This window comes from Microvirga vignae (assembly GCF_001017175.1).
Taxonomy (GTDB): Bacteria; Pseudomonadota; Alphaproteobacteria; order Rhizobiales; family Beijerinckiaceae; genus Microvirga; species Microvirga vignae.
Genome location: NZ_LCYG01000021.1, coordinates 1 through 56,631 on the forward strand (window position 1 = coordinate 1; position 56,631 = coordinate 56,631).

Genomic DNA, 56,631 nt, shown 5'->3' on the forward strand with positions numbered 1-56,631 from the left:
ACCAGAACAGCTCGATGATCCTGAAGCTCTTCCAGTAAGAGCCACAATATCGCTTGAGAGGGGCCTCGCCTTGGAAAGGGCGAGGCTTCTTTTTTAAGAGTTGGTGCGGCCATGAGAGAGAAGCCGTCTTATTCCTTTTCTTTGAAGAAAGTTTCGTGCCTCACCGTGGCGCTCGGAATCACGTGTTCCTTCGCGGCCGGACAGGTGCAGGCTCTGGCAACGTGGATCGGCTCCTGGGACTACGTCCTCCGTCACGATGAGGAGGGAAAACCGCAAGCCGCATTCGCACGGTTACGGGGCGAAAACGAAGCGCTGCTATGGCTGACGTGTTCGCGGATGGCAGTCGGCGAAGACTTGCCGGAAGCCATGTCCATGACGGCTGCGGTTTCACAGAGAAGCTATCTAGGGTTCAGTGCCCCTAGGGGGCGCAGCACCGTCTACTGGTTCGACAATGGCAGCCCGGAGCTGAGTTACTGGACTTACCGCGGCAGAGTGGGGCAGCTTGCCAATTCGGAACAGGTTGCTCTCTTCCTGGAAAAATTGTCTGGAGCCCAGTCGCTGGTCATTGAGCTCTCGAACTATCGCTATGAAACACTAAGATCAGAATTCCAGTTCGACGCAGCCGATACCAAGGCTGTTGCTGAAAGGTTCAGGCAGGATTGCCGGGATATAGCTGGTCGTGTGAACGCCGATCGATCCTTGATCCGTTAAGGCGGCTTGTCGAAACGCGAATTGTTTGAAGGTTTGCCATGGTCAGCACGTCAACCCGGTATCATATCATCACAACCAACATGACGCGCACGAAGGCGCTGATTGAACAAGATCCTGTCGTCAAGCGTGAGACGGATTACTACAATGCGACGATCAAGAAAATTAAAACAGTCGACGAGTTCATCAAGAACGACAGGGTCTTCAAATTTGCCATGAAGGCCTATGGTCTGGAGGACATGGCCTACGGCAAGGCACTCATCAAAAAGCTGCTTAAAGAGGGCGTTACTAGTCCTCAGAGCATGGCGAACAAGATGAGTAATCCGCTCTACAAGGAATTTGCGAAAGCCTTCGACTTTGCCGGGAAAGGGGCAGCGGCGACATCCGCCGCCAGCGCCACGACAGGAGCGGTGCAGAGATATATTCAACAGACTTTGGAACAGCAGGAGGGCAAGGACAATCAGGGCGTTCAGCTGGCGCTCTATTTCAAGCGCAAGGCTTCATCTGTCACGACGACAATGGGGATCCTGGCCGACAAGGCGCTTTTGAAGTTCGTTCAGACGACATTCGGTATCCCCGAGGCAGCCTCGAGAGCCGATCTCGACTTTCAGGTTCGCAACCTTGAAAAGTTCCTGAACGTGAAGGATCTCCAGGATCCGAAGAAGGTGGACAAGCTGATCCAGCGATTCAATGCCATGTGGGACATGAATAACGCGACATCGGCAACGATGTCGCCTGTGCTCAGCCTTTTCAATCAATCCACTGAGCAGGGGATGAGCATCGATCTTATGATGAGCATCGCCAAGCTGAGGCTTGGCGGATCGTGATCAGACAATCGATGAGGTCAGCGCGCCACTCTGAGCTCAGTTCGTCAAGCTGGCGACCGATCCTTCAGTAATGGTGGTCTCTGACGTAACAACGGCCCAACCGGTGTCAGAGCGTTCAATGGAGAGAATTTGACCCGCTCCAGGGATCTTCATGCCGGGAGTGACCCACCATAATCCATTTGGACCTTCGATCAATGCCGATGCAGTTGTTGCACGATGGATCACATAGCGTGCGACAATGGCTCCTCCGGAATCAGACTCATTTGTCGCGGGCTTCTCTTCATCCTCGGAGTGATCGAATGTATTACTCTCCCTTGTTGATGCGGTGATCAGGGAATGAGCTGTCATTTGGAGCCTTTCCGCGACGTGGCTTCCCCGTGCAGAAATCGAACTCCCGACGCTTGGTAGATACGCATAGCCGTCGCTATAGAAAGCAGCATAGACAGGGAGCGCCATAGAGGAGACCACGAGCGCTGCACCCAGGCCGATTACAATACGGTCTCCCGTTGCCTCCTTGGCGCGGATGAGCTCTTCCAGGCGGCGAACCTTCTGCGCATGAGTCTCGAGAACGATCCGATCTGCCTTGAGATCATTCTCTGCCCTTGCCACTTGTTCCATCGCTTTGTCGAACCGAGTGAGCATAACTGTTCCTGTCAATAGAATCAGAGATGTTGGTCTATGTTTCTCATAACATTAAGCCAAGTTGTCAGCATTCTTTGAGAGCAATCTCCTGCCTGCTTGAGGTAAAGTCAGCTTCGCGCAAGCCACGATCATTACGTTCACGATGTCCGTTTAGGGCGATCGGGAGTGGAACTTGCTGCGGATGTACCAGAGGTTTTGCTCCCAATTCTCTTTCAAGGTCATCGCCTGAATCGCCGCACATAATATGCTTGTTCTCGCAAGAATCTGCTGATTCAGCCTTTTGCTTTCTGCCGGCTTGCGAATATCAACCATAGACATCCGCCCTATCAATGTGCGGCCTGTTCTCTCAGGAGAGCCATCAGCAGCTGAAGAACACGCTCGCCATCCTCGGCCCTGCTGGCATGGACGTCTGGAGAAATCTCGGGATCGATCCGGGGTAGCGGCGTAGCGAATGCCATGATCCATCTTTTGAATTCCCGTTTCGGGACGGCGCCATGTTCTTGCACCGTCACGGCTGCATGACGTGGATCGCAGGCCATATGTCCAAAGAGATCCCAGACGGCTTTCGGTTACCCCTCGATGACCTGCGCGAAACCCTTGGTATCAAACAGCAGAACACTGGAAATTCCTGCGGGACCGTTGTGCTCCGGAGGATGAGAGAGAATGTCAAGAACAGTCGCGGACAGATCGGGCAAGTGCGGGTCTTGAATTCTCAAGCTATGGTAGATCAGCCGATAGGTTTCTGGAGGAGCTTCGTCCTCTGGATTGAAGCTGACCTGATAGCACTATCGCCCTTGACTTCGAAAGCGCTGATCAGCAGTTGGGACGAGCTTCATCAGACCCGATTGAGGATGCTCTCTTCTCAGGGGTAAGGAGAGAGAGCATCCAATTTGAATATTCTACAAGTACTAAGCTGCTCTGACTTCGATGAGGAAGTTGGAGACCTCGCGTCCAAGTTCGCTCGACCGCCTCGCCAGCTCCTGAGCTGCGCCGAGAACTTGCGAGGCCGCGGCACCCGTATCGCCAGCGCCCTTCTGGACATCCACGATGTTGCCGGTGACCGATTCCGTGCCGCGGGCAGCTTCCTGCACATTGCGAGCGATCTCTGCGGTCGCCGCTCCCTGCTCCTCCATCGCGGCCGCAATGGAGATCGAGATCTGAGACATCTCGTTGATGGTACGCGCAATCTCCTGAATCGCTTCGACGGTCTGCTGGGTAGCCTGCTGCACGGATCCGATCTGCTGTGAGATCTCCTCCGTGGCCTTGGCCGTCTGGCTGGCGAGATCCTTCACCTCGGATGCGACGACGGCAAAGCCTTTACCTGCCTCGCCGGCGCGTGCCGCCTCAATCGTGGCATTGAGTGCCAGCAGGTTCGTCTGGCCTGCGATGTTGTTGATGAGCTGAACGACATTGCCGATTTTCTCTGCCATGGCAGCCAGATCCTGAACAGTGGCGTTCGTCCGCTGAGCGCCTTCAACGGCACGGTCGGCAATTTGGGAGGATTGCGTAACCTGGCCTGCAATCTCGCGAATGGAAATGGAGAGTTCTTCCGTGGCGGCGGCGACTGTCTGAACATTGGCCGAAGTCTGCTGCGCGGCAGACGATACCGTCATGGACTGGCTGGTCGTCTGGTTCGCGACTGAGGCCATGGATCGGGCGGTCGTTTCCATTTCGTTAGCCGAAGATGAAAGGTGCTGTACGAGCCCACCGACGCTGCGCTCAAATTGTTGTGCGAGGGCAGCCATCTCTGCTTTGCGCTTCTCGGCCATTTGGCTTTCCGTCGCCTCTTGCTCGAGCTTGAGGCGTTGGGTTTCCTGCATGGCATCGGCAAAGACCTGGGTGGCTTTCCAGATATCACCAATCTCGTCGCGGCTCGGCTTGACCTGCGGCAGATTGAAATCACCGGATGCCAACTTCTGGATCGCTCCGGTCAGAGCTTGGAGCGGACGGGCAATCTGGCGGTGGCCGATCAGCCAGCCCAGCAGAAGCGCAATGAGCGTGCAGCCGCCCGCCATGGAGAGCAGCAGCATCAACATCTTGCTATAAAGCTCTTCGGCCTTTTGCTCGACAGCGTCCATGGCCTGGCGTCCATGCTCTGTGAAGGCGTCGATACCGACCTGGAAGGCCTTTCTGTTCGCGCGATTCTCGTCCGTGTTGCCCTGTGCATTAGCTGCCGCAGGAGAGACTTCCGTGCCTAGGCGAACAGTCTCAGTCCGAAAAGTTTTGAAACTTGCCGCGTTCTTTTCCAGAGTCTCAAACAATGCCGTGTCTTCTGCCGGGACGTATAGCTTCCATTGCCTGAGCAGAGTATCGATCTCGGTGAGAGCGAGCAGGGCGCCATCCCCGAATTTTCGAGCTTCCTTCGTGTCGGTCGACGCGTATATGCCACGCGATTCCATGACAACCTGGGTCACCAGCCTGTTCAGACGCTCGGCATAGAGAGCGTGAATGGCGGCGTCTCTGACTTCGTCGACGGCTGCATTATAGGTTCGCACCGTGCCGATCGCGACGCCGGCTATGATGATGGTGCCTAAGCTCAATGCAGAAACGAGCGCAAATAGCTTTGTCTTGATTTTCATTGTTTCCCCCGTGAGCCAGATCGCTGCTGCAGTTTATGTGAGCGGCTAACAGACTTAGCGGGGATTGCTTGTGTGAGACTTGCCTGCTTCTGCTGACGTTTCGCATTCAAAATGCCAAGGCAGGAGGCGTCTTTCGTGCGCTCTCGTGCCCGGTAGTAGATTAGTCTGATAAAGGCGGTAAGAACCGAGGGCAGGGGGCGCTACCCTCACGCCAGCCGGGAGGATATCGACCTTCTGGCGCAATGGACTGAAGTGACGGGAGAGTTCCTGGGCTGCTCCGATCGCTTGCTTGGCGGCAACCTCCGTCTGGCCTGCTCCCCTACTGGGCATCCAGGTCCGACATTGAGGCTCAACAGGGATGAATGAAGAGATCTCGATCTTGAGCCTTGCGATCGTTCTCCGTGCTTATGGTCAAGCTAGAAGGTGACGAGAGACCTCTGGCGGCCCCAATCCTAACGAAATTTTAATCTCGGTAGGATTATTATCCGAATGAGAATAGAAAGGGACTGGCCCCGAAATGGGTAAGCGTTGCTCGGCCTACACTTCTCTTGATTCCGCCGCCGGCGTGATTCCGAGATCGCTCAATTTGGCGCGAACATCGGTAATTGAGCGCTTGAGCTTGAGGCTGATGACGGAAACCGGCATTCCTTCCTGCGCCAGCGACTTGAGCATCTGAACGGCCTCATAGGTCCAAGGGGATTCGGCATTCATCGCAATCACCTCCAATGGCAGAGGTGAAAGGTCTCCTCCAAGTGCGGCAAGATCATGAAAAAATGCCGCTCGCAGTCCCTGGGCGGTCGCAACCTTAGCTAGGGATGCGCGTTTTTGAGAAGGCAACACACTCAGGGATCATAGCATGAGCATCATCTGGACCATCATTATCGGCTTTGTGGCTGGCCTTATCGCCAAGTGGATCATGCCGGGCCGGAATGAACCTTCCGGGTTCATCATGACGACCATCCTCGGCATCATCGGTGCTGTAGTCGCCACGTATCTTGGACGCGCCGTCGGCTGGTATGGGCCCGATGATGGAGCGAACTTCATCGGCGCCATTGTGGGAGCCGTCATCGTTCTCTTCATTTATGGTTTGATCGCCGGTCGGCGCTCGACGACGACTTACTGAGAGGTTGAAATGGGCCGCGCCGATGGTTGCGGCCCATTCGTTTAGCAAGAGGATCCGCCTCAGGCGGCTTCGTGGGAGCCCATCAGGGCTGCCTTGACTGGGCAATTGCCCACATAGCCGCGCCAGGCGAGATAAGAGCCGCCTGCGAGCGCTAGAATATTCATGAGAGGATTAGGGCGCGGCTTGACGGCCGCCGCGGCGAGGCCGAGCCCTGCGAGCATATAGATGCCGCGCTCCGTCGCGCTCAAATTCGGTTCTCCGTTCATCAGTGATCCGGTGCTGGCCGAGATGATATTCGCCACGTTCGTTCTCCTTGGGGTACAAAGGGCCGAACGCGACGTGGATCGTTGTTGTTCCGGGAGATGGCAATTCCAAAGGAACCTCAAAACTTGGCCGTCGTTGAGTCCACTCTCACCAAGAGGAGTTGGACGATGCCTGCCAAGGAAAAGACCTTGAACGACTTGTTCCTTCACACCCTGAAGGATGTCTACTACGCCGAAAAGCAGATCCTGAAGGCACTGCCCAAAATGGCCAAGGCCACGGAATCCGAGGAACTCAAGCAGGCCTTCGAGACGCACCGTGAGGAAACCGAAGGTCAGATCGAGCGCCTTGAACAGGTTTTCGAGATGCTCGGCAAGGCGGCTCGTGGCGTGCAGTGCGAGGCCATCAACGGCATCATCGAAGAGGGTAAGGAAGTCATGGAAGACTTTGCCGACAGCGAGGCCCTCGACGCCGGTATCCTGGCGGCTGCGCAGGCTGTCGAGCACTATGAAATCACCCGCTACGGCTCCCTGAAGACTTGGGCGCAGGAGCTCGGCATGGGCGATGCCGCAAGACTGCTCGACCAGACCCTGCAGGAAGAGAAGAAGACCGATCTGCTGCTGACGAAACTGGCCGAGGCCCGGGTCAACATAAAAGCTGCTTAAGGTCACTGTCTTAAAGACAAAGCCCCGCCAGGAAAGCGGGGCTTTGCTTTTGCATGACGCTGGTGGAGGTGCCGGGCATCAGGGCCGGTGGGACTTGCAGGGCGCAACGCTGGTGACGAGGGTCAGGCGTAGCAACCCTGACGGCTGCACTCCGAGCGTTGTCTTCATGGTTTCGGATTGCTCAACCAAGTGCGGAACACCAGCAGCCTCAGGCGCGAGATCGGCGGTACAAGATCAAGCAGGTGGCTCTGGTTCTCGCCGAGGCCTTCGATTATTTCCCGATTATTTCCTCTTGCGCGAAAGAGGCGACGGGAGAGGCCTCGTCAGGCAGCGACATGGGGCACCTGATCGAGGCGGAGAAGCTGGAATCTTCCCGTACCAACAATGGGCCGCGCAGTCCTGCAGGCTTCCCAACATGATACAGGCTATCAGTGGGGTCTATTGAAAGGAGCATATCATACTCCTTCTACCATAGGTAAGATAATGGTATATTGATGCAATCGCGGCCATAAAGAGCCCTAAAGAGTAGGAGAAGCGGTTGCAGCAGAAGTCACCCAACCCCATCGACAAGCATATCGGCAGCCGGGTGCGGGCCAGACGGATCATGCTCGGGATGAGCCAGGAGAAACTGGCGGAAGCCTTGGGGCTCACGTTTCAGCAGGTTCAGAAATACGAAAAAGGGGTCAACCGCATCGGGGCTAGCCGCCTTCTGCATATCGCCAGCATTCTGGATGTGAACATCGAGTTCTTCTTCGAGGAGGCGCCTGGACTGCGTAAGGGCGGCTTCTCGGATGATAGCGTCATGGCGGAGTTTCTGACGAGCCCGGACAGCGACCGTCTCGTGCGTGGTTTCGTCCGTCTGAAGGACGACGAAGCCCGTAAGAAAGTGGCCGACCTTGTCGACTGGCTTGCATCGATCCGCTAGTTTCCGCTCTCGAATATCTCTGATGGTTCAACGCGAAAGAGCCTTGCGCTCCTCGGAACCTGCCGCGCTTCTAATGGTTACTCCCCCACGATTGAGAGAGGTTGACCATGGGCGTGGGACAGCAGAACGGCAATAGGCAGCAGGATACCGGCGGCGATGATTGGGACGCCCTGAGAGGGGATGTCGGCGAGATGGCTGGTGCGGCCGTCGAGCGTGGCCGTTACTTTATTGAATCGGCGCGCGAGCAGGCGGCCGATTACGTCGGGCATCGCAAGGACGACATTGCGCAGTCGGTAGCGGATTTCGCGACCTCTTTGCGCGAGTCTACCCACTCCTTCGACGAGCGCCCGAACATTCGCGCTGTCGTCGACAGCGCTGCCGATGGCTTGGAGCAGCTCGCCGAGTCGATCAGAGATCGCAGCTTTGCGGATATCTTCAATGACTTCGAGGATGTCGTCCGGCGTCGCCCTGCAACGGTTGCTGCAGTGTCGGTCGCTGTTGGATTCCTGACGGCGCGGTTCCTCAAGAGCACGGCCGAGGACCTGCGGCAGGAACGCATGACCCCAAGCGTCTCGAGTCCAGGCCAGGGGCGTTCACAGCAGGCCCAGCGCTCGCGCGCCAGAGCCGGTGCATGACGGAGAGCGTCCATGCAGGGTAACAACAACCAAACCATTCAGGGCCTCGTCGGTGAGGCCCTGCGTGAATCCACTGATCTCGCGCAGAAAGAATTCACGCTCTTCCGCACTGAGATTTCTCAGAATATTCGAACCCTCTTTATCGGATTGGCCATGGTCGTGGTTGCCGCGATCTTCGCGATTGCCGCAGTCATGCTCCTGACGGAGTCGCTCGTCGAGTGGCTGGCAACAGTTGTCAATTCCGAGGCTTTGGCTGCTCTCATCGTAGGTGGCGTTCTGGCGCTCGTCGCCATTGGCCTCGGCCTCTACGGGCGTCATGCCATGACGGCTTCATCGCTCACGCCGCAAAGAACCATGCGTTCGCTCAAACGTGATGCGGAAGTTCTGTCCGAGAGAGGTGCATGATGACACAGAGCCTTCAGGATCTGGAGAGGGACATCGAGCAGAGCCGCGCGCAGCTTGATCGCACCATCGACCAACTCCAGAACAAGATGACCGTCTCGGGTGTCGTCGACGATATGCTGGGAACAGCGCGCGCGAGCCAGTACGGCCCTGTCTATGACAGGGTTCTTGAGACGGTTCGCCGTAATCCAGTGCCTGTCATGCTGATTGCGATGGGCCTTGGCCTTCTCGCCTATCGCCTTGGGCGTCCGGCGAGACTTCGCCCCACGCGGCTGATCGCTGCGGATGAGGACTTCATCACCGAGCATGATCTCACCGGAGAACCGGACGATCTGCGTCTCTATCCCTCGGGAGCAGCTCCGCTGGAGCAGGCGGACGGCATGTTCGATCACCGCAGAATGAACTCCCGCATTTAACGCACGGAACAGGAGCTTTTCATGGCCAACGGAAAGAACGAAGGTGGCAAGTCGCCGACCGACAAGCAGAACGAGACCGGATCCGGCAAGGTTTCGGCCGGTACGTCTGTCGGCAATATCGGCGAGGCTCCGATGCCTCACGCTCATGAGGAGAAAAAAAACGCGCAGAGTTCAACGCTCGCGTCTCACACCTCCCATCCGTTGGGCGGCAACCAAGGTGGTGATAGGTCGAAGGTCGGGTCGCAGTTCCAGTCCCCGCAGCAGCGCGAACGGGATCAGGGTGGCTCGATGACGGACACGGCTCAGCAGATGGCAGGCGACATGCGCCACCGTGCTGAAGAGGCCTACGAAGGCGCTTCCGAATGGGCACGTGACACCTATGAGCGTGCAACAGACTGGGCATCGGACGCCTATGAAGGCCAGCGTCGTCGCGTGCGCCATATGGGCGGCCGCTCCGCGCGAGCTTTCGGCAGCGCACGTGGCAGCATGCAGAACTACGTGTCGGAAAACCCGATGGTCGTCGGCCTTGTCGGTCTCGCTGCAGGTCTCCTCTTAGGCGCTCTCCTGCCGCGCACGCGGCGTGAGAACGAGGTCTTCGGCGAGTGGGCGGACGAGGTGCGCAACCAAGGCCTTCGCTATGCTCGTGACGCCGCCAATCGCGGCCGCGAATATGTGGAAGAAACCTTCAGCGGTGACGAGCCACAGTTCAGCCGTCACGAAAGCGAGTTCGGCGCTCAAGACCGCGACGCAAACCGTCACTGACGGCAGGTCTTCGAACGAAGCGAAAGCGCTGGCCTCGGGCCGGCGCTTTTCATTTTGGCGTGATTCACGGGAGATGAACTACCCCAGAAATGGGAACGGCCACGGCGAGATCATGCGCGTACATCCGGCGTCATCATCTCGGCATCGTGACCGCATCTGGCAGGCAACGCCGCCAGGTTGACACTGAAATGGTATTGGACAGGCTTCATTTCAAGGCCTGGGTTTCAGAAATTTAACCATACCGCATCGAATTCCGGAGAGATTCCGGTCGAGCTGGAACCCTCCATCGGCAAGCCCGTTGCCACTCGTGGTTGGATAGAGTTGCGGTTCATCTGAACAGACTGTTCGAAAGGCGATCCGGCAGGGTCTGTGAGTGGAGTCTTGGCGTGCGTATTCTGATTTTGGAAGATGATCCCTTTATCGCATCCGATCTTCAGACGATCCTGGAGGACGAAGGGCATGAGATCGTCGGCATTTTTGGTTCACTGGCTGAAACGTACGAGCATCTTGAGGATGACTTTGATTACGCGCTTCTTGACGTGGATGTAGTTGGCGGCAAGAGTTTTGGCGTAGCAAATGCGCTCGCCGAAAGACGTATCCCTTTTGCCTTCGTGTCGGCATCGCAGCCGGGTGATCTGCCTCACTCCTTGCGCGATGTCGCCTTTATTCCGAAACCTTTCGAGGAGCGCGCCATTTTGCAGTCGATCGACGAGACCTCGCCCCGCTCCTATTCGTGCTAAAGGCATGTGGCAGGAACCTGGATCATAGAACTCCATCTCTCATGCCCAATCCCAGACTTGGCTTCTGCTGCAAGTTTCTGCCTCAGGGTCGTGAGGCGGAAACGGTACGGCAGATGAACACCACAACGGTGACGATGGCCTATCTCGGCCGTCTCGGTCCGGAGGCTGCCTATGACAAGCTGGCCACCGTCGTAGCGCATAACCTAGAGGCGGCCGTCCGCCAGATTGCGCATGTTGCGAGCCGTCCGAAGCTGGAGCGATTGCATCGTCTCTCCAGTGATCTTCTGCCGGGCTATACGCATCCAAGCTGCCAGGAGTTCTATCGGGACCGGGACCTGCGCGATCTTGTCGAGACCAAGCTCGCGTCAGCGGGACAGCTCGCGCGGGAGCATGACGTGCGCCTCAGCATGCATCCCGGTCAATTCTGCGTGATTGCCTCCGCGAGCCCATCTGCTGTTGTCAATGGGATGGCGGAGTTCGAGTACCATGCGGATGTGATGCGCTACATGGGATACGGCGAAGGCTGGCATCCGTTCGGCGCCCATATCAACATTCATGGTGGAGCGAAGGCTGTCGGTGTCGAGGGCATCCGCGAGGGCCTCGGCCGCTTGTCTGAAACGGCGCGCAATCTGATCACCATTGAGAACGATGAGGTCAGCTTCGGCCTTGACGATCTCCTGCCGCTTGCAGATGCGGTGCCGCTTGTTCTCGATCTCCACCATCACTGGATCAAGAGCGGGGGCGAGTATGTCGAGCCCGACGATCCCAGAATCGAGCGGATCATCACCTCCTGGCGGGGCGAGCGGCCTTTAAGTCATATCAGCGTGTCCCGGGAGGATCTGCTGCCGGATCACGACATCCACGTGCTCCCCGACTACAAAGCCCTCATTCAGGCTGGAATCAGGCCTAAGGATCTGCGCGGTCATTCCGATCTGATGTGGAACATGGCGGTCAACGATCTCGTCGCATGCCATCTCGCCTGGTCTGATTTCGAGGTGGAAGCGAAACTGAAGAACATCGCTTCCGAGGGGCTGGCCCGCCATGTGGAAGGGCAGGGGGCTCTGGTCGCGTGAAAATCTGACCAAAAGGTCAACTGGTCTGCTTCAGGTCTGGAACAAACGCTCAGCTCGAGCGTTCATGGGCATTGTGCAGTCTGCCGAGCGCCCGATGCCTGAGTCCCCGTCCACAGTTCTTTTGGTTGAAGACGAGCCCCTCATTCGTCTCTTTGTTGCAGAACTTCTGGAGGAATCCGGATTCAAGGTGGTGGAAGCCGCCAATGCTACCGAGGCTTTGGTGCTTCTGGAAGCGGGCCTTGAGGTGAATGTTCTGCTCACCGACGTGGACATGCCGAACGGCTGCAATGGGTTCGAACTCGCTCATAAAGTTCATGAATCCTGGCCTGAGGCCGAGATCCTGATCATGTCCGGGCGGCAATGGCCTGCCGAGGGCGACCTGCCCATGGGAGCGGCTTTTCTGGCGAAACCCTGCCCGAACGAGGCGATCGTCTCCCATGTCCATTCTGCGGCCGAGCGGTCCAGAAGGACCTCCCGTCCGAGGCAGAGTCCGATCCTTCGGGAAACGGCGAAAATCCTCCCCTTTCCGAAAACCGCCTAAATCCCTGAACTCTGTCTTGCTGAAGGCGCGGAGCAGACATAAGCTCTGCCGGAATTGACCTTCCATCGGGGGCTGGGGCCTTTTACATAGTCTCCGGAATATCCGACCCAGGGCAGGTCAATGAGCTTTCGAGGCCTAAGATGAAACGGCTGTCGACAAGCTTTCCCACTCTACTCCCGGAGGAATACATGCCGACCAAGACGACAGACGGAAAAGCCGGAGCGAAGAAGGCTGCTGCCAAGCCGGCCACCAAGAAGGCCGCTGGTTCCAAGCCCAATGCTCTTCAGCAGCCCCTGCAGCCGTCCAAGGAACTGGCTGCCATCGTGGGCTCGGACCCGCTGCCGCGTGGCGAGGTTGTGAGCAAGATGTGGGACTACATCAAGAAGAACAACCTGCAGAACCCTGAGAACAAGCGCGAGATCATCGCCGACGACAAGCTGAAGCCGATCTTCGGCAAGCCGAAGGTGACCATGTTCGAGATGAACAAGCACCTCGCTCAGCACCTGAAATAAGGCCATTCGGCTTCTTGATCAGGAATCCTGCCGCCATTGGATGAGCGGCAGGATTTCCGGCCTCTGGCCCGGCGCTCGTCTCCACGGATCGACCGCCCATTCCTGTCCGCTCCCCTTTTCCGCTATGATGGCAGTGAAATGCGGGTAACGGCCATCCAGAAAGAAACCCCGCGACTCCGGCGGCTCGACCCGATGATAGGTCAGCAGGCCTTGTTCCTGCAGCACGAGCAGCAGGCTCGTCGTATTCGCGGTCTCGTCCAGGCAGTCCATCTGACCATGAACGCCCGACATCTGAGCCGGTGAGCCCGGGATATCCGGCCTGCCGCCAATGGAGGCAGCAAGATACGCCGTGTAGGCGCTCACCACCTGCCCGAGGGCTCTCCTCTCCGCCTCGGGCGACGCGCTGCCGGACTTCAGGAGAGCGCTCGCCCGGCTGAGCAGAGTTCCATCCACAGAAATCGCCTGACGGCGAGAGCAGCCATAACCATGGCAGGCGATGATGCGAGTGCCTGCAGGTCCCACATATCCTTGGCTCTGAAACCAGCTCAGCGCAGCCTGCGAGGCTCCCGCTGGAGAGGACAGAGGCAGCACCGATAAGACCGCTGAAATGAAAAGTGGCATCGCTTTCATCGTGGGGTTACCTATGGCCATGCTGATGGGATACGTAGGGATCTAGGTCACCCGGCCGTGGCGCCTATCTGCTAAGGTGGCTCAAGAATTCCATCATTCGAGGTATCCATGTCCCGCATCGTGTTCCTGAATGGCTCGTTCCTGCCTATCGAAGAGGCCAAGGTGCCTTTCATGGATCGAGGTTTCCTGTTCGGGGATGGCATCTATGAAGGCATTGCCGTGCTGGGCGGACATCTCGTCGACAACGAGGCGCATCTCGAGCGCCTGGAGCGGTCGCTTCGTGAGGTGCGGATCCCGAATCCTTATACTCGGGAGGAATGGACGCAGCTTGAGGAGGAACTCGCCCGCCGCAACGGCCTGACGGAGGGCTTCATCTATTTCCAGGTGACACGCGGTGTGGCGGAGCGTGATTTCATGTTCCCTGAAAACACCACGCCAACGGTCGCGATGTTCACGCAGGCGAAATCCATCGTGAACTCTCCCGCAGCAGAAACGGGCATCGCCGTGATCACCGTGCCTGATCTGCGTTGGAAGCGGCGTGACATCAAGTCGATCAACCTGCTTGCCCAGGTTCTCGCCAAGCAGGCTGCAAAGGAAGCCGGTGCGCAGGAGGCCTGGATGGTGGAAGACGGCTTCGTGACCGAAGGGGGTTCGTCGAGCGGCTTCATCGTCACGAAGGAAGGGCGCATCGTCGCGCGCCCGCTTTCGAATGCCATTCTTCCCGGCATTACGCGGCAATCACTCCTTGCTCTCTCGAAAGAGGCGGGGATTGAGCTTGAGGAGCGCCCCTTCACCGTCGAAGAAGCCTGCGATGCTGCCGAGGCTTTCCTCACGAGTGCATCGAATTTCGTGCTTCCCATCGTCTCCATCGACGGACGTCCGATTGGTAACGGCAAGCCCGGTCCGGTCACGAAGAAGCTGCGGGCAATCTATATCAGGATGGCGACAGCACAGCGCATGGCGGCTGAATAAGCCAAGCGGAACTGCCACAAGGGTCGCCCGTTGCCTTTTGAAAGGAGCGGTCCATGAAGCGAATCCTGGTTCTGTCCCTGGCCATGGTCGGCGGTGTCACCGCCGCCCTGGCGCAAAACCCCGAGGTGCTGAATCAGCAGGCTCCTAATATGCCGCCGCTGCAGCAGATGCCTCCTGAAAAGGTGGAGCCAGAAGGAATCCGGCCTCAGGAGGATCCGTCTTCGACTGGATCGACCTTGAGTGACAGGCTTGAGGAATCCGAAGGCGTCATTCGCCCGCCGGAGACAGGTGCGCCTGACATCACCGTGCCTGCGCCCGTTCCGAACCCTGGTACGACACCGGTCATTCCGCCACCGGGAAGCCCAGGCGGCAATCAGCAGGTCGAACCGAAGTAAGCCAGCTGCTCAAGAGACAGCGGGGTCGGGCAGGTTCTGCTTTCCAGCCGCCCTATTGCGCTTATTGTTGCGGCCATTCCCATTGCGGGGATCGGACGCAGGGTTGCTCTTCATCACTTTGGCTGCGACTTCGCTGATCTGGCGGCGCAGCTCCTCGTCGCCCTTCCCGAAGCTCTCCTGCGAGGCGATGCGGTTTCGCGCCTCGTCGCGCTCGGCCTCGATCTCCCGAATGCGCTGTTCCAGGATCAGGCCACGCTCCTGTTCGGCGGCCAGATCCTTGGCGAGTTCGGTAAGGCGCTTGCGCTCGTCCGAGAGTTCGCTGTGGCGCTCGTTCACCGCGCGTTCGAAATCGTTGCCGCGTGCGGTCTGCGTCATCAGGCGCGTTTCGAGATCCGAGATGGCGATGCGTTTGGCATCAATGTCACTCAAGGCTGCCGTCAGGCGCTGGTCGGTGTCGGCATGGTCCGCTTCAAGGCGTGCGAGCTTCTCCTGAGTATGAAGCAGCTCCGTCTTTGTCCGGGAGCGGTCGTTCTGAGCGAGATCCAGCTCCATGCGGGTATTGGACAATTCGTTCAGCGTCGCGCGGTGAGCGTTTTCGAGAGCGGCAAGGGTTTCGCGAGCGCTGGCGAGATAAGTCTTCGTCTGCCCCAGCTCGTCCTCGAAAGCAGCGAGCCGTGTCTGCGTTTCCGCAAGTGTTCTTTCAAGCTCAGCGATGACCTTGTCGCGCTCGCTCAGAGTGCTCTCGAGAGCCTCGATCCGAACCGCACGGCGGCCTAGCTCCTCCATGCTTTGGTGCTTGGCGGCAAGCGCCTCCTCGGCCTTGCGCTCGATCTTGCGCTGCAGAACCGCGAACTCGGCGCGTAAGTGGTCCTTCTCCGCCGTCAGCTCGGAGATGGACATGGGGAACAGCGCCTCGGCTCTCCGGCGCGCAAGGCGTTGCGCGCGGGCATTGACGGCGGGAATGATGAGAAGCGCGATGAGGGTTGCTGCCACAAACCCCAGCGCGAAGATCATGATGGTTTCGACCACGCGGACGCCAACTCCAAGAGACCTGAAAAGAGACCAGACCGGTAACGCTCAAGCACCTTGCCTTGTGCCTGCGCAGCTTTCTAGAGCCTGAGGCTCCGAATGGCCGGTTCTAGGGCATCTTTAAGTCCTTTCCACTGGCGTAGAAGCGGGGCGGCGTTCCGGGAGCCCCTTAGAAGGGGTTCCAGGTCGGTTCGGGTGTGAACTTCAGATAGCCCATGTTGACGCCGAGCCGTGCTCCGACGCCGGTACGGATCGGAACCACAACCATCTCGTCCGCCGCCAGCGCCGTCATGCCGAAGCCTCCGATGAAATAGGCCGAGCCGTCGATGCCGACGAAACGCTTATAGAGGGCGTCCGTGAAGGGCATGTTGTAGACCAGCATCATGGTCCGGGCGCCTTCACCGCCGAAATCGAAGCCCACAGACGGTCCCTGCCAGAAGACTCTGCGCTCGCCCGCATTGCGGGTGAACAGCTTGCCTTCGCCATAGCGCAGGCCGCCGACGATGGCGCCGGAGGCTTCCTGGCCGAGGATATAGCCGTTGGGCTCACCCCAGCGGCGGACGGCTTCTTCGAGAGCCGAGGCCAAACCGCGGGAGGCGGAGCCGAAGAACTGATGGCCCGACTCGACCAATTCATTGGAGTTGAAGGAGTTCGGGGCGCCCGGATTGCTCGCGTAGGCGCGATGGGTGGTCTGGGCGGAAGCCTGAAAGGGGAGGGCGCCGACAAGGGCGGCTAAAGCAGCAGCAGCCAATGAAAGGCGGAAGCGCATGGGCTATCTCCTCGTATGAGACAGGGGGCGAGCCGGCTTTCTGAGGCCGGACGGCTTCTATCGAACCCCGACTTTACGAGCATCAACCCTAACAATGTCTGTACGAGCGGCGCTTTAGTGCCGCAGGGGCAGGTCCGGGGGCCTCAAGCCACAGCGACCGGCAGGTCCAGCTTGGGAGCGAGAGAGGTGTCCCCCATGGCGGCGAAGGGGCCGTTCCGGTAACCGCGATCCTCGTGGCCATAGGTGAGGGAAACACTGCCGGGACCGACGACGCTGCCTCCGGCGCAGCTGAGAATGTGATCGCCCGCCGCCGTATCCCACTCCATGGTCGCGCCGCACCGCACATAGATATCGGCCTCGCCCGAGGCGATAAGGCAGAACTTCAGGGCAGACGACGTCATGCGCCTTGTGCCGATGGAGAGCACCGAAAGGCAGGCCTCCGTGGCGATATCGCCATGGCGGCGGCTGACCAGCGCCACGAGGCCATCTTCGGGGGCTTGCCTGACCTTGATTTCCCGCCACTCGAATGTGCTACCGCCTGTCTCGGGCATGGCGCTCATCCGGGCGGTCGTGCCGGCAATCCAGATCGAGCCCATGGCCGGAGCTGCGACAGCGGCGGCCAGAGGGCGGTCTCCCCGGATCAGGGCGATGTTGACGCTGTATTCTCCCGTGCCGTTGAGAAAGTCGCCCGTGCCGTCGAGGGGGTCGACCAGGAAAAAGAAATCACCCGTATGGGCGGTGCTCGCCGTTTCCTCCGCCACCACCGGCACCCCAGGCCAAGCCTCGTTCAGGCGGCGAATGATCAGCTGTTCCGCCGCCAGATCGGCTGCCGTGGTTGGGCTTCCGTCGTCCTTGATACGCTTTTCGATCAAGGCATTTTCCATGCCTCGCAGCAGATGGGCGGCCTCCGAGGCGATCGGGGCCAGCTTCAGGGCGATGTCTTCAGGATGAGAGTCATCGAGGCGCATGATGAATTTGTGCCTGTTCTCGGAAGACCTGTCGATCTCTTTTGCCTTCTTTCCAAAGAACTCGTAGCCGAGTATCCGGTTCACGTTCTCTTTCCCGTTTGGCGATATTCGTGGGACTGGAAATCCAGAATTTCATGAATCCAACGCTGAACTTACGGTCTACCCGGAGCCCTTATGGCCACCATCTCCCTTGATTCGCTCGATCTCGCCGCCCTTCTTTGCTCACGCGTCTGCCACGACGTGATTTCGCCGGTCGGCGCGATCGTCAACGGGCTCGAGGTCCTGGAGGACGATAGCGACACCTCCATGCGCGAATTCGCGCTCGACTTGATCCAGAAGAGCGCCCGACAGGCCTCCGCCCGCCTCCAGTTCGCCCGTCTTGCCTTCGGCGCGGCAGGCTCGGCCGGAGCCTCCATCGATCTCGGCGATGCCGAACAGGTCGCGCGTGGCCTCTTCCTCGACGACAAGGTCACCTTCTCCTGGTCCTCGCCGCGCCTCCTGTTCCCGAAGAACAGGGTCAAGCTTCTCCTCAATCTGGTCATGATCGCCATCACCGCGATCCCGCGCGGCGGTTCGATTGCAGTGACGGTGACGGGCGATGCGGAGAACTGCGAGTTCACGATCAAGGCGAAGGGGATGAATGCACGCATCCCGGCGCACTCGCAGGAGTTGCTGGCAGGCCAGTCGGAAACCGGCACGGTGGACGCGCACGGCATTCAGATTTACTACGCCGGGATGGTCGCGCGCGCGTCGAACATGAACATCGCCTTCAGCATCGAGGGCGATGAAGTGACGATCAAGTCGGCTAGTGTTTGAGAAGAAGTCTGAGTGAGGCGCTCTCGTCGAGCGTCTCACTTAAGTTGTCCGGATTACCTCTTTATCAAGACGTGCGCCGATGTAGAAGTCGACGATTATGATGATAGGCGTTGCGGGTCATGCCGGCGTCACAAGGCCCATGAGGGTCTTCGTCATCATCCAGGCATTTCCATAAACATGCACGTGATGCGTCAATGACAGAGAAGGACTTGCAAGGCCCAACACTGCGAGGCTCCACGCATTAAGGTTGCGTCGCAATCGCCTGCGGTTCCGGATCAGCGGCAGTAGCAGCATCAATGCTTGCAGTACGAAGAACAATGCACAGACAGCTGAGGAAGGAAGGAGGAACTCTTTCAGAAGCGATGCTGCGACGGTCTCTCCCGCCAAAGAGAGGTACTCCCGACCGATGCGGTCGTGAGCTTACAAGGTAGACGGCACGCCAACGCCATCCAGAAGTACGTATCCGTAAGTGACCAGACAGCGTCTCGAATCCGTGCAATGCTCTTGAAGAGTTGCACCAATAAAAAGCCCGGTGTTGACCGGGCTTTTTGTTCCTTTATCGCGTTGCTCAGATCGCGATGCGCTCGTCGGACTCGTTCGGCTCGCGCAGCACATAGCCGCGGCCCCAAACGGTCTCGATGTAGTTCTTGCCCTGCGATGCGTTGGCGAGCTTCTTGCGCAGTTTGCAGATGAAGACGTCGATGATCTTCAGTTCCGGCTCGTCCATGCCGCCATAGAGATGATTGAGGAACATCTCCTTCGTGAGCGTCGTGCCCTTGCGCAGCGAGAGCAACTCCAGCATCTGATATTCCTTGCCGGTCAGATGCACGCGGGCGCCGCTCACTTCGACAGTCTTGGTGTCGAGGTTCACGATGAGATCGCCGGTGGTAATCACAGATTGCGCATGGCCCTTCGAACGACGCACGATGGCGTGGATGCGGGCCACCATCTCGTCCTTGTGGAAGGGCTTCGTCAGATAATCGTCGGCACCGAAGCCGAGACCCTTCACCTTATCCTCGATGCCGGCCATGCCGGAGAGGATCAGGATCGGAGTCTTCACCTTCGCGACGCGCAGCGTGCGCAGAACCTCGTAACCCGACATGTCGGGAAGATTCAGGTCGAGGAGGATGATGTCGTAGTCGTAGAGTTTGCCGAGGTCGATGCCCTCTTCGCCGAGATCCGTCGTATAGATATTGAAGTTCTCGGACTTCAGCATCAGCTCGATGCTTTGCGCAGTTGCGCTGTCGTCTTCGATGAGAAGTACGCGCATTTTTATTCCCCAGCCCTTGCCCTGGAGCTTGCGTGTAGCTTGCGGCTACCCATCCGCCACCGGGCCAGCGGCGGATGCCCTTTTGCACTGATTCGTAACGCTAGTTCTGAATGGTTAACAAACCCTGATTCCTGCATGCAAGCGCTTAACGACATGACCCTGCAGGTCTGTCGCTCAGAACTTATGAGCTGTGGATTCCGGGTGACCATAGGGAACCTCGTTGCTCCATTCGAAACCATTGCAAACGAAGGATTTCGCTTGCACTCGCCTGCCGTTTTTTCGAAACCGCAGACGTGACGGGAGCAGTGTTAACGAAATCGGTAAACGAAAGGTTGACGCAAGCCTCGCGCAAGCTTCCTGAGCCGCGAACAGGTGGCTAGGGATTTGACCCTTCAATGATTTTCGGTTGCTTCGGTAAGGAAGAGTCAACTTCCATGCGTAATGATGCCTCAGCCTCGCGGATAACTGAGCGATCCGGCGGGCACCTGAAACTGCGACGTGTGGAGTTGAATCAATATGAAGTCGCGAGATACGCTCATCCGCCTCAAGCGCTTTCAAGTCGACGAGAAACGTCGGAGGGTGGCGCAGATTGAGATGATGATCGCCGAGTTCGACCGCATGGCGGCTGACCTTGACCGGGAAATCGCAGCAGAAGAGCAGAAGGCTGGGATCACTGATCCGAACCATTTCGCCTATCCGACCTATGCTCGCGCCGCGGCCCAGCGGCGGGATAACCTTCGCATGTCGGCTCAGAACCTGCACGCTCAGCTCGATGATGCCAAAGCCGAACTCGGCGAGGCCTTCGAGGAGCTCAAGAGGGCTGAGAGCCTGGAGGATCGGGAGCGCACCAGTGAGCGGACCCTGGATCCGGCCATCAGCCAGATGGGTCAGGCTCGCGCCATGCGCGCTACCGCCTAATCCGTTCCTCTCTCGATAGATTGAAAAGGACGCACCGCACTCGGCGCGTCCTTTTTCTTTTGAGGCTCAGTCGAGAACCGGAACCTGCGGCGCACACTCGCGCGGGAGGAAACCTTGGATGCGGGGATCGTCCACCACCTCGATGGCGCGCCGGTAGGGTGTGAACCCGGAGCGCATATAGAAGGACAGGGCTCCCGGATGGTCGAGACTACACGTGTGGACGAAGAAGCGGCTGATCGGCTGTGCGAAGGCCCGGCGGATCGCCTCGTCCATGAGGGCGCGTCCGGCTCCCTTGCCGATTACTCCCGGCACGAGGCCAAGGAAGGTGAGCTCCGCTTCTCCTTGAGGCCGGAAGTCGAGTTCCAGAAGACCGATGTCGTCCTTTCCATCATTCAAAGCACAGGCCTCGACTTTTGGATCGTTGAGGATGCCCGCAAGTTCCTCATCGGGCATGACCACCCGGCTGAACCAGAGCCAGGATTCGCCAATCCGGCGATACAGAGTTCTGTAGCGGTCACGATGCTTGTTAAGAGGCTGGAGCGACCAGCCGTCTGGAATCGGCGCAGGTGAAGCAGGAGGAGGGGAGCGCATTTCCAAATAGGTGACGATCGCCGCAATCTTGCGCGGCGGCAGATCCGTATAGCCGTCGAGGTTTAGCATCGTCTGAGGATTTGTCATGTGGCCGCCTTCCGATCCGAAGAGGAAAGCAACGCTCTGTCACGGGTCTGGTTGAAGAGCAATGGTGGGAAAGTCGAAGCTGCAATCCTGCCTGGAGCGTTTGCAGGATTGGACTTTATGTCCACCCCTTCAGGAGGCCGTTTCCTCTTGCGGATTAAATGGATTATGGGCACAGAAGGGAAAGCGAAGGAGCACTGCCGTCTCGATGAAGAATGTGCGTGAGTTCATCTGGCCTGTGATCGGGCTTGCGGCGGTCGTAATTTCCGGTTGGCTTCTTTATCGCGAGCTGCGAGGCATGTCCCTCGATGATGTCTGGGACAGCCTGACCGCAGTCCCGGCACATCGTTACGCCATGGCTGGTCTGTCGACCCTTGTCGCTTATGCCGCTCTGGCCTGGTACGACCGGATTGCGCTTCTTCATCTCGGCGTGCGCCACATTTCGTGGTTCTTCGTGTCCGTCACATCGTTCACCACCTATGCCTTGTCCCACAACATTGGCGCCTCGGTCTTCTCCGGCGCCGTGGTGCGTTACAGGGCCTATACCTCCAAGGGCTTGAGCGCGGCGCAGATCGCCGTGCTGGTGGCCCTCTGCTCCTTCACCTTCGGGCTTGGCACGATCCTGCTCGGCGGCGTGGTGCTCACCGTCAATCCAGGGCTCCTCTACCGGCTTGAGGATATGCTGCCGTCAGCGCTCACCAATCCGGCGACGGCCAGGATCATCGGCTTTCTGCTACTCGGCTTCGTGGCTCTTTACGTCGTGGGCTCCGTTCTGCACCTGCCGCCGCTGGTGATCCGGAAGGCCAAGTTGGAGTATCCACGACCTGCCATCATGGTGCGCCAGCTGATCGCCGCTCCTCTCGAACTTCTTGGAGCTGCCGGCATCATCTACTTCGTGCTTCCGGCCCATCTCGAGCCGAGCTTCCTCGTCGTTCTCGCGGTCTTTCTGGCCTCGTTCTCAGCTGCTCTTGTCAGCCATGCGCCTGGTGGGCTCGGCGTGTTCGAGCTCGTGTTCCTCACGGCCATGCCCGACATCCCAAAGGCGGATGTGCTGGCGGCCCTCATCATCTTCCGCCTGTTCTACCTGCTGATTCCCTTCGCCATGTCGCTGGTGGTCGTGCTTCTCTTCGAGCGGGCCCGCTTGGCCCAGGCTTGGCGTACCCGCGGAGCTGTCGACACCAACACCGTGCCGCCCCCGCCTCTCTCCTCGTCCGACCAGTAGGCCTTGCAAGATGGCACGTCCGCGTTTCGATGCGGCCCTAGAGCCTCGGACGAGAAAAGTGGACTTGCACTTTTCTCGTCCGAGGCTTGCTTCCATTAGCGAGCGTATCGTGCGGAAAAGCGGGTCCGCTTTTCCGCACGATACGCTAAGGTGAGAGAAATCCAGTCTCAGGCTGCGAGAGCTGGTTTCTGGCCCGGCTCCGGGACAGGAAAGCCGGCTTCCATATACTCGTTCAGCTTGTTGCGCAGGGTGCGGATCGAGATGCCGAGAATGCGCGCCGCGTGGGTGCGGTTGCCGAGGCAATAGGTGAGGGTGTCCAGGATCAGGTGGCGCTCCACATCGGCGATGGTGTGCCCCACCAGAATGCGCCGGAGCGCCTCGACGGTCTGACTGGTGGCAGAGGATGGCGGAAGGCCCGTATTCGAAGGGGTGAGAGCCTGCTGTTCCGGCATATCCTGAGCGCTGAGCACGATTCGTACCTATCTGAGTAGAGGGCAAGGATTTATGCTCAAGGTATGGTTAGGAAGATCTTAACAGCCCAGCTTCCGCCTTCATGATTTATGGCCAACGAAAAAGGCGCCGCCTGATTGGAGCAGCGCCTCGTCATGTTTTGCGCTCAAGCGTTAAAGGCTTACTGCCGGTATTGCTGAATGCGGGTCGTCCGGAGGCCGGCGAGGCCATGCTGGTCGATGGACATCTGCCAGCTCAGGAACTCCTCCGTGGTCAGCGTATAGCGCTGGCAGGCTTCTTCCAGGCTCAGCAGGCCACCGCGGACGGCGGCGACAACTTCGGCCTTACGGCGGATGACCCAGCGGCGGGTGCTGGAGGGCGGCAGGTCGGCAATCGTCAGGGGACTGCCATCGGGCCCAATGACATACTTGACCCTTGGGCGGTGGGGTTCGGTCATGATACGCTCACACAAAAATTCAACGACCTTTGGTAGGCTCGAACCTAAACGGCGGGACTTAATGTTTTCCTAAGCCCGTCCAAGCGGTTACGAGAGTGCCTAAGCTTAGCCATAAACGTTAACGCTGGCTTATTGCGGCACGGTTTCTCTTTAAGAATTCACCGGTCATCGCTATAGAAAGGCTTTGGCCCCTCCCGTGCGCCGCCTTGAACGGCGCCTCTGGATGGAACGATGCTCAACTCACTTGATCTTCCCAAGGCTCCTGCCGAGACCCGCGTCGTGGTTGCGATGTCGGGCGGCGTGGATTCCTCCGTCGTGGCGGCTCTCCTCAAGCAGGAGGGCTATGACGTCATCGGCATTACGCTGCAGCTCTACGACCACGGCGAGGCCGCGCACCGCAAAGGCGCCTGCTGCGCCGGTCAGGACATCTACGATGCCCGCCGTGTGGCGGAGGCCATCGGAATTCCCCATTACGTGCTCGATTACGAGGAGCGCTTTCGCGCAGCCGTGATCGACCGCTTTACCCAGAGCTATCTGGCGGGCGAGACGCCGATCCCGTGCGTGGAATGCAATCGCTCCATCAAGTTCCGGGATCTGCTGGAAACGGCCAAGGAGCTTGGGGCCGATGTGCTCGCCACCGGCCATTACGTGGCCAGCCGCCGTCTGCCCGATGGGCGTCGCGCCCTTCACCGGGCTGCCGATCCGGACCGCGATCAGAGCTACTTTCTCTATGCGACGACGCCGGAGCAGCTCGACATTCTGCGCTTCCCTCTTGGCGAACTGCCCAAGGAGAAGACCCGCGAATATGCGCGCCAGTTCGGGCTCACCGTTGCCGAGAAGGCCGACAGCCAGGACATCTGCTTCGTCACGCAAGGCCGCTACAGCGACGTCATCGAGCGCCTGAAGCCCGGGGCCGTGAAGGGCGGCGAGATCGTTCACGTGGACGGCCGCGTGCTTGGCCACCATCAGGGTATCATCCATTACACCGTGGGCCAGCGGAAGGGTCTCGGTCTCTCTGTCGGTGAGCCGCTCTATGTGGTGCGCCTCGATGCCAAGGAGGCCCGCGTGGTGGTGGGTCCCCGCGAGACCCTGGCGACCCGCCTCATCACCATTACGGATGTGAACTGGCTCGGTGATGGACCGCTCGAAGCCTTGGGCGAGCAAGGGATGGAGGTGGCCGTGCGGGTCCGATCCACCCGCGAGCCGCGCCCGGCGATCTTGCGATCCACAGGAACCGTCACTACGGTCGAGCTGTTGTCGGCGGAAGATGGAGTTTCCCCCGGTCAAGCCTGTGTCATCTATGAGAGCGATGCTCCGCGGGCACGGGTGCTTGGCGGAGGCACCATCGCCCGCACTGTTGCCGGAGCCGCTTCCGCTGCGGCTTGAGGCATCCCTCTGAAGGAACCTGTATGACGGATGGAGCGACCACGGCCCTGATGCGCAAGGCCTATGCGCGTTGGGCGCCGATCTACGACCTCGTTTATGACAAGCTGACCGAACCAGCCGCCCGCGCTGCCGTGAACGCCGCAGTCGCCTGTGGCCCCAAGGTTCTGGAGGCCGGGGTCGGCACCGGCTTGTCCCTCGGCTATTACCCCAAGCATGCCGAGGTTTACGGGGTCGATCTCTCTGAGGACATGCTGCGTCGGGCGCAGGAGAAGGTGGAAAGGCGTGGCCTGTCCCATGTGAAGGGCCTGCAGGTCATGGACGTGACCAAGCTCGGCTTTCCCGATGCGATGTTCGATGCGGTTACTGCCCAGTTCATTATCACCCTTGTGCCAGAGCCTGAGGTTGCCCTGTCTGAGTTCGCCCGTGTGCTGAAGCCCGGGGGCGAGATCGTGCTGGCTAACCATTGGGGGCAGCCCTCGGGCCCCATTGCGGCCCTTGAGGAGATGGCGGCACCGATCGCCAAGGCCATCGGTTGGAGTTCCTCCTTCAAGTCGGCCAGGGTTGACGATTGGGCCCGCAGCACCGGCAACATGGAGGTGGTCGAGCTGAGGTCCCTTTTCCCAGCCGGGTTCTTCAAGCTGATGAGAATCAAGAAGCGGGCTTGGTAGCCCGCTTTTCTTTCGTGTCTTAGACGGGGGAGCCCGTGGCGTGACTTCCAGGGTTTCAGCCCTATTTCCTTGGGCTCAAGCCCCTGCACACATTCAAGAAAGTTATTCCCATGCGTCTTTTCATGTTCACTTCCCAGGCCAAGGACGATCTGCATGCTTTTGCGGGCGATGAGTCCGGCAGCAAGCTGCCCGCCAAGTATGGACCCTGGGGCTTGACCGGTACTCTCAGCTCCCGCGAAGCTCCGCCGCACAAATTCTCGCGCCGGACCATCGAACACGCGATTTCCACCGAAGGGTTCCAGCTCTGGCGCATGAAGCCCAAAGGGTGACATGAAAGCTGAAACGAAGGAGAGGGAATGGACCAAGCTCATTTCCGAGCTGCTGGTCGGGAATCTCGCGGCCAGTTTGCGCCCCGGGCTCAACGATCTTGGCTTTGCCATCTGTATGAGCGGCTTGAGCATGGCCTTGCCTTCATCGATCTCGACGGCGCATCCTGGCCTCTCTTCATGGAGCCTGAGGACAAGTGGTACAGAGGCGGGCCGTCGAGAGGGGACAGCAGCGATCCCTGGTGCAGGATCCGGATGGATATCTGGTCCGTTTAGCCGGCTCTATGGAAAGCGTCCGGCTCAGTCGCCCGAGCCGATAAATTCTTGAAAGAGGCTGCGCCTCTTTCTTGACACTGGGGCCTAATCTTCCCTATATCGCGCATGCCTGACGCGGGGTTCGCCCCAGCGGCCTGGGGCGGAGTAGCTCAGTTGGTCAGAGCAGAGGAATCATAATCCTTGTGTCGGGGGTTCAAATCCCTCCTCCGCTACCATCTCTCCCGATGATGCTTCCGGGGTTCCCAATCTAAGAAGTTTTCTGGATCGCCGTTCACGCAGGTTCCGTGTCGATGCCTGCTTCTGCCAGATCCTTGAAGCCGCCGATGTTGAACACGGCGGTGTAGCCCATGTCCTGGAGGGCCTTTCCAGCGAGGGCGGAACGGCCGCCTGACGCACAATGCAGGAGGATGGTCTTGTCCTTCTGAAAGGCTGGGTTGTGGTATTGGCTCTCCGGATCAGCGCGGAATTCCAGCATGCCACGGGAGACATTCAGCGCGCCTTTGAGCTTTCCGATTTGCTGGACTTCTGTCGGGTCGCGGACATCGACGACGAGCACGTCACCAGACTTCATTTTCTCGGCGGCCTCTGCCGGCGATAATTTGGGAACAGACGAGTTCGCTTCTGCCAGCAAGTCCTTGACGTTCTTGGCCATGGTTCTCCTCCCGTGCCATGCCGATGGGGCGCGAGAAAAAGGCTCTGTCCGTGGGCCATTCCTGTCAAGAAGAGCAATGGAGGTAAGGGCTGTTGGGAGGCAAAGAGAGGATCAATCCTGCTCTAGAGGCCAAAGGGCTCACAGGCAATCCCGTCGCGATCAGCATCGAGCCGCTATCGAAACCCTAAAAAGCCCTTGTAGAGCGGTGCCGCACCGATGCGCTGGGCCGTCGTGCAATCATGGACAAGTCGGCTTCGAGCAGGACTTGCGTCGATGGCCAGAGGTTGGAGTTCCAGACCCAGGCATAGAATGCCCAAGTCGCCAACGCACTTAGGGTGACCTCCACGACCAGGATACGCCAGGGGGAGCTTTCAGTTAGGGAAAGCGCTGATCAGAGCCGTGCCTCCCTGAGAACGATTGAAAGCGACGCTTCAGCTTCTGGACTTCCGTAGCCCTGTTGCGAAGCTTGGGCTTCTTAAAAGGCTCACCCTTCATGCTCTCCTCAGAAAGAGGCGCAGCCGGCAGTTGCGGCATTACTTCCGACCGCGTGCCCCTGCTCGGATTATTTTTATTTAAGCCTAACAGTTTTGCAGAAATGCAACTTCGATTGCATTTAATCATGTAATAACATTATATAATGTTGCCTTCCTGTGAGGAAGGTATTTCTGTCGAGGCGCTGAGCCATTGCGCAAAATTTCTTCTTTGGACCAGTTGAACTGGCGTTTTTCCATGCGAGTCCTATTGCCGGTGGCAGCGAGCACGGCCGCTGCACTCGTGCTGGCAGCCCTTGCTCTGCTCTGGGCTGTTCGCCAAAGCGACCAAATTTCCATGGAGCGCCAGCAACGGACCACCGAACGTCGTATACGGGCGATTGTCGGCGAACTGGCCAAAGAGCAGGAAATGGTTGCCGTCTGGAACGAAACCGTTCTTGAGCTCCGCAAGTCTCCCCTCGATGAGAAATGGCTTGATGCCAATATCGGCGGCTGGCTGCACGTGACTTTTGGCCAGGATCGCATCTACATCTTGAACTCACGCAACGAACCCGTCGACGTGACGATCGATGGCATCCGCGTGGCCATCGAAGAGTTCGAGAAAGTTCGCCCAAGCCTCGCAAGTTTCATCCAGGGGCTTCGTGGCGACACCCGGTCTTCTCACTTCGGGCATTCTGAGCGCCCTGTTGATGAGACCTATCTGACAAGCGGCCGGGCCGTGCATGACGCGCATCTGCTGGAACTGCAGGGCAGGCCGGCAGCCGTCAGCGCCATGAAGATCGTGCCTGAGAACGACGATCTTGTTCAGGAGCCTGGCACTGAATTTTTGCTGGTCAGTGTGCGCTTTCTTGATGGAAGCTTCCTGAGACAGCTTTCACAGCAGAACCTGATCGAAGGCTTACGCTTCTCACGGGTGAACGAACCCGGTGAGGGCCAAGTCGGCGTGCCCCTCAGATCCGATGAGGGCAATCTGATCGGCTATTTCATCTGGCGGCCGGAGCTGCCGGGAACGACCATTCTGCGCGTCATCAGCCCGAGCATCACCGTCGTCTGTGTTCTGATCATCGGCGTCATGACCTTGCTCGCCCATTCGCTGCGACGCTCGATGGCGAAGTTGAGAAAAGCGATTGCCGAATTACGAGCCAGCGAGGCGCAGGCTCACCATCTTGCCTTTCACGATGTCCTGACGGGTTTGCCCAACCGCGCGCTCTTTGACGCCAGCCTTGATCGGACTCTTGCCAGTGCAGGACCGGAAGGGCCGCTGGCTGTCCTCATGCTCGATCTGGATCGTTTCAAGCATGTGAACGACACGCTTGGCCATCATGCTGGAGACAGTGTTGTCCGGGAGTTCGGCCAGAGGCTGTTCGGACTTCTCCGCGGTAGCGACATCATTGCGCGTCTCGGCGGCGACGAGTTCGCTATCGTTCTGACAGGCATAGCCGGTCGCGGTGATGTCGAAACGATCTGCGCGCGCATCCTCGATGCAGTCCGACGGCCATTCGACATCGCAGGTCGCCAAGCCTTCGTCGGCGTCAGCATCGGAGTTGCCTTGGCGCCGGATGCAGGCTCCGAGCGCGTTGACCTCATGCGCAAGGCCGATATTGCGCTCTACCAAGCCAAGGCTGAAGGGCGCGATTCTTACCGGATCTTCACGGCAGTCATGGATGAGATCGTGAAGGTGCGCAGCACGATCGAGGAGGAGTTACGGGCGGCTCTCGTGACCGGCAACGATCTGAGACTCTTCTACCAGCCGCTGATTGATGTGGGAGGGCAATCCATCATTGGGCTTGAGGCGCTCGTGCGCTGGCATCACCCGGCCCGCGGCATGATCGCGCCTAATCAGTTCATTCCGATTGCTGAGGAAACCGGTCTGATCTCGCCGTTGGGCGAATGGGTCCTGCGTCAAGCCTGCCTTGCCTCGAACCGGTGGCCCGATCTGACGATCGCCGTCAATCTCTCGCCGGTCCAGTTCCGCTCCGGCGATCTTGCTCAGCGCCTCATTGGGATTGTCAGCGAAACGGGAGCCGATCCGCGCCGCATCGAGTTCGAGATCACCGAAAGTCTGCTGCTCGATGATAGCGATCTTTCCCGCTCCGCCTTGAAGATGCTGAGACAGGAAGGCTTCAAGATTGCTCTCGACGATTTCGGAACGGGCTATTCCAGTCTTAGCTATTTGCGTCGTTTCGAGGTCGACAAGATCAAGATCGATCGTTCCTTCGTGCAGCACCTCGGCGAGCAGGACGAGTCCGTCGCAATCGTGACTGCCATCGTCAGTTTATGCCGTGCCATGGGTTTGACGGTCACTGCGGAAGGCGTGGAGACAGAGGATCAAAAGCTCTTCCTGTCGCAAACGGGATGCAACGAGATGCAGGGCTTCTTGTTCTCCCGCGCACTTCCTGAGGAACAGATCGCAGATCTTCTCGGTACCTTGGGCAATATGCTGAGCGCCCAAGGCGCGGCCAAGCCAACCCTGCCTGTTTCTCGTTCTGATAACGGAAGGGCGAGAGCAGAGAAGGCACGCGCCTGATCTACCTTCAGGCGCAGATTGGGGTGCGCCTGAAGGTAGGGACGGGCTGTTATTCCGGCGCGTCGAGAAGCTCCGACATGGCACCCGGTTGAGGCTTCGTCAGAATCTGAACGCGCCTTCCGTCTGGAAACTCGATGGTTCGTAGGGTCATGACCTCAAGGCCGGAGTTGAGACCTTCACGCACTCTGGCCGCCCGGGTGCTTCGCGTCGTCTGCTCCGCTATGTCACGTCGCGAGTTCACTTGCCTTTGACGCTCGCTCCTGGCCGTCGTTACTTCCCGTGAAGGTTTGCGGTCTCTGCGCTCGGTCGCAGCTCTTTGGGCAGAGCTTTTCGCAACAGGCTTCCGTTCCCCCGCCGAAGAGGCTTCTTCGGAACGTCGCTGGGCCGGCTCCTTGCTCTTCTCGCTGACGTTGGTCGCTGCCGTTGTGCTTGCTGGAGGTGCTGAAGATTGTGGGGCGGCAGCCTTGGCCTCAGGAGCTGCGGGAGCAGGGGCAGAGCTTGGCGCCGACGCACCCGCCTCGGAAGGGGGATCGACCCAGGGCCGCGCCGGCTGTGCGTTGCCGGATGACGCGGCTGCAGCAAGCCCCAAGGCCAAGCTCAAGGCTCCAATCGGATGCAACCGTGTTTCCATGGCAATCTCCCAGTTCCGTGAAGAGGGAACGCTTGCCCGGGCTGTCTTGGTTCCATGAATCGAGATTCACGAAGAATCGATTGTCAAAGGCAACGAAGACACTGAACGCTCCTTGCATAAGCTTGTCAGTGACAAAACATAGGGAAGAGATCCACAAGAGATGGGTTGATGGATCAAATCATCGCGTTGACTGCAGACCCGGCCGGCTGGGCGGCCTTGACAACCCTCGCCGTCATGGAGGCGGTGCTCGGTATCGACAATCTCATCGTCATATCCATCCTCACCAACAAGCTGCCTGCACATCAGCAAGCTAAAGCCCGGCGCATTGGCATCGGCTTGGCCCTCATCCTGCGGTGAGGGTTCGTGGGAACGATTGCAATCATCGTCCAGCTCACGGACCCGCTATGCACGGCCTTTGGACACGGTTTCTCGTGGAGGGATCTCATCCTGATTGCGGGTGGCCTCTTTCTTGTCTGGAAGGCAACGAAGGATATCCATCATAATGTCGATCCGGACCGTGGACCGGATCTCTTCGACAGCAAGCAGGCCGGTATAAGCTTCGCCTCTGCAATCGTGCAGATCCTCATTCTTGACTAGCTTGACTAGGTATTTTCCATCGACAGCATCATTGCGGCCGTCAGTATGACGGATCATGTCCCGATCATGGTGATCGCCGTGCTTGCCGCCGTGACCGTAATGCTCCTTGCGGCCGATCCGCTCTCGCGCTTTATCCAGGCCAATCCCACACTGGTCATGCTGGCGCTGGGCTTCCTGCTGATGATCGGCATGACCCTGATTGCAGACGGCTTCGGGGTGCCCGCGCCCAAGGGCTACATCTACGCTGCTATGGCGCTCTCGGCTCCCGTTGAAGCCCTGAACATGCTTTCGCGGCGGGCTCAAAAGAAGCGGCAGAGTGAGCTGACTGAGCGAGCATGCTGCAATGTGTGCCTGAGCCTTGAAGAGAGACCTTGGTTCAAGAAAAAGACGGCTCCGCAAATCCGGAGCCGCCCTCGTCAGTCACTTCCTTAGATGATGTAGAAGTCGGCATTGGTGACCGTCTCATTGGCGCCGATATTGGCAAAGACCGTTCTGCCACCTGCCGCGCTGCCATTGTAATCGTACCAAACGTCACCCGTGCTCTTGTTGTAGCCAATGAAGTCGTTCGAGTCCTTAGCGCCAGATCCAATGGCGAAGTGAGAAGAGCTCAGTGTGCCTGTATACTTCAGGGATTTGAAGATAGCATTTTCCAGTCTGATCGTGTCATACCTTGCATCAAAGTCCATGATCTTGTCTTTGTTCAGAGAACTATTTGGAGCCGTATTGAAGACGAAAATGTCATTCCCTACTCCTCCATAGAGAAGATCATTCCCTGCGCCGCCATACAACCTATCGTGGCCGCTGCTACCTTTGATCGTGTTGTTGGCAGTATTGCCGACTAGCGTGTTGTTGAGGTTGTTTCCAACCAAATAGATTGCAGAACTGCCAATGGCATACATGTTCTCGACGTAGGCTGAAAGAACATAGCTCACGCTTGTCCGAATTAAATCGGTGCCGCCGGCGGCCGAGGTTTCGATGACAACGTCGCCGCGGTCGTCAACGTAATAGCTGTCATTGCCACTACCGCCAGACATACGATCTGCCCCTTCGGCGCCATTGAGCACATTGTTGAGGGCATTACCAACCACAGTGTTGGAGAGAGCATTGCCGGTTCCACGAGAGGCTGATCCCGACAGGATCACCCTCTCAACATCGGCGCCCAGAGCATAGTTGATGCTGCTATATACAGTGTCATAGCCACCTAGGCCACCATTCGGTTTCTCAACAACAAGATCATTAAGGTTGTCAACGTAGTAGACATCGTTGCCGTCGCCTCCCTCCATGGAGTCAGCCCCCAGACTGCCATTGAGTGTATCGTGGCCAGCTCCGCCTCTGAGGGTGTTCGCAGCGGCGTTGCCGGTGATCCTGTTGTTGAGCTCATTGCCCGTGAGAATGACACTGCCTGTGCCGATAGCGCTGATATGCTCGACATTTGCCGACACAGTATAATTCACCGTGGTGAGGATCTGGTCCGCATTGCCTTCGTTGGCATTTTCGATCACCAAGTCGCCTGTGTCGTCGACATAATAAGTGTCGTCGCCGAAGCGGCCTTCCATGAGGTCTTCGCCCGCCAAGCCATCGAGAGTGTTGTTGAGGGCATTCCCGATCAGATTATTGCCTGAGGATTTATTGCCTTTTGCGACGATTGCCGATCCTGTCAGAATCAGCTTTTCGACTGCGATTGATTGATCCAGCCCAGCCTGATCCTTGATAGAAAGGGAGTAGTTGACACTGCTATAGATCGTGTCGATGCCGCCGAGGCCGCTATTGACCTTCTCATCGACAATATCGCCGACATTGTCGACATAATAGGTATCGTTGCCGTCGCCACCTTCCATACTATCAGCGCCTGAGCCGCCGATGAGAGTGTCGTCCCCGCCGTAGCTCTTCAGTACATTTGAGGCAGCATTGCCCGTCAGCCGATTGTTCAGTGCATTGCCATAACCATTGATGGCATTGATTCCCATCAATGTCAGGTGCTCGACGTTGTCGTTGAGCGTATAATTGATCCAGGATTGTGCGAGGTCGTCCGTGCCTTCGCCTGCCTGCTCGATGATCTTATCTGTGGAATGGTTGATGGTATAGGTGTCGTTACCCCCAAGACCATGCATCTCATCGCCAACGGTAGTGCCTGGTAGCGTATCGTTATTGGCGCTGCCGAATACCGGGTTTAGTTGCCCTGGCACAGAAACGGCTCCTGCATCCGAGCCATGGAAAGTGTTGCCAGAAACGGAAGTTCCGGTCGCTCCACCGTCGTCGTTGGTGGGCTCTTCCCGGACTCCCCAGCGCGAGTTGACTGCACCATCGGAGTAGATGTTGTTGTCGAAGATCTGGGTGCCGGTTGAATAGTAAATCTTTCCCGTGACTGAGGTGTCGTCTCTCAGACGGATGTTGATCTCGTCATAGGTGTTATCCGCCTCTTGCGAGTTGTTGTAGATAAAGCTCCCTTTGACGATAGTGTCGGTCGAGCCCTCAATCCGGATGCCTTGGCGTAGGTTGCTGTGCACCTTGACACCGTCGATCATCACATCGTCTGACAGCTTGACGAGGATGCCCTCCTTCGTGTTCCCGTAATACTCGCCTCCGATGACCTGAATATCACTAACCCAAACAAAAGGTGATCCGTCTTCCGGCGGCACGTCGCCGCGCTGGATGGTCAACCCTGCAGAGCCGTTTGAGTAGGCTTTGTTGTTCTCCAGTGTGAGCTGCGTTGTGGCATTCTGGATGTTGAAGCCGTGACGATCGTTGTCGTAGGATACGTTGTTCCTGTAAGTCCCGCCGACGACAGCATCTGCCACGAAACCGTCGAGCCCGTTTCCATGAGCGACGCAATTCTCGATCGTCACATTCGTACTGACTTCGTGCGGGTTGAAACCATAGGCCGTGCAGTTTTTGATTTCAACGCCTGAGAGTGTGATGTCGGATTGGGTTTTTCCCTCCTCGGGCTTCGCACCGCAGATAAATCCGGCTTGATGACCCGTATTGTTGGCGCGGTTGCCATCGATCGTCAGATTAGAGACCGAAACATCTGAGACATCGGTAAGAGCGGTTCGCACGATACCGTTAATTCGGAAGTTGAATCCGTCAACGAGCTTGATAACGGTCTCGCCCTGGCCTTCGCCGACGAGTGCGACACCAGAAAGAAGTTCGACGGGGCCCTTGGAGGCATTGGCCGGATCGCCTGTGACGGCATAAATGCCGGCCGCTAGTTTGACAGTGACCTGGCCGGCTTCGGGGTTCTTCATGTACTCGGCGTTGGCGGCTTTGATGGCGGCATCGATGGCCGCCATGTCCTTCTGAGCGTTTCCGGTTGGCGGGGCAACGGTGATGACTGTAGGCATTTATGAGAGTCCCTTGCTGAATACTCCTGATATAGCGAAGGACAATTTTCTATCGATTGCGCCTTGGAGGTAGCACCTTAGCGCAGCTGGACTATGAAGAGTTGAGGTATGCTTGTCATTGGCATAAAAAGACTGCGCCAACGAATGTTATCGAACGCTCAAATTTATCTTTAATGATCCTACAAGTGACAAGAAATAGCTGCTCGATAAGGCGTTCTAAAAATAAAAATTCCAGCAAAACGACTTATGGATTTTTAATGCCTTGATTTTCTATGGAAAAGTGGAAAGGCATCATCCAAGAACTATAACCCGATAGGCAAAATTTCTGAGAATCCTGCCGGAGTCTCGCTGCATACTGCCGGTAAATTTTCCTGCTTCGGGTAAGCGTAGCAGAAAAGAACCAGCTGCACCTTGAGCGGGGGATTTGCCTTGTTGTGAGGCAATGTGCGGCAGGGTCCAAGCATAGTTCTGCGCAAGAGGCTTTGCAGCAAAAAGGTTTCAAATTCTTTCGAGTTAAATCGCCCCTTGGTGGGAGTAGTTCTCCAGTTAATCCCTCGGGGGTATCTCTCCAGCCGAAATAGTGACGAGAAAACGCAGGTGCCGAGAGTATTTATTTGGACTGTGCCGGCGCCTCTGAATTTTGCGCCTTGATCTCACTGTTGTTCATCGGGAACAGCCTAATGCAAATCAGTGTCTTTGGAATTGGCTATGTAGGAGCCGTATCGGCCGCATGCTTGGCCAACGATGGCCATAATGTCATCGCTGTTGATCCAAATCCGCAGAAAGTTGAACCTCTGAATGCAGGCGTCAGCCCAATTGTCGAACCGGGCCTCGATGGACTGATCCAGGATGGAATTCGCAGCAAGCGTCTGAAAGCCACCAGTGATGTCCGTGAGGCCATTCAAGGCTCTGATCTCTCCTTTGTTTGCGTAGGGACGCCGTCTCGGCCGAACGGCTCGCTCGATACAGGCTTTGTTACCGCTGCTGCGGAAGAGATCGGTGCTGCCATCCGAGAGAAGAACTCCTTCCACTCTGTCGTCATGCGCTCGACCATTCTGCCGGGTACGATGGAAAGCATCATCCTGCCTGCGTTGGAGCGGACATCGGGGCGCCAAGCAGGCGTCGGCTTCGGCGTAGCATATTATCCCGAGTTCCTACGAGAGAGCACTGCGATCGCAGACTATTACGATCCCGGTGCCATCATTTTCGGACGTCACGATCAAGCCACAGTCGACCGTCTGTTGGAACTACACAAGATCTTTAAAGTGGAGCCAAGAATCGTATCAATCCGCACGGCCGAAGCGGTGAAGTACACCAATAATGCCTGGCATGCACTGAAGATCAGCTTCGCCAACGAGGTCGGCAATATCTGTAAGGCGGCTGGTATCGATGGTCATGCCGTCATGGACGTTCTGTGCGCGGATACACGCCTCAATATTTCCAAGGCATACCTCAAGCCTGGTTTCGCTTTCGGCGGATCGTGCCTGCCCAAGGATCTGCGGGCGCTGCGCTTTGCAGCACGCAAGCTCGAGGTTCCAACGCCTGTCCTCGATGCAACCATGGAGGCAAACGAAGAGCAGTTGCGCCGCGCCTATTCCATGGTAGCTGCGACAGGGAAGCGACGCATCGGCATCATCGGCTTGAGCTTCAAGCCAGAGACGGACGATCTGCGCGAGAGCCCACTCGTGGAACTTGCCGAGCGTCTCTTCGGTCGTGGCTATGACATTCGGATTTATGACCCGAATATTCAGGTCTCGAAGCTTACTGGTGCCAATCTCCAGTTTGTACGTTCTCATCTGCCGCATCTCGCGTCGCTGTTGACGGCCAACATCGACGAAGTGGTTGATCACGCCGAAGTCTTTGTTCTCGGAAATCGTGCTGAAGCCGCGCGCTTGATGGACGTCGTTGATGACGGTCGTCCGCTCATCGACCTCGTTCGTATCGACCAGACAAGGTGCTCAGGTGATTTCTATCAGGGAATCTGCTGGTAGCCCCAGCAGAACCCGACTCTCGGAGTCGGTATGGGCACATATGCTCTATGTCGTTGCCGTAGCGGCCTTCGCTGCCGAATTGCCCGTGGAAGCATATGGCATGATCGGCGGCGGCTTCATCGGTACGGTCGGCTTCCTGGCGATCTGGCGTTACGGGTGGGGAGGGCTGCATTTTGCCCGTGCACTGGTCTACCGGAAGAGGATGTTCCCGCATATGCGGGAGGCAGCGGATGCGCTCGTTACGCAAGAGGCTCCTAATGCCTACCTGCTCGTGACGACCTTCCGGATCGACTCGGGCGTCACGACGCTGGTCTATAAGGCAGCTTTCGAGGCTGCTCTTGCGGCTCCAGGAAAAGTGACAGTCGTTGCCTCCATCGTCGAGACAGCTGACCAGAGACTGGTGAAGGCAATTTTCCGCAGCATCTGCCCAGACCAAGACAAAGTTGATTTAGTGGTGGTCAGGATTGCCGGTACGGGCAAGCGTGATGCGCTTGCCTATGGCTTCAGAGCCATTGCCCGTCGGTGCCCTTCCAAAGACGATGTTGTCGCCGTCATCGACGGTGACAGCATCATCCCACGGAATCTTATTCGAAAGTGTGCTGGCTTCTTTCAACTAGACCCTCAAGTCGGTGCACTCACCACGGATGAGATCAGCGAGGTTCGAGGCCGGCGCATCTTCCAGGAATGGTATGCGCTTCGTTTTGCCCAACGTCACACACTCATGTCTTCCATGGGATTGTCGGAGCGGGTTCTTACGTTGACTGGTCGCATGGCCATGTTTCGCGCCAGCATCGTCAGCGATCCGGATTTCATCCGCCAAGTGGAGCTGGACTACATCGATCATTGGCGGTTGGGTCGCTTCAAATTCCTGACGGGCGACGACAAGTCGAGTTGGTTCTGGCTGCTCCGCAACGGCTACAAGATGATCTACGTCCCCGACGTAGTGGTTCTGACCGTAGAGGATCCGCCGGCCGATAGTTTCATCTCGGCTGCTGCCATGCTCATGGTGCGTTGGTTCGGCAATATGCTGCGAACCAACTCGCGCGCCTTGGCACTGAGGCCGAAAAAAATCGGTTGGTTTACATGGTGGGCCATCCTGGACCAACGCATGTCGATGTGGACATCCCTTGTTGGGTTCGCAGTGGCCATGATCGCCACCTTCTTTGTCAGCGAGTACGCATTCCTACTCTATGCACTGTGGATTCTCACTTCGCGCTACGTGCTGACCCTTTCACTTCTCACGTCGCGCCCGCGGGTATCCGTATTCTATCCGTTCCTTCTCTACTTCAATCAGATCTTCGGGTCGCTGATGAAGGTCCACATCACGTTTCGCTTGGACCGCCAGAAATGGACGCGCCAGAAGACGACATCAGGAGCACGGAGAACAAAGCGATCTCTCATCGCGAGCGACTTCATGTCCACCTACATGCACACTCTTTCTCTGGCCGCATTCATCGCTCTTTTGGCGTGGAGCGTCGACGTGCTTCCAACGCCTAGAGCCCTGCTGTTCTTCCCTTAAATCGCGCTTTCTGCATGGAGAAACACAATATGTCGACGATTACGCATGAAGCTGAGGTTCAACGCCAGCATCCGCGTTATCGCCTGCCCGTGAGATGCCTTCATGGTGGAATGCCCGTCTCTGTTATCGATCTCTCGGTTGGCGGTATGGGCGTCAGAATCGGCGTAGTCGATGCTCGCCCAAGTGACATTGTCGAGCTCGTACTGATTTTCCCGTTCAACGGTTACGAACTGACTCTGCCGGTAAGAGCAGAGGTTCGCTATGTGAACCAGGATCAGGGCCGAGTTGGCATGAGGTTCGTGGATGTATCCCCGCGCCAGCACAATCTCCTTCGCTTTATTCTCGATGCGTATCTCTCGGGCGAAGTAGTAGAGGCTGGGGACGTGCTCGACGTCGTCTCAAGGCGAAATGAGGGGAAGACACGGGAAGTGCCCCAACGCCCTGAACCCCAGGGCTTGGTTGCCAATATGGCCTATCACGGCCGCAGCATTGCAGGATATGGGGCCATTGTGAGCATCACGCTACTGCTTCTCGGCTTCATCGGTACGGGCGTGTTCCAGAAGATGTACATGATTCCAGCGCAGTCGGCTTTGATTACGGCGGATCTTGTCACGGTTCCGGCGCCCTCGAGCGGCCAATTGACCTTCGTTGCGGCAGGCAATGAGGTGCAGGCAGGCGAGCCGCTACTGACGATCCAAGGCCCACAAGGCAGCAGCAGCATCGTTATCGACAGCCCCTGTGACTGCGCCATCCAAGCTCGTTACAATCGCCCGTCGAGCTTTGTCCGCGAGGGGGCGCCAATCCTCGTCCTTCGTGAGAAAACAAGCACTCCGTATATCACCGCCAGCATTCCTCAGAGCGATGTTCTGCGCTTCTACCGTGGCGCCAGAGCAGTCGTTGAGTACGCAGACGGAACGCTTGTGCGCGATGTAGGAATTGAACCTCTGCCAACCTACTCCGATACTGACGCCAGCGCGGGTCGCTTTCTCGTGAAGTTGTCTCCTGGGCGGGAGTTGGAGGATACGGCGATTGGGCAGCCCGTCTCCGTTATCTTCGATACTTTCTCAGGATCTACGCTCGGTACGGCAGCCGGCAAGGTGAATGCCAGCGTGAGTTGGGCCGGAGCGAAAATCGCCTCGCTTTTCCGCTCGGGTGACAAGCAGGATGAGACGCAAAAAGTAGCTAAACAACCTGAGTCTTCCGACGACAGACGCATCGCCACTCTCAAATGAGGGCGTGGCTAATGCTCGAATAATGTTTGCGCAGCACAAGGGATATTCTGGAGATTGATCATGGATAACATCATTCCGGTTCTGATGTGTGGAGGTTCCGGAACTCGCCTCTGGCCGATTTCCCGCGCCGGCGAGCCCAAACAATTTCACGTGCTCTCAGGCGAAAGAAGCCTCTTCCAGCAAACTGTTCAGCGGTTCAGTACAGAACTTTATGCAGAACCACTCATCATCGTGAACAACAATCACCGTGATCTTGCACTTCGCGAGATCGGTGAGTTGAAATCCGGTCCCGTTCGTCTGCTCGTCGAGCCATCGATTAGGAGCACGGCGCCCGCAATTGCCGCCGCCGCCGCCCTGATCGCGGAGGAGGATCCTGACCGCCTAATGCTGGTTGCTCCCAGTGATCACCTTATCGAACAGGCAGAAATCTTCTCAGATGCCGTCGCTCAGGCTGCTCAGGCTGCCCGCCAAGGACAGATTGTTCTCTTTGGTATCCGGCCGACACATGCCGAGACAGGGTTTGGATACATCGAAATCGGCGATTTCTTCGATGACGTAAGTTTCACGGTTGCTGGTTTTGTCGAGAAGCCGAAACGGACGATTGCCGAAGCGCTCTTCGCAGGAGGGCGCCACCTCTGGAACAGCGGCATCTTCATGTTCACTGCCCGCACGATCATGGAGGAGTTGCAGGAATATGCTCCTGATGTAATTAATTGTGCTCGGCGTGCTGTGACGATGGCTCATCGCAGCAATGATACCATCCGTCTTTCTGCCGATTTCGAGACAGCCCCTGCAATCTCCATCGATTATGCCGTGATGGAAAAGAGCGAACGTCTCGTTTGCGTGCCCGTATCACCCAACTGGCGTGATCTCGGCTCCTGGTCAGCTCTTTGGGATGTCGGCTCAAAGGACGGTAATGGGAACGTCGCCCGCGGTGACACTATCCTCCACGATGTCCGCAATAGTTATGTGCATGGCAATTCACGTCTCGTCGCCGTCATGGGTGTTGAGAAGATCGTTGTCGTCGACACTGCGGATGCCGTGCTCGTCGGCTCTCTCGATCAGGCTCAGAATGTAGGACGCCTTGCGAGCGAACTGGCAGCGGCGCGGCGACCTGAGGCCAATCTTCATCGCAAAGTCCGTAGGCCTTGGGGATCGTACGAGTCTCTTCGTGTCGGTGAGGGATTCCAAGTCAAGCATATCATTGTCGACGTCGCGGGGCGCTTGTCGCTTCAATATCACCACCATCGTTCTGAACATTGGACGGTCGTATCCGGAACAGCACGCGTTACAGTCGGCGACAGGATCTTCGTGATGACGGCGAATGAGTCCGTCTACATTCCGAAGGGAGACGTTCACCGGTTGGAGAATATCGGCGACGATGAACTGCATCTGATCGAAGTGCAGTGCGGAGCATATCTCGGCGAGGACGATATCGTGCGCCTGGAGGATCAATATGATCGCATTATTGCGAGCTGATCGCCGCCGTCGCCTGTCAGCATCTGTCGCCCTCATTTCATTGCTCCTGAGCTCAGGCGTCTGGGCTCAGGAGGCCAACGAGGTCTCCCGTATCGCTGAAGAAGCCCGTCAAGCCTTTCTCTCGGCGGAGCAGGGAGCAGGGTCGAAGCAGAGGGCGGGCTTCTATCAGGTGGCTTTAGCCCGCATTCGACTTCTTGAAAAATTCGCGGGGCCGGAGAATTCAGGTTCCGCCGACTTGCGGGATGGTGCGCGGGCGGAACTCGTTCGTCTCGCTGATGACGGGTTGAACCATGATATGCTGGGTGCGCTCCTGCTGAAGGCGTCCCTGTCTGATCTCACGACCACCCAGCCGAGCGCTGAGCGGGTCGAACTCGGCGTGACGCTTCACCAGCTTGCCAGCGAACAGCGGGCGCCTGAGTACAGGGCTGCAGCCTTCATCGAGATCGGGCAGGCTTACAGCAAGGTTGATGTGCAGGATCGTGCATTGCGCTATGCCACTCTTGCTCTCGACACGGCGAAAACGATCCCTGGAGCGGGAGAGCAATCGGGAGCTTACAATGCGATCTCCCGTCTTGCCGCCGATCTTGGTCCGACGGGGTTTTCGCTTGCGGAACGCGCCATCACCTTTATTCCACGCCCTCGGGATCGGGCTTACGCCCGGCGAGATCTTGCTCTTGCGGAGCTGAAAGGCACTCCATGGCAGAAGGCCTCGAAAGAGCAACTGGAGGCTGAGTCCCGCAAACGTCTTGGTGCAGGAGATCTTGATGGGAGTCTCCAGCTTGCCCTGGCCCTTCCCGGCGGCGACAAGCAAGAGGATCTTCTAGCTGACCTCCTGACTGCTGCGCTTGAGCGCCAGGATTTCGAAGCAGCTGTCGCGACCGCTCAGGGCTTCTTCAATCCCAGTGATCAGCAAAAGGCACTCGCCTTGATCGTGAAGGGGCAGATCGCCAAGGGAGTTCCCTTGCAGTCGGCCAGTCTCCTTGAGTCGATGCAGGACAGTGCAGCGAAAATCACGGCGCAGCTAGCTCTCGCGAGTGAGTTGGAGCGAGCTGGCTATGGCAACATGGCTGAGCAGCTGTTTTCTCAAGCGTTGCAAGGCGCTGAAAAATCGGATCCGGCTGCGCAAGCCGCGATTTGGCCCGAAGCAGTCCGAGCCTTGACGCGCGCTGATCGATTTGACGATGCGTTGAACCATATCAAGCGTTTAGAGCCTGGGTCGGAAACTTCCTCGGCCTTGGGAGATCTGGCCAAACGCCTCGCCGAAAGCAATCGTCTTGCGGAGGCTGAGCGTTTGCTGCCTCAGATCCAGCACAAGGAAGATCGTTCTCATGCTCTGAGCGGGATCGGCCGGGCAAAAGCTCAAGCGGGCGATGCAGCGGGGGCTTTGCAGATCGTTGGTGAGCTCACGGATCCGGAAGACAGCGGCCGTATCCTCTCAGCTGTTGCCAAGGCGCATTCCCAATCAGGTAAGTTCACTGACGCAGCTAATCTCACCAGGCAGATTGAGGATAAAGCGTACCAAGTCGAATCCTGGGTTGAGATTGCGCGTCAGGCGAGCAAGAAAAGGGAAGCGAAGACCGGCGAAGAGGCTCTCAGCGAGGCCATTCGGATTGCTGAGGTTCAAGAGAAGCTCGATCGAGACAAGGCATATTACACGATCGTAAAGTCTCTCGCTGATCTCGGGGACAAAGCTCGTGCAGGTGAGTTGAAGCAGCGTATTATCGACGACAAGTTCCGCGCACGCGCTGACGAGGCAATCGCCAAGGCGGACGGCAAACAGGCTGTCGAGCAGAAGAAACGTAGCAACCTCCCGGATGCTGTTCTCAAACGCAGTTTCAGCCAAAAGATGAGCGATCAGGATAAGCTGGAGATCGCGTTGGACCTGGTTGGCCTCCCGGGGGGCGTTATTCTCGCATCTGAGCTCATCCGGTCCATGGAGGACGATAGAGCACGTGGATCTGCCTTCCGCCGTCTTGCCGAGGCGCAGGTGGCCGTTCTCTCCAGTCCGGCCAAAGAGGAAACACAAGAAGGTCTCGACACCGCAGAAAGTCTGCCGCCGGAAACTTCTGCGGAGAATGAGCTCGCGCATGAAAGGAGGACTCGTCGAGGTCTCGTTCTTGCGCAAGTCGAGAATGAGACATCCACTTCCAGTCGTTTTCCGTTGCCTCGGAATTTTGCTACGGTCGCTGACATCCGCGCTATCGCCCCGTGGCCCTCAGGATCTGTCGCCGGTGTAACATTTGCAAACTACAATCTTTATATCTCCAAGTTCCTGGATGAAGGCCCAAGCGGAAATACCCGTCTTGAACAAGCGATTCGCTACCAGGGAACTCCAACGCCGCGCATCGTTGTCGTTCAATCCGGCGTTGCGACTTTGGGGATGATCGCCCGCCAGCTGCGTGGGACACAGGATCAGGATCTGGTGGCTGTCAATGGTGATATCCTTACTCTCCGTGCGCCGGTCTTCGTAGCTCCAGGGGCTCGCCTCATTCTGTCGCGCCTGGATATGCCCGTCTATCGCTTCAGTGCAAATGCAGGGGCGTTCATTGCTAGTGCCGGTGAGCTGCACGTCGTGGACGCGGAGATTGTCGGCTACGATGAGAAGACAGGCCAGATCGCCTGGTCTGACAAGAGCAAAATCCACGAGTTTCGCCCTTTCCTCCTGAGCTGGGGCGACGGACGCATGAACGTAGCGGGGTCGGTATTGGCCGCGTTGGGCTACGAGAACTCCAAGTCCTTCGGGCTTTCCTTTTCATCGGGACCGGTCCGTGTCGCTGAACTACGCGACCAAGAATATGCGACAGGCTATGTGGTGGACAACGTATTCCGAAACTCGCATTTCGGTTTCTACTCATATGAAGCTGAAAATATTCACATCATCGGCAACGAGTATGTCGACAACGTCATCTACGGACTCGATCCTCACGACCGCACACGCAAGCTCACCATTGCCTTCAATACAACCTATGGGACAAAGGCCAAGCACGGCATCATTATCTCGCGTGAAGTGGATGAAAGCTGGATCATCGGAAATCTGACTTTCGACAATGTCGGATCTGGTATCATGCTCGATCGAGATAGCTCCAATAACGTCATTCACGCCAACACTGCGTTCAACAATGCTCAGGACGGCATCACGCTTTTCGAGAGCTCCTGTAATCTGATGACTAACAATCACCTTCTTGCCAACAAGCGCGACGGCTTGAAAATCCGAAATAGTTTCGACATCAGTGCCTATGACAACCGGATCGAGAAAAATGGAGGTTCAGGGGTCAACGCCTATGTGGCGAATCTCCTCGAAACGAAGAGTGGCGAAACGCGGGACTTCAGGCTTGATCCTTATGACGCTGTAACGAGTATTTCCCTAAGGCGTAACCAGTTTTCGTCCAATGGGGTCGGCGTCAATGCCGAGGGTGCTTCCGGCATTGCGATGTTCTCCAACAGGTTCGTGAAGCAATCTCGCCGCCTTTTCGGTGGCGACTTGCGTGGGCTGGAAGGGCAGGTTCTGCAAACTTCTTCCAAGATCAGCACTTTGATTGCAAGCACTTGCCGACCTATGAGGCCTGCCACCGCCTGTCATCTTCGCGAGAAGGGATATTTCGAGGGCGGGGCTGACCTTCACATCTTCGACCCGCAGGGCAAAGCGGATTGTACAACGACGGACGGCAGTGTGCAGCAGCAGGCCTTCTCCAACACATCTCAAGGCACTTAGGGGCCGGCATGAAACGAATCCTTGCCTTTCTGATCTTGAATCTTCTGACTGTGGGATCCTCTTATGCCCAAGTGAAACCGGCCGGTGTCTTTGACGTGGAGCAACGCCGCATCGCTCTCTCACAGCCGGCCTTTGCCAGTATTCGCGCGGCTTGCCTTTCGATACCACGGGACGCATCGTGGAGTTCACTCAAGCCGATCATGGGTCTTAAAGCGACTGAAGGTTATGGGACTGATGGTACTGCCAATGATTACGCCTGGGCTGTAATGGTGTTGGCAGGTCGCGCGCTTGCAGGCGACATGGCCTCCGAGACTGCTTTGCGCGACCTTCTTCTAACCTGGTCGAAGGCGAATGCCTTTGCGCAAACGGAAGTCGAGAACGACGCCTACTATGCTCTGAAGCGTGTGCTCCTGCCAACCGTGGTCGGATACTCTGTCATCCAGCGCAGCCTGGACGATGAGCAGCGGCGGATTATTGCCAGCTGGATTGACCCTCTTGTCCGTAAGGTCGATTACAATTTTGACGGATCTGTTGATCACAACAATCATCGTTACCTGACCGACAGTGTGCTGATGGCCTGGGGGGCAGTGACAGGCGATGACCATCTCTATGCCAAAGGCATTGATCGCTACCGCACCATTCTCTCGGAGGCACGGGCTGATGGGAGTCTGCCTCTTGAAACCCGTAGAGGTGCTCGCGCCCTGTGGTATATGCGCCAATCCCTCTCCAGCATGACGGTCATGGCAGAAATTGCAGCTACGAGAGGGACGGATCTTTACGGGTTGAATGAAGGCGGCATCAGCTTCGATCGCGTTCTTTCCTACACGCTCAACGGCATCACGGAACCACATGTGGTTCTTGCCTATGCAGCGGAGAATTATATTCCGGGTGGCGAGTCCGACTTTCGAAAGCCCGATCTCGGTTTCCTATCCAAGCGCAGTCACGGCCGCCACTACATGGCGTGGACGGAGGCGGTTGTCTCGCGTGATCGTACGGGCCTTGCCACGCGCAGACTCAGAAATCTCTTCATGCGGAGCCTCAAGAACGATCGGCCGCTCATTGATGAGTTCGCCGGCGGCAACGCGACCTGCATCTGGGGGCGCGGATGATGAAACGTTTCTGGCTCAGTACCACATTTTCCGCCACGGTTCTTCTGACCTTCGGGTCGGCATGGTCCCAAACTGCGCCCGATACGCAGATGCGGAGCAGCTTCCGGTCAGCGATGGAGCAGATTGAAAAGCTGCGCCAGCGCCAGGATCAGGAAGCCTTTGTCGAGCAGGCGCAGCTCCTCCAATTTGGCCTGCCGATCAGTGAGATCAATCCTTTACGCAAAGCTCAGCCGATTGAGGTTGAACGCCTTCTGGAACGCGCCCTTGCTAATCCAGGCCCGCATTGGCCATCCGCCGCGGTTCGGCGGGCCAAGATGCTGCTCGTTCGCGATAAGGAGCAAGCTTCGAGCGAGCGTGCTGTCGAACTCCTGCGCCGCGCGGCCGCCATGCAGAACCGCGAGGCGGCTTATCTGTTGGCAGGACTGATGGAAGCTGGCGCCGGCGTCCCCCGAGATATTGCAGCTGCAAAGGGCTTGTACCAGGTAGCGCTGCGTTTGGGGCACGGTCCTGCGGGTCTGGCCCTCGCAAGGCTTGAGAGCGATGCGACGAAGGCAAATGTCTTTGCCACCCAAGGCTTGAGACTTCTCTTCCAGGATGCGAGGCAGGGATCTGCAGATGCCGCCAAGACGCTCGCGGATCATTATCGCGCAACCAGTGACAGTGCGCCTGAGCGATTGAGTGTCGCGCTCGAATGGTATCGCCGCGCCTCGGATCTCGGCGATCCAGAGGCATCCTTGCGCCTCGGTCGCATGAGGCTGGATCCTAAAACTACTCTCTATCAGCCGCAGGAGGCGCGATCTGCTTTCGAGAAGGCAGCCAATGGCGGATTGGTGGAGGCAGCACTCGTGCTGGCGGAGGATCCGCACAAGGGAGGCACGCTCGGAGTTCCAGTGGACGAGGCAGAGCTCTGGCTGAACAGAGCTCTCGAGACCAAGGAATCGCGTGCGCTGTTGCTGGGGGCTGAAATTTACAGCCAGCAGGGGAGCGAGGGACGCGAGAAGGCGAAATCGCTTCTGACTGAAGCCCTACAGAATGTCGACGACGACCCCGGTGTGCTTGTTGCTCTCGGCAGGCAGCTTCGCAATGGCGACCTCATTGAGCGTAACCTGCCGCGAGCCATCGCGCTCTTCGATAAGGCGGCGATCGAGGGCAATGCCACGGCGTCTTATGAATATGCGCGCACGGTCCTCTCTTATCCTGATGCCGCCACTGAACCTATGCGAAAGGCGGCTATCGCGCGGCTTCAAGCCGCCGCGGAGCTTGGGCATGTGAAAGCAGCGATCAGCCTAGGTGACGCTCTTCTGAACGGGAATGGTGTTGCGCCATCTGCTTCAGAGGCTGTGCGCTGGTACGAGAAGGCTGCCGCAGGTGGAGCTACGATGGCGCTGATCCGCCTTGGCGATTATTACGCCTTGCGTTCCGACGGCGTAGAAATTTCCCGCGCGTTGGAATGGTACCGGAAAGGTGCCGACGCGAACATCTCGACCGCAATGATACGTCTCGGCCGCATGTATAGCGAGGGCCAGGGAGTTCCACAGGATTATGCCCTTGCCGCCACCTGGCTCAGCCGTGCCGCCGCAGCAGGCAGCGGCCCTGCCATGGTGGAACTGAGCGCCCTCTACTCTCGCGCAGGCGGGCCAGGCCACTTCAATCTTGCTCGGGACGTTCTTGAAAAGGCCGTGCGAGCGGGAGATACGCGTGCTTCCATTGCCCTGGCAAAACTCTATCTCGCACGGGGCGAGCGGGCCCTTGCGGAATCCGCGTTGAGAAAGATTGCCGAGTCAGGGGATACCGAGGCTGCTCTGCAACTTGCCGAGCTGTACTTGAGTGGAGGAGCCGACCAGCTCAATCAAGCCCGCCGGTGGCTTTCTGCTGCGGAGAAGGGAGCTTCCGGCAACGACGGATTGATGGTTCGCATTGCGCTTCTGCAGATGAAGGATCCCGGCACAGCGCGGCATGGTGCTGCTGTTCTTGAGTCTCTCGCCCGCAAGAATAACACGGAGGCGATGACGAGCCTTGCTCAGGCTCTGATGGAAGGCATAGGCGTTCAGCCTGATGCAAATCGGGCCGAAGCATTGCTCCGGCGGGCCATTCAGCTCGGAAATGACAATGCTCGCTTCGTGCTTGCGAAGGCCTATCGTGAAGGGAATGGAATCGAGAAAAATCCGGAACGGGCCGTTGCTCTCTATCGTGAAATCTACAACGACGAGCCTGGCGACACGAAGGTTCTACTCGCCTTGGGCGATGCCTATGTTCGAGGGGAGGGCGTTACCCGGGATAGAGCTCTGGCGACACAGTTTTACGCCCTGGCTGCACAAAATGGCGATCCTGAAGGAAAGATGCACCTCGGCATGGCCTATCTCTATGGAGGCGGGGTTCCTCATGATGGCGCCAAGGCTGAGCGTCTTCTCGCGCAGGCTGGAGAGGCCAGTTTGATGATGGCTAGGCTCCAGCTTGGAGATGCGAAGGCTTCGGGCATGGGAGCCGCGATCGACCCTGAAGGTGCGTTCGCTTCATTCTTGCGCGCTGCGGAAAGCGGGTCGCCCGAGGCCATGATCGAAGTCGCGCGAGCGCTCAAGAAGGGGTTCGGCACGCAAAGAGATCCGGCTCTTGCCCAGTCCTGGCTCGAACGGGCGGCCCGCATGGGAGCGCAGGATGCGCTGTACGAGCTCTATCGCATGAATGCAGTGGCTACAGACGCAAAGCCGCAGGAAGCTGAACGGTGGCTGCTTCAGGCTGCGCAGAATGGTCATCCGGCCGCCATGTACCATCTGGCTCTGCGCTATCGTCCGCCGTCGGCTGACCAGAACAGCATCGATGGAAATGAGTGGCTCGCCAAGGCGGCGCAGGCCGGCCATTGGCAGGCCATCAAGGCGATCCGCAAGAAGAAGCTGCCCGAACCTGGGGACAGTGATGACGATGACTAAACAAGACGAACGAAACGTCAGGTTCAGGATGATGGGAGATCACATGATGCGCAAGCTTCCCAGCTTCACCGATCTTTGCCTCACGAGCCGAAACAGGGTGACTGCAGGAATTGTCGTTGCTGTATCCCTCGCGGGTCTCTTCGGATACCCAACTGCTGTTCGTGCGCAGACAGCAGCACCACGCTCCCTGGCTCCAACAGCCGATTTCAGCAAGCTCTGCGTGGCTCCTCCGAAACTCTCCCTCAAGCGAGACTGGAAGAAGTGGGACAAGTCTCAGGGGACAGGTGATCTTGAGGAAATGTATGACGCAGCCCTCCTGTATGCGGATGGCGCGCCGCAGGTTCCGCGCGATCCGACCACGGCGAGAAAGCTCCTTGAGGAATTGTCCGGGCGGACTTGGCCCGGAAAGGGAAGAGCCCTCTATCGCTTAGGGAAGTTGATGCTCGATCCTGCCGCAGGACCCGTGGACTCCGAGCGGGCCGCATCACTGTTCGCGTCTGCCGCCTCCATGTTGCATATGGATGCAGCGGTGCAACTCGCACGCCTTCACGAGCAGGGCCGCATTGCGGGCGCTGACATCAAGGAGGCGGAGCGGCTTCTGCGCACTGCTTCTGCCGCCGGTAATGTCGACGGCGTGATCGGTCTCGCGCGGCTTCAGCGTAGCGGCCGTGTTGGTGTCGTGCAGCAAGCCGCCACGGATGATCTGGTCAAACTCGGGTTTCTCATCCTGTATGGTGATTTAGGGCGCGGAAAATGCAGCTCCCTTTACGAGATCGGTACGATCCTGTCCGATGAAACGCTTGTCCCGGGCGGTTTGCCTGAAGCCATGAAATGGTTTGAAGCGGCCGCGCGGCAGGGGGATTACCGGGGCGATTTGGCACTGGCCGAGATTTATGCGCAGGGACGCGCCAAGGCAGCGCCTAACGTAATCGTCAGGCATCTTACGAGAGCTGCAGATGCAGGCTACGCTCAAGCCATGACGTCTTTGGGCGAGCATCTTCTGCGCGGAGATTCTGTTCCAAAGGATATGCCTAAAGCAGTCGCGTGGCTGGAGAAGGCCGGCACCTATGCCGATGTTGATGCTTACAAGATTCTGGCCAGGCACTATCGTGGCGAGTTCGGCTCGCCTCCTGATCTTCCGAAAGCCGCAGAGGTTTTGTCGCGCGCAGCCGCGCTGCCAGGGCACAGTGCCAGCGTTCTTGTCTCGCTCGCGCGCCTGCATGCTGCCGGTATCCACGGAAAACCGGACATCAAGACTGCGCTTTCGCTCTACAGACAGGCAGCAGATCGGGGTGAGCCTTCCGGGCTGACGGAGCTTGCAAAGCTCCTCCTCGCGAGCCCTCAAGACGCGAATGGGACCGATGTTCTAGGTCTTCTTAAGGAAGCCGCCAATCGCGGCAGTCCTGAAGCCATGGGGGTTCTTTCCGATCTGTACGAGTGCAGCGCGATCGTTGCTCCTGACGCTGACCAAGCTCGCGCCTGGCTGACGCGGGCAGCCGCGGCAGGACATGCGCGCAGCATAGCGGCCCTCACTATGCAGGCGAATGTCGACTCCGCTGTTACGCGGCAGAATATGGAGGCTCTCATTCGTTCCGCGGAGAAGGGGGATCGAGAGAGCATGGTGCTCCTGTCTTTCGCCTACAGAACGGGGCGGGGCATTGATAAAAATGAGCAGCAGGCGATCAAATGGCTGACTGCTGCCCTGGCTCCCGGTGAGGATCGGGCTCGTGCTCAACTCTTCCTGGCGCGCAAGCTCCTGAATGGTGAGAATACGCCCCGTGATGAAGCCGGCGCTCGCGCCCTCCTCGAAGAGGTTATGCGGGGTGGTGATGCGAGTGCGACGTTCGAGCTGGGACGTCTTCTGCTGTCGCCCAGCCACACGGATAAGGCCGAGCGCGCTCGCGGCTTGATGCTGCTTCAGAAGGCGGCATCCTCTGGCAACGCCGCCGCGATGCTTGTCTTGGCGGAGCAGGCAGACAACGAGCTTCGCTCCACGGGCAAGACCGCGCTGGATTGGAAAAGAGCCGCGGCAGAAGCCGGAAGCTCTCGCGCAGCGATTTCTCTTGCCGCACTCGTCAAAGATTCGTCCGAGGCTTCGGCATGGATAGCACGGGCTGAATCGCTTCCTGTCTGTTCTGTACGTGACATGGTGGAGCTTGCGCAGGTGCAGTCTCGGGTGAATGGAACTCAAGGCATTGAAAAGGCTCACATGTGGCTCCAGCGTGCCATCAATGACATTCAGCTCAACGAACCGGATCCCGCAACGCTGTTTCTGATAGGACGCGTCATGCTCGAAGGCACAGGCGGTCAGACTGACAGGCAAGCTGCTCTGCAGTATCTCAAGCGTTCTGCCGAGGCCGGAAAAGTAGAGGCCATGCGGTTCCTTGGTCGCAACTATGCCTCCGGAGCTTTTGGCGAGGGTAACATCGGTCCTGCCATCGAGTGGCTTGCCAAGGCGCTGCGTGGCGGCGACGAGGGAGCGGCAACCGATCTCGCACGGCTGGCCGGCAGTTCCGAAACGAATGCGGTACCCGCCATCGCAGCGCTGAAGGAAGTGGCTGAGGGCGGATCCGTGCCAGCCATGCGTGAATTCGGGCGCAGCCTCCAGTTCGGCTTTGGAGTCGAGGCGGATCCCGAGCAGGGAGCGAACTGGCTGCGCAAGGCAGCCGAGGCAGGCGACACCGTCGCCATGAAGGAGCTCTCTCGCGCCTATGCATCCGGTTATGGAGTCGAGCTGTCAGCCAATGCCAGCACGGATTGGTTACTGCGCGCTGCCAATGCCGGTGATGCAGAAGCCATGTATGGCGTCAGCCTTGCCATGACCCTTGGTTTTGGAACCGAAGTGAACGCCGAGGCCGCGCAAAAGTGGCTCGCCGTAGCCGAGACCGCTGCACGGAAATGACCGGCGAATATGGGTTGGTTTCAGGGACGAGAGATCTTGGTAGCCGAGGACAAATGCAAATGAGAAGTCGAATGATCAGAACGAGTTACATCTTGCTCCTGAGCTGCCTCATCACGAGCACAGTGGCTGCCGCACCTGCAAGACAGGAGGAGGTGCCTGAGGCGCCTGCCTCTGCCCCTGCAGGTCCCAGCGTCGCACAGTTGAAAGCCATGTCCACGGTCCGCCTTCTCAAACTCGGCCAGGCAGCATTGACGACCAAGATCGATGCTCCAGCTTTCGCAACAGGCCTTGAGGCGTTGAAGATCGCATCGTCACGGGGCGACCGCGTTGCAACGCGGATTCTGGCGAAGGTCATAGCGCGCCATGAGGTTGCCATCGCAAGTAACGGGCGCTCCAAACTTGAGAGCAAGCTGAGATATGAAGCGCTCCGTGGCGCATCCAGCTCCGTTCTGGCTGTTGCGGGCATGTATGATCGGGGCGATGGTGTGTCGGTGGACACGAAGAAGGCCGCAGAATGGTATCTGTGGGCCGCGCGGGTCGGCAACCGCCGGGCCATGGCTCATGTGGCCTATGCCTATGGCTCCGGCCGTGGCGTGGAGCGCAATGAGGAGGCTGCATTGAAATGGCTTGAGGATGTGAATCCCGGCCGCAGCCGCATAACTCTCGTGGAGATTGGTTGGGCTCTGGCTGCCGGAACCGAAGGTCCTGCAGACATGCCTGCGGCTCTGCGCTTTTTCGAGAGGGCCGCACAGATCAGCCCGAACGTCGTCTACAAGGTTGCGATGGATCTGGAGCGAGGAACCAATGGTGTTCAGGATCGCGAAGCGGCAGGCCACTTGATTCGGGTTGCTGCGGAGCGTGGCGACAGTGCCGCCGCGACGCACCTCGCGAATATGCTGGCCGGCAGCGACAAGCTGGAGGATCAGCGTCAAGCCGTGCAGTGGTACAGCCTTGCTGCTTTGGACAGGGAGAATGCAGCTGCAGGGCAGGGGCTTTCACGCCTTTTGGCTCTTCGCCCGAACAGTGAGCTGGTGCCCAACATCATTACTGGGTTGGAGAAGGCAGCCGAGGCCGGCAATCGTGAGGCGCTGATCGGCTTGGCGCAGGCCTTTAGCGAGGGAACAGGCGTCGACGCTTCGTCTGAACGGGCCGCCAGCCTGCTCCAGCAGGCTGCCGATGCGGGCATTCCCGAAGCGAAATACAGACTGGGCCTCATGTACAAGTCGGGTATTGGCGTTGATATGGACATGGATAAGGCCATTGCCCTGATGAGCAGCGCTCAGGAAAGCGGATTCCCTCTGGCCGCCGTCGCGCTGAGCTCCATGGTGGAGCCGTCCGCCACCAGCTCCGTTTCAGAGCCTGTGGTACCCAAGACGGAAGAGGCTGCAACGGAAGCAAAGTGATGACTGCTCCAATCGGTCCGACAAGGTCATGCCGATTGAAGCACGCTTCTCAACAGGGGCGGCGAGGGTTGACCTTCTCGCCGAACTCGCCCTTGACCTCTGCTCGTTTTCCTCCGACCACGTTGCCGCAGATCTTGCCTTGGGGGCCGCGCTGAATTTTTAGGCTGCCAACCTGATTGTCACGCAGCGTATTGGAGTAGGCGCTGTTCCCGATGCCGTCATCGTCCTCATCGCCACCAAGTCGGATTCCGGCGCCGCGATTTCCGTAGACAATATTGTGGCGGAAGACATTGCCGCTCCCACGGGCATCAAGACCGGCTGAGTTTTTGTCTCTCTGCCCCGTGCAACGATTGTGCTCGACAATGTTGCCGGACGATCCTTCCTTGATATCGACGCACTCATTCCCACGCGTGTTGAATGTGTTGTGATGAATCCAGTTTTCGTTCGAGCGGTCGATCTCACCATCCGGCGCACCCCACCGCCCCAGTTGCTCAGGCGCAGTTCCGATATAGACGCCTTCTCCGTTCTTTCCTCCATCTTTGTAGACGAAGTCATAGATACCGCAGTTTTCAATCGATGAGTTCGCGATCTCGTTCCGCTGCGCCTGATAGCGCAGTCTTACACATTCCCCGCCTGCGTTCTTGAGGCTCATGCCAATAATGCGAAGGCCCGTGACGCCGTCTCCAGGGCGGTTACCAACAGCATAGATCAACTTATCCCGAAAGCTGTCCTTGCCATTTTCTGGAGCATGCCTGCCGTCTATCGTGAAGCCGTGAAGCTCGATGTAGTCGTGATTAATTTCTACGATCCTGCCTGCCCCGGCGCCGGAGACGACGGCGTTGCGCCCACCTCTGATCATGATCGGCTTTCCGGGGCGCCCGTTTCGGACCGACCTGAAATCCTGAAAGTAGCGTCCGGGTGCTAGCTCGATCGTGTCGCCCGGCATGGCGCGCTCCAGGGCTTTCTGAATGCTCTGGATTGGGTCGGATGTGGTGCCGCGCACTGTAGAGCTGCCCGACGGATCCACAAAGTAAGTTTCAGACAATGCTCGTATCGACGAGAGGATGAGAGAGATACTCGTGAGCAATGCACATAGGAGGGCATGAGCAGTGCAGTTTCTCTTCATGGGTATCTCCAGATGAGCGGTCGTTGAGCGTCTCCGTTCATGCATTCATTTGAGGTGCACTCGTCAGCTCAACGGAGGCTTCGATCAAAGGTTCTCGCCGAGATCGAAGAACGTGAGGAACCAATATCCTGGATGCCTTTGCCTCAGGAAGACCGCCTGATGCCGCCTATACAAAATTGCCTATCGCATGCTGCCCCGCATGAAAGGGGGTACTTTGTCGTTTCACCGAAGGATAAGCTGAGCTGCAGCTAAAAAACTAATGTTTCCAGTGAACCCCGGCGCTGCTCTCGGCCTGTGATCGCTGACGATACTCCCTAAGCAGTATCCAATACTCCCTTTGCTGCAGTAGCTCATTACCGATGCGCTCGTATAATCGGAGGTAATCTTTGCGGAAAAGGTTTCCTCGTATGACAAACATGCTGCAGATCACGACGATCTTGGGCTGCAAGAATTCCATGCTTCGCGAGGGAATCAAACACATTTTATCAAGTACTCGCTACAAGGTGCATCCTGAAGATCTAAGCTGCAGGAGCACGGTACTGCCTCAACTGTATGGTAATTCGTCACTGCTCTTCATCATTGATAGCAATCTCTATCCGAACGGGATGAGCAATGTGATTAGAGAGCTGAAAGGCCAGCATTCCCACGCCCATGTTGTCGTTCTAGCGGACGGCTTCGATCTCGAAGAGATGAAGATTGTCATCCAAGCCGGCGCTGACGGGTATTGTCTCGCAACAACAGGATGCGAGGCGCTGATCAAGTATCTGGATCTTGTGATGCTGGGAGAAGTGGTGTTCCCCTCTTCAGCGCTTCTGAATGCAATTATGCCCTCAAGCGAAGTGGATATTGACCAAAGAGAAAGTTCATCGATTGCGATGTCGGTTCCTCCAGCAGAACGCTTGATGGATGCCAAGGATTCCGTCATTCGTACGTTGTCCAGCCGCGAGGCCGAGATTCTGCAATGCCTGATGGAAGGCGCGCCCAATAAGGTCATTGCACGTAAGCTCGATGTCGCTGAAGCGACCGTAAAGGTGCATATCAAGGCTATCTTGCGGAAGATCCGCGTGGCGAATCGCACGCAGGCTGCCATGTGGGCCGTCAATCATTTGTCAGGTTCGAGCCAAGATGCCTCCTGGCTCCAGGCCGGCGATCACACAGCACATCAAAACTCGTCGCTGCTGAAAATTTTCTAGTCTGCGAAGTGATGCGGAAACGTCCTGTTCTTAGTGCAGGCCATATGTGAGCTTGATCGAGAACAGAACTTTTCCCATGGAGTCGGTCGCGTCCAATCGCCAGCGATCCCACTCGATGAAGTCGCCTTCCGCTTCTTGGCGAAGTTCAGCGATGGCTTTGAGAGCTTGAGCCCAGGCCTGGTCCAAGTCTCTCACCTCGACGCCCTCATCATCGAGCATCGTCTCTTCATCGCTAATCAGATTAAAGTAACATCTCATCGTAATTGCAGACCGGCTCTTGGTGAGCGCTATGTTATTTTAGTCCAAGTCGAAGGAATTTCCAGGTGGGTGGTCGGGAGACATAATTTCCTGACGGCCCGTTGGCTCTTTAGCTCAAATCGGAGCCGTATGACATAGGTTAATGAAATAAGGGTGTGTCCGACTCGAAATCACAGCTTAATGTTATAATAAAGCTTTACATGATATAAAAAACGACCTGAGCGCCATCTTTGTTAATAAAGATTTAAGAGATGTGAATAGAAGGCCATTGTTGTTGTCGGGAGAATAAGCTAATTTACCTAGAGGAAAGTTCTTCTTTCTCTCGTCGTTGGACTCAGGCCAGAAAGGCTCTCCCATGAGGAAAACCTACGATCTTGATGGATCCTCCCTTTCAAGCGTGCCGCTCACGAGAGATGTTGGGCATTCCAGATACCTGGAGCTGGCGCGCGCGTCAGATTCTTTCCCGGTCTCCTACATGAACTCCCAGACAACGCCTACGCTTCTCGTCGAGCCCAATACTCTCCTACGTGAAGGGTTGAAACGGATACTGGCCGAGACCGATTATAGCCCTGTCGCGTTGGCCTCTAGCTTCGATGAAGCCCTGGCAGGCTGGGAAACCGGCGTCAGCCCGTTCCTCCTGATCATGGATGGGGCGCGGGATCATGATGAGGCCTGCGACCAGGTTCGGCAGCTCAAGGAGCGGTATGCCTCTGCTCGTGTGCTCATGCTGGTCGACCAGTATGACCTCAAGCAGATCATCACGGCTTTCCAGGCCGGCGCGGATGCCTATTTGATCAAGTCCGTTTCCTGCGAGGTTTTGGTCAAGACCCTCGATCTCGTCATGCTCGGAGAGGTCGTCTTCCCGTCCGTCGTCCTTGAACTGCTGCGCGAGCATGCACTTCGGGCGGATGGCGAAACAGTGGTGCAGAGTGCTGAAAAGGTACCTGACGGAACCTTCCAGACCAAAGGTTTATCCGTTCGTGAGACCGTGATCCTGCGTTGCCTCATGGAGGGAGATTCGAACAAGCTCATTGCGCGCAAGTTCGATATCACGGAAGCAACCGTGAAGGTTCACGTGAAGGCCATCCTGCGCAAAATTCACGCGAAGAACAGGACCCAGGCTGCCATCTGGGCCGCAAGCCATCTGCCTGCGGATGAGCACGCTTCGGCTTGATATCTATAAAGTTTCGCCTCAGGCTGATTGCCTGAGGACTTCTACCGTGTGAGAGTGATCCTCCAGGATCATGGCAGCGCCTTTATCCGCGATCATCAACGTCGGCGAGTTGGTGTTCCCGCTCGTGATCGTTGGCATCACCGAGGCGTCGATCACGCGAAGTCCCTCAACGCCTCGAACCCTCAACCGCTCGTCCGTCACTGCCATCGGATCGGTCTCAATGCCCATTTTTGCCGTTCCGACTGGATGGAAGATAGTGGTGCCGATGTCACGAGCACCGTTGAGAAGCTCTTCATACGTATTGAGATGAGCGCCGGGCTTGTATTCCT

53 protein-coding genes, 1 tRNA gene and 3 pseudogenes (1 of these 57 only partly in view) are annotated in these 56,631 nt (G+C 57.7%); 36 read left to right on the plus strand and 21 right to left on the minus strand.

The features are described 5' to 3' along the window. The first annotated feature begins 111 nt into the window (after positions 1-111). On the plus strand, positions 112-711 hold the full coding sequence (locus tag AA309_RS09410) for a hypothetical protein (RefSeq protein ID WP_047188766.1): 600 nt from the start codon (positions 112-114) through the stop codon (positions 709-711). Positions 712-923: 212 nt separating this feature from the next. Continuing rightward, entirely contained in the window at positions 924-1,535 is a 612-nt protein-coding gene (locus AA309_RS09415; RefSeq protein WP_280136893.1) for a DUF1217 domain-containing protein, read from the plus strand. Positions 1,536-1,571: 36 nt separating this feature from the next. On the opposite strand, the gene AA309_RS09420 is transcribed toward AA309_RS09415, so the two are convergent. The 5 genes from AA309_RS09420 to AA309_RS35805 all read right to left on the minus strand — a co-directional run bounded on the left by AA309_RS09420 (position 1,572) and on the right by AA309_RS35805 (position 5,467). Next, positions 1,572-2,177, minus strand: a complete 606-nt coding sequence (locus AA309_RS09420) for a hypothetical protein (RefSeq protein WP_047188768.1) — start codon at positions 2,175-2,177, stop codon at positions 1,572-1,574. Positions 2,178-2,503: 326 nt separating this feature from the next. Further along, positions 2,504-2,635 (minus strand): hypothetical protein, encoded by a 132-nt coding sequence (locus tag AA309_RS37195; protein ID WP_280136890.1) that lies wholly within the window; start codon positions 2,633-2,635, stop codon positions 2,504-2,506. Positions 2,636-2,746: 111 nt separating this feature from the next. Beyond that, positions 2,747-2,908, minus strand: coding sequence for a BLUF domain-containing protein (locus AA309_RS37625; protein WP_150117469.1), 162 nt, complete (start codon positions 2,906-2,908; stop codon positions 2,747-2,749). Positions 2,909-3,085: 177 nt separating this feature from the next. Then, positions 3,086-4,756, minus strand: a complete 1,671-nt coding sequence (locus AA309_RS09435) for a methyl-accepting chemotaxis protein (RefSeq protein WP_047188771.1) — start codon at positions 4,754-4,756, stop codon at positions 3,086-3,088. A gap of 537 nt (positions 4,757-5,293) precedes the next feature. Beyond that, positions 5,294-5,467 carry a hypothetical protein gene (locus tag AA309_RS35805; protein ID WP_200901971.1) on the minus strand — a complete coding sequence of 58 codons (174 nt, stop codon included), beginning with the start codon at positions 5,465-5,467 and terminating at the stop codon, positions 5,294-5,296. A gap of 145 nt (positions 5,468-5,612) precedes the next feature. Here AA309_RS35805 and AA309_RS09445 point away from each other — a divergent pair, with 145 nt between their 5' ends. After that, positions 5,613-5,879, plus strand: a complete 267-nt coding sequence (locus AA309_RS09445; RefSeq protein ID WP_047188773.1) for a GlsB/YeaQ/YmgE family stress response membrane protein — start codon at positions 5,613-5,615, stop codon at positions 5,877-5,879. Between the two features lie 59 nt (positions 5,880-5,938). On the opposite strand, the gene AA309_RS09450 is transcribed toward AA309_RS09445, so the two are convergent. After that, on the minus strand, positions 5,939-6,181 hold the full coding sequence (locus AA309_RS09450) for a YgaP-like transmembrane domain (protein WP_425286861.1): 243 nt from the start codon (positions 6,179-6,181) through the stop codon (positions 5,939-5,941). Positions 6,182-6,310: 129 nt separating this feature from the next. Between AA309_RS09450 and AA309_RS09455 the strand changes: the two genes are divergently transcribed. From AA309_RS09455 to AA309_RS09500, 11 genes are all read left to right on the plus strand, one after another. Further along, positions 6,311-6,805 (plus strand): YciE/YciF ferroxidase family protein, encoded by a 495-nt coding sequence (locus tag AA309_RS09455; protein WP_047188774.1) that lies wholly within the window; start codon positions 6,311-6,313, stop codon positions 6,803-6,805. A 242-nt stretch (positions 6,806-7,047) separates the two neighbouring features. After that, a complete protein-coding gene (locus AA309_RS35135) occupies positions 7,048-7,224 on the plus strand; it encodes a hypothetical protein (RefSeq protein WP_160310430.1) in 177 nt (58 codons plus the stop codon). Positions 7,225-7,343: 119 nt separating this feature from the next. Continuing rightward, positions 7,344-7,730: a helix-turn-helix domain-containing protein gene (locus AA309_RS09460; protein WP_047188775.1), complete on the plus strand. Its 387-nt coding sequence runs from the start codon at positions 7,344-7,346 to the stop codon at positions 7,728-7,730. A 107-nt stretch (positions 7,731-7,837) separates the two neighbouring features. Next, positions 7,838-8,365 (plus strand): hypothetical protein, encoded by a 528-nt coding sequence (locus AA309_RS09465; protein WP_200901972.1) that lies wholly within the window; start codon positions 7,838-7,840, stop codon positions 8,363-8,365. Between the two features lie 12 nt (positions 8,366-8,377). Beyond that, a complete protein-coding gene (locus tag AA309_RS09470) occupies positions 8,378-8,770 on the plus strand; it encodes a phage holin family protein (RefSeq protein WP_047188776.1) in 393 nt (130 codons plus the stop codon). Then, complete coding sequence (locus AA309_RS31825) at positions 8,767-9,183, plus strand: DUF3618 domain-containing protein (RefSeq protein ID WP_052954597.1); 417 nt, start codon at positions 8,767-8,769, stop codon at positions 9,181-9,183. The genes AA309_RS09470 and AA309_RS31825 overlap by 4 nt, the downstream gene beginning before the upstream one ends. A 21-nt stretch (positions 9,184-9,204) precedes the next feature. After that, positions 9,205-9,945, plus strand: a complete 741-nt coding sequence (locus AA309_RS31830; RefSeq protein ID WP_052954598.1) for a hypothetical protein — start codon at positions 9,205-9,207, stop codon at positions 9,943-9,945. 386 nt (positions 9,946-10,331) lie between these two features. Further along, on the plus strand, positions 10,332-10,685 hold the full coding sequence (locus tag AA309_RS09485) for a response regulator (RefSeq protein ID WP_052954599.1): 354 nt from the start codon (positions 10,332-10,334) through the stop codon (positions 10,683-10,685). Between the two features lie 41 nt (positions 10,686-10,726). After that, the gene (locus AA309_RS09490; protein WP_047188777.1) at positions 10,727-11,758 is read left to right on the plus strand and encodes a UV damage endonuclease UvsE; all 1,032 of its coding nucleotides are present in this window, start codon (positions 10,727-10,729) and stop codon (positions 11,756-11,758) included. Positions 11,759-11,852: 94 nt separating this feature from the next. Next, positions 11,853-12,299 carry a response regulator gene (locus AA309_RS09495; RefSeq protein ID WP_084731058.1) on the plus strand — a complete coding sequence of 149 codons (447 nt, stop codon included), beginning with the start codon at positions 11,853-11,855 and terminating at the stop codon, positions 12,297-12,299. Between the two features lie 188 nt (positions 12,300-12,487). After that, the gene (locus AA309_RS09500) at positions 12,488-12,811 is read left to right on the plus strand and encodes an SWIB/MDM2 domain-containing protein (protein WP_047188778.1); all 324 of its coding nucleotides are present in this window, start codon (positions 12,488-12,490) and stop codon (positions 12,809-12,811) included. A gap of 18 nt (positions 12,812-12,829) precedes the next feature. Here AA309_RS09500 and AA309_RS09505 read toward each other — a convergent pair whose 3' ends face one another. Then, on the minus strand, positions 12,830-13,432 hold the full coding sequence (locus tag AA309_RS09505; RefSeq protein ID WP_052954600.1) for a hypothetical protein: 603 nt from the start codon (positions 13,430-13,432) through the stop codon (positions 12,830-12,832). A 117-nt stretch (positions 13,433-13,549) separates the two neighbouring features. Here AA309_RS09505 and AA309_RS09510 point away from each other — a divergent pair, with 117 nt between their 5' ends. Further along, the gene (locus AA309_RS09510; protein WP_047188780.1) at positions 13,550-14,413 is read left to right on the plus strand and encodes a D-amino-acid transaminase; all 864 of its coding nucleotides are present in this window, start codon (positions 13,550-13,552) and stop codon (positions 14,411-14,413) included. Between the two features lie 53 nt (positions 14,414-14,466). Next, positions 14,467-14,808: a hypothetical protein gene (locus AA309_RS09515; protein ID WP_047188781.1), complete on the plus strand. Its 342-nt coding sequence runs from the start codon at positions 14,467-14,469 to the stop codon at positions 14,806-14,808. Between the two features lie 9 nt (positions 14,809-14,817). Here the strand turns inward: AA309_RS09515 and AA309_RS31835 are convergent, their stop codons facing one another. The 3 genes from AA309_RS31835 to AA309_RS09530 form a co-directional block, all read right to left on the minus strand. Then, complete coding sequence (locus tag AA309_RS31835) at positions 14,818-15,837, minus strand: coiled-coil domain-containing protein (RefSeq protein WP_052954601.1); 1,020 nt, start codon at positions 15,835-15,837, stop codon at positions 14,818-14,820. Between the two features lie 169 nt (positions 15,838-16,006). Then, a complete protein-coding gene (locus AA309_RS09525; protein WP_047188782.1) occupies positions 16,007-16,606 on the minus strand; it encodes a DUF1134 domain-containing protein in 600 nt (199 codons plus the stop codon). A gap of 143 nt (positions 16,607-16,749) precedes the next feature. Next, on the minus strand, positions 16,750-17,658 hold the full coding sequence (locus AA309_RS09530; protein ID WP_425286862.1) for a 3'(2'),5'-bisphosphate nucleotidase CysQ family protein: 909 nt from the start codon (positions 17,656-17,658) through the stop codon (positions 16,750-16,752). Positions 17,659-17,748: 90 nt separating this feature from the next. Here AA309_RS09530 and chpT point away from each other — a divergent pair, with 90 nt between their 5' ends. Then, positions 17,749-18,390 (plus strand): histidine phosphotransferase ChpT, encoded by a 642-nt coding sequence (gene chpT, locus AA309_RS09535; protein ID WP_047188783.1) that lies wholly within the window; start codon positions 17,749-17,751, stop codon positions 18,388-18,390. Between the two features lie 568 nt (positions 18,391-18,958). Here the strand turns inward: chpT and ctrA are convergent. Next, positions 18,959-19,660 carry a response regulator transcription factor CtrA gene (gene ctrA / locus AA309_RS09540; RefSeq protein ID WP_047188784.1) on the minus strand — a complete coding sequence of 234 codons (702 nt, stop codon included), beginning with the start codon at positions 19,658-19,660 and terminating at the stop codon, positions 18,959-18,961. Between the two features lie 516 nt (positions 19,661-20,176). Between ctrA and fliJ the strand changes: the two genes are divergently transcribed. Beyond that, positions 20,177-20,578, plus strand: a complete 402-nt coding sequence (gene fliJ / locus AA309_RS09545; RefSeq protein ID WP_047188785.1) for a flagellar export protein FliJ — start codon at positions 20,177-20,179, stop codon at positions 20,576-20,578. Between the two features lie 66 nt (positions 20,579-20,644). Here fliJ and AA309_RS09550 read toward each other — a convergent pair whose 3' ends face one another. Then, positions 20,645-21,256, minus strand: coding sequence for a GNAT family N-acetyltransferase (locus AA309_RS09550; RefSeq protein ID WP_084731034.1), 612 nt, complete (start codon positions 21,254-21,256; stop codon positions 20,645-20,647). 205 nt (positions 21,257-21,461) lie between these two features. Between AA309_RS09550 and AA309_RS09555 the strand changes: the two genes are divergently transcribed. Continuing rightward, positions 21,462-22,475: a lysylphosphatidylglycerol synthase domain-containing protein gene (locus AA309_RS09555; protein WP_047188786.1), complete on the plus strand. Its 1,014-nt coding sequence runs from the start codon at positions 21,462-21,464 to the stop codon at positions 22,473-22,475. 167 nt (positions 22,476-22,642) lie between these two features. Here the strand turns inward: AA309_RS09555 and AA309_RS09560 are convergent. After that, positions 22,643-22,855, minus strand: a pseudogene (locus AA309_RS09560) (helix-turn-helix domain-containing protein); the annotation flags it as partial. A gap of 251 nt (positions 22,856-23,106) precedes the next feature. Then, on the minus strand, positions 23,107-23,382 hold the full coding sequence (gene sciP, locus AA309_RS09565; protein ID WP_009763782.1) for a CtrA inhibitor SciP: 276 nt from the start codon (positions 23,380-23,382) through the stop codon (positions 23,107-23,109). Positions 23,383-23,613: 231 nt separating this feature from the next. Here sciP and mnmA point away from each other — a divergent pair, with 231 nt between their 5' ends. From mnmA to AA309_RS09590, 4 genes are all read left to right on the plus strand, one after another. After that, positions 23,614-24,768, plus strand: a complete 1,155-nt coding sequence (gene mnmA, locus AA309_RS09570; protein ID WP_047188788.1) for a tRNA 2-thiouridine(34) synthase MnmA — start codon at positions 23,614-23,616, stop codon at positions 24,766-24,768. A gap of 23 nt (positions 24,769-24,791) precedes the next feature. After that, positions 24,792-25,436, plus strand: a complete 645-nt coding sequence (locus tag AA309_RS09575) for a class I SAM-dependent methyltransferase (RefSeq protein ID WP_047188789.1) — start codon at positions 24,792-24,794, stop codon at positions 25,434-25,436. Positions 25,437-25,558: 122 nt separating this feature from the next. Further along, positions 25,559-25,765 carry a hypothetical protein gene (locus AA309_RS09580; RefSeq protein ID WP_244470309.1) on the plus strand — a complete coding sequence of 69 codons (207 nt, stop codon included), beginning with the start codon at positions 25,559-25,561 and terminating at the stop codon, positions 25,763-25,765. Between the two features lie 411 nt (positions 25,766-26,176). Continuing rightward, positions 26,177-26,253: transfer RNA gene (locus AA309_RS09590), tRNA-Met, on the plus strand. Positions 26,254-26,309: 56 nt separating this feature from the next. Here AA309_RS09590 and AA309_RS09595 read toward each other — a convergent pair. Together AA309_RS09595 and AA309_RS37630 are read right to left on the minus strand one after the other, a co-directional pair. After that, the gene (locus tag AA309_RS09595) at positions 26,310-26,690 is read right to left on the minus strand and encodes a rhodanese-like domain-containing protein (protein ID WP_047188792.1); all 381 of its coding nucleotides are present in this window, start codon (positions 26,688-26,690) and stop codon (positions 26,310-26,312) included. Positions 26,691-26,812: 122 nt separating this feature from the next. Continuing rightward, a pseudogene (locus tag AA309_RS37630) lies at positions 26,813-26,863 on the minus strand (excalibur calcium-binding domain-containing protein); the annotation flags it as partial. 556 nt (positions 26,864-27,419) lie between these two features. Between AA309_RS37630 and AA309_RS09600 the strand changes: the two are divergent. Together AA309_RS09600 and AA309_RS09610 are read left to right on the plus strand one after the other, a co-directional pair. Continuing rightward, entirely contained in the window at positions 27,420-29,708 is a 2,289-nt protein-coding gene (locus AA309_RS09600; protein WP_084731036.1) for a putative bifunctional diguanylate cyclase/phosphodiesterase, read from the plus strand. 799 nt (positions 29,709-30,507) lie between these two features. Continuing rightward, positions 30,508-31,248: pseudogene (locus tag AA309_RS09610) on the plus strand (TerC family protein); the annotation flags it as partial. Positions 31,249-31,364: 116 nt separating this feature from the next. On the opposite strand, the gene AA309_RS31840 reads toward AA309_RS09610, so the two are convergent. After that, a complete protein-coding gene (locus tag AA309_RS31840; RefSeq protein WP_052954603.1) occupies positions 31,365-34,277 on the minus strand; it encodes a right-handed parallel beta-helix repeat-containing protein in 2,913 nt (970 codons plus the stop codon). A gap of 680 nt (positions 34,278-34,957) precedes the next feature. Here AA309_RS31840 and AA309_RS09620 point away from each other — a divergent pair. From AA309_RS09620 to AA309_RS09640, 4 genes are read left to right on the plus strand one after another with little or no spacing between them, the layout of a single operon-like run. Continuing rightward, a complete protein-coding gene (locus AA309_RS09620) occupies positions 34,958-36,268 on the plus strand; it encodes a nucleotide sugar dehydrogenase (protein ID WP_047188794.1) in 1,311 nt (436 codons plus the stop codon). Positions 36,269-36,308: 40 nt separating this feature from the next. Continuing rightward, complete coding sequence (locus AA309_RS09625; RefSeq protein ID WP_047188795.1) at positions 36,309-37,787, plus strand: glycosyltransferase; 1,479 nt, start codon at positions 36,309-36,311, stop codon at positions 37,785-37,787. A gap of 29 nt (positions 37,788-37,816) precedes the next feature. Continuing rightward, positions 37,817-39,019 (plus strand): PilZ domain-containing protein, encoded by a 1,203-nt coding sequence (locus AA309_RS09635; RefSeq protein ID WP_160310431.1) that lies wholly within the window; start codon positions 37,817-37,819, stop codon positions 39,017-39,019. Between the two features lie 60 nt (positions 39,020-39,079). Beyond that, positions 39,080-40,498: a mannose-1-phosphate guanylyltransferase/mannose-6-phosphate isomerase gene (locus AA309_RS09640; RefSeq protein ID WP_047188798.1), complete on the plus strand. Its 1,419-nt coding sequence runs from the start codon at positions 39,080-39,082 to the stop codon at positions 40,496-40,498. Positions 40,499-40,718: 220 nt separating this feature from the next. On the opposite strand, the gene AA309_RS35140 is transcribed toward AA309_RS09640, so the two are convergent. Further along, positions 40,719-40,886, minus strand: coding sequence for a hypothetical protein (locus tag AA309_RS35140; RefSeq protein ID WP_160310432.1), 168 nt, complete (start codon positions 40,884-40,886; stop codon positions 40,719-40,721). On the opposite strand from AA309_RS35140, the gene AA309_RS31845 reads away from it, so the two are divergent. From AA309_RS31845 to AA309_RS09665, 5 genes are all read left to right on the plus strand, one after another. After that, complete coding sequence (locus tag AA309_RS31845; protein ID WP_160310433.1) at positions 40,875-44,210, plus strand: right-handed parallel beta-helix repeat-containing protein; 3,336 nt, start codon at positions 40,875-40,877, stop codon at positions 44,208-44,210. The two genes, AA309_RS35140 and AA309_RS31845, sit on opposite strands and share 12 nt — an antisense overlap. Before the next feature lie 8 nt (positions 44,211-44,218). Continuing rightward, positions 44,219-45,319 carry an alginate lyase family protein gene (locus tag AA309_RS09650; RefSeq protein ID WP_047188799.1) on the plus strand — a complete coding sequence of 367 codons (1,101 nt, stop codon included), beginning with the start codon at positions 44,219-44,221 and terminating at the stop codon, positions 45,317-45,319. Continuing rightward, the gene (locus tag AA309_RS09655) at positions 45,316-48,246 is read left to right on the plus strand and encodes a tetratricopeptide repeat protein (protein WP_047188800.1); all 2,931 of its coding nucleotides are present in this window, start codon (positions 45,316-45,318) and stop codon (positions 48,244-48,246) included. The genes AA309_RS09650 and AA309_RS09655 overlap by 4 nt, the downstream gene beginning before the upstream one ends. Before the next feature lie 43 nt (positions 48,247-48,289). After that, positions 48,290-51,148, plus strand: a complete 2,859-nt coding sequence (locus tag AA309_RS09660) for a tetratricopeptide repeat protein (RefSeq protein ID WP_047188801.1) — start codon at positions 48,290-48,292, stop codon at positions 51,146-51,148. Between the two features lie 71 nt (positions 51,149-51,219). Further along, the gene (locus AA309_RS09665) at positions 51,220-52,551 is read left to right on the plus strand and encodes a tetratricopeptide repeat protein (protein WP_047188802.1); all 1,332 of its coding nucleotides are present in this window, start codon (positions 51,220-51,222) and stop codon (positions 52,549-52,551) included. Positions 52,552-52,600: 49 nt separating this feature from the next. Here the strand turns inward: AA309_RS09665 and AA309_RS09670 are convergent, their stop codons facing one another. Next, positions 52,601-53,677 (minus strand): DUF1565 domain-containing protein, encoded by a 1,077-nt coding sequence (locus AA309_RS09670; protein ID WP_084731044.1) that lies wholly within the window; start codon positions 53,675-53,677, stop codon positions 52,601-52,603. Between the two features lie 407 nt (positions 53,678-54,084). Between AA309_RS09670 and AA309_RS09675 the strand changes: the two genes are divergently transcribed. Next, entirely contained in the window at positions 54,085-54,870 is a 786-nt protein-coding gene (locus AA309_RS09675; protein WP_047188803.1) for a LuxR C-terminal-related transcriptional regulator, read from the plus strand. A 30-nt stretch (positions 54,871-54,900) separates the two neighbouring features. Here AA309_RS09675 and AA309_RS09680 read toward each other — a convergent pair whose 3' ends face one another. Continuing rightward, a complete protein-coding gene (locus AA309_RS09680; protein ID WP_084731046.1) occupies positions 54,901-55,128 on the minus strand; it encodes a DUF6894 family protein in 228 nt (75 codons plus the stop codon). 475 nt (positions 55,129-55,603) lie between these two features. Here AA309_RS09680 and AA309_RS09685 point away from each other — a divergent pair, with 475 nt between their 5' ends. Then, the gene (locus tag AA309_RS09685; protein ID WP_047188888.1) at positions 55,604-56,302 is read left to right on the plus strand and encodes a LuxR C-terminal-related transcriptional regulator; all 699 of its coding nucleotides are present in this window, start codon (positions 55,604-55,606) and stop codon (positions 56,300-56,302) included. A gap of 18 nt (positions 56,303-56,320) precedes the next feature. Here the strand turns inward: AA309_RS09685 and AA309_RS09690 are convergent, their stop codons facing one another. Next, positions 56,321-56,631 carry the 3' portion of a GMC family oxidoreductase gene (locus tag AA309_RS09690; RefSeq protein WP_047188805.1) on the minus strand. 1,330 nt of this gene lie beyond the right edge of the window, so only the last 311 of its 1,641 coding nucleotides appear in the window; the start codon falls outside the window, past its right edge — the gene reads right to left on this strand; it ends in the stop codon at positions 56,321-56,323.

What these genes read in the sequence shown, in the direction of transcription:
- AA309_RS09410 (WP_047188766.1), top strand. Translation starts at nt 112, where the DNA reads ATGAGAGAGAAGCCGTCTTATTCCTTTTCTTTGAAGAAAGTTTCGTGC.
- AA309_RS09415 (WP_280136893.1), top strand. Translation starts at nt 924, where the DNA reads ATGAAGGCCTATGGTCTGGAGGACATGGCCTACGGCAAGGCACTCATC.
- AA309_RS09420 (WP_047188768.1), bottom strand. Translation starts at nt 2,177, where the DNA reads ATGCTCACTCGGTTCGACAAAGCGATGGAACAAGTGGCAAGGGCAGAG.
- AA309_RS37195 (WP_280136890.1), bottom strand. Translation starts at nt 2,635, where the DNA reads ATGGCATTCGCTACGCCGCTACCCCGGATCGATCCCGAGATTTCTCCA.
- AA309_RS09435 (WP_047188771.1), bottom strand. Translation starts at nt 4,756, where the DNA reads ATGAAAATCAAGACAAAGCTATTTGCGCTCGTTTCTGCATTGAGCTTA.
- AA309_RS35805 (WP_200901971.1), bottom strand. Translation starts at nt 5,467, where the DNA reads ATGAATGCCGAATCCCCTTGGACCTATGAGGCCGTTCAGATGCTCAAG.
- AA309_RS09445 (WP_047188773.1), top strand. Translation starts at nt 5,613, where the DNA reads ATGAGCATCATCTGGACCATCATTATCGGCTTTGTGGCTGGCCTTATC.
- AA309_RS09455 (WP_047188774.1), top strand. Translation starts at nt 6,311, where the DNA reads ATGCCTGCCAAGGAAAAGACCTTGAACGACTTGTTCCTTCACACCCTG.
- AA309_RS09465 (WP_200901972.1), top strand. Translation starts at nt 7,838, where the DNA reads ATGGGCGTGGGACAGCAGAACGGCAATAGGCAGCAGGATACCGGCGGC.
- AA309_RS09470 (WP_047188776.1), top strand. Translation starts at nt 8,378, where the DNA reads ATGCAGGGTAACAACAACCAAACCATTCAGGGCCTCGTCGGTGAGGCC.
- AA309_RS31825 (WP_052954597.1), top strand. Translation starts at nt 8,767, where the DNA reads ATGATGACACAGAGCCTTCAGGATCTGGAGAGGGACATCGAGCAGAGC.
- AA309_RS31830 (WP_052954598.1), top strand. Translation starts at nt 9,205, where the DNA reads ATGGCCAACGGAAAGAACGAAGGTGGCAAGTCGCCGACCGACAAGCAG.
- AA309_RS09490 (WP_047188777.1), top strand. Translation starts at nt 10,727, where the DNA reads ATGCCCAATCCCAGACTTGGCTTCTGCTGCAAGTTTCTGCCTCAGGGT.
- AA309_RS09495 (WP_084731058.1), top strand. Translation starts at nt 11,853, where the DNA reads ATGCCTGAGTCCCCGTCCACAGTTCTTTTGGTTGAAGACGAGCCCCTC.
- AA309_RS09500 (WP_047188778.1), top strand. Translation starts at nt 12,488, where the DNA reads ATGCCGACCAAGACGACAGACGGAAAAGCCGGAGCGAAGAAGGCTGCT.
- AA309_RS09505 (WP_052954600.1), bottom strand. Translation starts at nt 13,432, where the DNA reads ATGCCACTTTTCATTTCAGCGGTCTTATCGGTGCTGCCTCTGTCCTCT.
- AA309_RS09510 (WP_047188780.1), top strand. Translation starts at nt 13,550, where the DNA reads ATGTCCCGCATCGTGTTCCTGAATGGCTCGTTCCTGCCTATCGAAGAG.
- AA309_RS09515 (WP_047188781.1), top strand. Translation starts at nt 14,467, where the DNA reads ATGAAGCGAATCCTGGTTCTGTCCCTGGCCATGGTCGGCGGTGTCACC.
- AA309_RS09525 (WP_047188782.1), bottom strand. Translation starts at nt 16,606, where the DNA reads ATGCGCTTCCGCCTTTCATTGGCTGCTGCTGCTTTAGCCGCCCTTGTC.
- chpT (WP_047188783.1), top strand. Translation starts at nt 17,749, where the DNA reads ATGGCCACCATCTCCCTTGATTCGCTCGATCTCGCCGCCCTTCTTTGC.
- ctrA (WP_047188784.1), bottom strand. Translation starts at nt 19,660, where the DNA reads ATGCGCGTACTTCTCATCGAAGACGACAGCGCAACTGCGCAAAGCATC.
- fliJ (WP_047188785.1), top strand. Translation starts at nt 20,177, where the DNA reads ATGAAGTCGCGAGATACGCTCATCCGCCTCAAGCGCTTTCAAGTCGAC.
- AA309_RS09550 (WP_084731034.1), bottom strand. Translation starts at nt 21,256, where the DNA reads ATGACAAATCCTCAGACGATGCTAAACCTCGACGGCTATACGGATCTG.
- AA309_RS09555 (WP_047188786.1), top strand. Translation starts at nt 21,462, where the DNA reads ATGAAGAATGTGCGTGAGTTCATCTGGCCTGTGATCGGGCTTGCGGCG.
- sciP (WP_009763782.1), bottom strand. Translation starts at nt 23,382, where the DNA reads ATGACCGAACCCCACCGCCCAAGGGTCAAGTATGTCATTGGGCCCGAT.
- mnmA (WP_047188788.1), top strand. Translation starts at nt 23,614, where the DNA reads ATGCTCAACTCACTTGATCTTCCCAAGGCTCCTGCCGAGACCCGCGTC.
- AA309_RS09575 (WP_047188789.1), top strand. Translation starts at nt 24,792, where the DNA reads ATGACGGATGGAGCGACCACGGCCCTGATGCGCAAGGCCTATGCGCGT.
- AA309_RS09580 (WP_244470309.1), top strand. Translation starts at nt 25,559, where the DNA reads ATGTTCACTTCCCAGGCCAAGGACGATCTGCATGCTTTTGCGGGCGAT.
- AA309_RS09595 (WP_047188792.1), bottom strand. Translation starts at nt 26,690, where the DNA reads ATGGCCAAGAACGTCAAGGACTTGCTGGCAGAAGCGAACTCGTCTGTT.
- AA309_RS09600 (WP_084731036.1), top strand. Translation starts at nt 27,420, where the DNA reads ATGCGAGTCCTATTGCCGGTGGCAGCGAGCACGGCCGCTGCACTCGTG.
- AA309_RS31840 (WP_052954603.1), bottom strand. Translation starts at nt 34,277, where the DNA reads ATGCCTACAGTCATCACCGTTGCCCCGCCAACCGGAAACGCTCAGAAG.
- AA309_RS09620 (WP_047188794.1), top strand. Translation starts at nt 34,958, where the DNA reads ATGCAAATCAGTGTCTTTGGAATTGGCTATGTAGGAGCCGTATCGGCC.
- AA309_RS09625 (WP_047188795.1), top strand. Translation starts at nt 36,309, where the DNA reads ATGCTCTATGTCGTTGCCGTAGCGGCCTTCGCTGCCGAATTGCCCGTG.
- AA309_RS09635 (WP_160310431.1), top strand. Translation starts at nt 37,817, where the DNA reads ATGTCGACGATTACGCATGAAGCTGAGGTTCAACGCCAGCATCCGCGT.
- AA309_RS09640 (WP_047188798.1), top strand. Translation starts at nt 39,080, where the DNA reads ATGGATAACATCATTCCGGTTCTGATGTGTGGAGGTTCCGGAACTCGC.
- AA309_RS09650 (WP_047188799.1), top strand. Translation starts at nt 44,219, where the DNA reads ATGAAACGAATCCTTGCCTTTCTGATCTTGAATCTTCTGACTGTGGGA.
- AA309_RS09655 (WP_047188800.1), top strand. Translation starts at nt 45,316, where the DNA reads ATGATGAAACGTTTCTGGCTCAGTACCACATTTTCCGCCACGGTTCTT.
- AA309_RS09660 (WP_047188801.1), top strand. Translation starts at nt 48,290, where the DNA reads ATGATGCGCAAGCTTCCCAGCTTCACCGATCTTTGCCTCACGAGCCGA.
- AA309_RS09665 (WP_047188802.1), top strand. Translation starts at nt 51,220, where the DNA reads ATGATCAGAACGAGTTACATCTTGCTCCTGAGCTGCCTCATCACGAGC.
- AA309_RS09670 (WP_084731044.1), bottom strand. Translation starts at nt 53,677, where the DNA reads ATGAAGAGAAACTGCACTGCTCATGCCCTCCTATGTGCATTGCTCACG.
- AA309_RS09675 (WP_047188803.1), top strand. Translation starts at nt 54,085, where the DNA reads ATGACAAACATGCTGCAGATCACGACGATCTTGGGCTGCAAGAATTCC.
- AA309_RS09680 (WP_084731046.1), bottom strand. Translation starts at nt 55,128, where the DNA reads ATGAGATGTTACTTTAATCTGATTAGCGATGAAGAGACGATGCTCGAT.
- AA309_RS09685 (WP_047188888.1), top strand. Translation starts at nt 55,604, where the DNA reads ATGAACTCCCAGACAACGCCTACGCTTCTCGTCGAGCCCAATACTCTC.